The organism is Faecalibacterium sp. Marseille-P9590 (assembly GCF_017377665.1).
GTDB lineage: Bacteria > Bacillota > Clostridia > Oscillospirales > Ruminococcaceae > Faecalibacterium.
Map to the genome: position 1 here is coordinate 57,672 of NZ_JAFREF010000007.1, position 57,671 is coordinate 115,342.

Sequence of the window (57,671 nt, forward strand, 5' to 3'; positions counted from 1 at the left end):
CGTCTGGGGATGTACCTCACCTGCGAGCCCGCCTATGAGCAGGAAGACCGCAAGTATCACAAGAAATAAGCGCTCCGGCGCATAAGAAAAGCCGCACAGTACAGCGAAAAACTGTACCGTGCGGCTTCTTTGTTTCTTCTGTAGTTTCTCAGACGTGAGACAGGCTGGGCGCACCGCCCGCGATCTCCTCGGCGGTCAGCGGCTTCGCCTCGGCAGGGGCGTTCAGACGCTCCTTTGCTACGGCCAGCATCAGTTTGATGCGGTTCTCTTGATTGACCTTGGTGGCGCTGGGGTCATAGTCGATGGGGGTGATGTTGGCGCTGGGGTACATCGCGCGGATCTTGTTTACCATGCCCTTGCCCACGATGTGGTTCGGCAGGCAGCCAAAAGGCTGTGCGCAGACGATGTTGCCGTAACCGCCCTGCACCAGCTCGATCATCTCAGCCGTCAGCAGCCAGCCCTCGCCCATCTTGGCACCCAGCGAGATGATGCCCTCAGGCTTTTCCACCAGTTCCTTGAAGGGGCCGGGGGCGTAGAAACCGGCGTCGGCCTCGGCCTTGAGCATGGAGCGCTCCACGCTGTCCAGCCAGTTGAGCAGCTGGTCGGTGCCCATCTTCATGGCCAGCTTGCCGCCGTAGAGGACATGGTCCTCGCCCATGTTGAAGATGCAGTACTGCACGAAGCCCATCAGGCCCGGGAAGTTGACCTCGCAGTCCTGACTCTCGAGGAACTTCTGCAGGTCGTTGTTGCCCAGCGGGCTGTACTTGACGTAGATCTCGCCCACGACGCCGACTTTGACCTTCGGCACACGGGTGACGGGAATGGACTTAAAGTCCTTTGCGATGAGGGGGAAGGTGTGCTTCATCTCACGGGAGGTGAAACCCTTGCCCGCCAGCAGTACACGGCCCAGACGCTCGACCCAGAGGTCTACCATTTTATCGGCAGCGCCCTTCTCGTTCTCATACGGAGCGACCTGATTGCGCAGGGCGCAGAGCATATCGCCGTAGAACACGCTGGCGATGGCCCGGCGGGCCAGAGGCAGAGTCATCTGGAAACCGCTGTCCTTCTCGAGGCCCGAGAAGTTCAGGCTGGCCACCGGGATGTTCGGATAGCCTGCCTTGACCAGCGCCTTGCGGAGCAGATGGATGTAGTTGGAGGCACGGCAGCCGCCGCCCGTCTGGGTGATGAGCAGGGCCGTGTGCTCGAGGTCGTACTTGCCGCTGTTCAGCGCGTCGAGGAACTGGCCAATGACCAGCAGTGCCGGATAGCAGGTGTCGTTGTGGACATATTTCAGGCCCAGCTGCGCCACAGCGCTGCCGCAGTTGCCAAGGATCTCGCACTTGTAGCCGTCGTAGCGCAGGGCGTATTCCAGCAGGCGGAACTGGGTGATGGCCATGTTGGGGATGAGGATGGTGTGAGTTTTCTTCATCTCCGGGGTGAATTTGGGGTAATTGTATTCCATAGGTTCCTCCTATGTTACTTCTTATCTTCGTCTCGCTCATCCAGTGCGGCGAACAGGCTGCGCAGGCGGATATTGACAGCACCCAGGTTGGTAATTTCATCAATTTTCAGCTGGGTGTAGAGCTTGCCGCCCTCCTGCAGGATCTCGCGGGTCTCATCGGTGGTGATGGCATCCACGCCGCAGCCGAAGGACACCAGCTGCACCAGATCCATATCCTTCTGGGTGGTGCAGTACTTGGCGGCGGCATACAGGCGGCTGTGGTAAGTCCACTGGTTCAGCACGCTGGTGGGGAACTTTTCCACGCGGTTGGAGATGCTGTCCTCGGTGACCACCGCCGCGCCGTGGCGGGTGATGAGGTGGTCGATGCCGTGGTTGATCTCCGGGTCCACATGGTAGGGGCGTCCGGCCAGCACGATGATGCGCCTGCCCTGACGGCGGGCCTCATCAATGATCTCGCTGCCCTTGACCCGGATCTGTGCCATGTGGGCTTCATACTCGGCGTAGGCGGCGTTGGCAGCCTCCTGCACTTCCTTCTCGGAGATGCCGCCGAAATACTTGGGCAGCACGTCCTTCGCCATCTTGTGGACGAAATCCTTCGGACGGTGGATGCCGACGTAGTCGTAGATGAACTTCTGGCCTTCCAGCTCGGGGCAGTTGCCGGCGAGGACTTCGGGATAGTAGGCCACGACGGGGCAGTTGTAGTGGTTGTCGCCCAGACCCTCGTCGATGTTGTAGGTCAGGCAGGGGTAGAAGATGGCGTCCAGATGCATCTGGGTCAGGGCCTTGATGTGGCCATGGCTGAGCTTGGCCGGGAAGCAGGCGGTGTCGCTGGGGATGGTAGCCTGACCAGCCAGATAGAGGCCGCGGCTGGACACCGGGCTGGTGTGGACGGCAAAGCCGAGCTTTGTCCAGAATGCGTGCCAGAAGGGCAGCAGCTCGTACATATTCAGGCAGAGCGGGATGCCGATGGAGCCGCGCTTTCCGGCCACAGGCTTATAGCTGGCCAGAAGCTGCTGCTTGTAGGCGTAGAGGTTGAGGCTGTTGTCCTCGCTCTTGCCGGTGACAGGCTTGTCGCAGCGGTTGCCGGAGATGAACTTGCGGCCATCGGCAAAGGTGTTGACGGTGAGCTGGCAGTGGTTGCCGCAGCCGCCGCACTTGACGCTGACGACTTTCTGGTCGAAGCTCTCCAGTTCTTCCTCGCTCATCATGGCGGAGGTGGTCTGGCCGTTCTTGCGGCACTGGCGCAGACCGAAGAGGGCCGCACCGTAAGCGCCCATCAGACCGGCGATGTCGGGGCGGATGACCTCGACGCCCATCTCCTTCTCGAAGGCGCGGAGGACGGCCTCATTGTAGAACGTACCGCCCTGCACGACGATCTTCCGGCCCAGCTCTTCGGGGCTGGACGCACGGATGACCTTGTACAGCGCGTTCTTGACGACGCTGATGGACAGACCCGCCGAGATGTTCTCAATGGACGCGCCGTCCTTCTGGGCCTGCTTGACCGAGCTGTTCATAAAGACGGTGCAGCGGCTGCCCAGATCCACGGGGCGGTCGGCGAAGAGGCCGAGGGCCGCGAACTCCTTGATGTCGTAGCCCAGTGCCTGCGCGAAGGTCTGCAAAAAGCTGCCGCAGCCGGAAGAGCAGGCTTCGTTCAGGAAGATGTTGCTAATGGCACCATCTTCGATCTTGAAGCACTTCATATCCTGACCGCCGATGTCGATGATGAAGTCCACGTCCGGCATGAAGTATTTTGCTGCCGTGAAGTGGGCCACGGTCTCCACGAGCCCGAAGTCGCAGCGGAAGGCGTTCTTGACCAGTTCTTCGCCGTAGCCGGTGGTGGTCACGCTGGCCACCTTGAGGCCGGGGTGCTCTTTATAGATTTTCAGCAGCTGCTGCCGGATAAGGGGCAGCGGGTTGCCGAGGTTCGGCTGATAGTTGGTGTAGAGGATCTGGCTCTGCTCGTCCACGACCACCAGCTTGACGGTGGTGGAGCCGGAGTCGATGCCGATATGCACCGGGCCGCACTGGGCGCCGAACGCCACCCGCGGCACGCTGTGGGACATATGGCGGGCATGGAATACCTCGTACTCTTCCTTGTTGGCGAAGAGGGGCGGCTCGCTGGCGTAGGTCGCCGTGGCGGCGTACTCATCCAGCGCAGCGGCCACATCCGAGAGGACGAACTCCTTGTCGGCGTAGAGGGCAGCGCCCAGCGCGACGTAGAGCAGGCTGTTCTCGGGGCAGGTACCGGTGACGCCCAGTGCTTCGTCGAAGCTCTTGCGCAGCACGGTGCTGAAGGTCAGCGGACCGCCCAGATAGAGGATATTGCCCTGAATGGGGCGTCCCTGTGCCAGACCGGCGATGGTCTGGTTGACCACGGCCTTGTAGATGCTGGCCGCGATGTCCTCGGTCTTTGCGCCCTGATTGATGAGGGGCTGCACGTCGCTCTTGGCGAAAACGCCGCAGCGGGATGCAATGGTGTATGTACGGGTGGCCTGTTCGGCCGCCTTGTTCATCTCATCGGCACTCATCTTGAGCAGCGTCGCCATCTGGTCGATGAAAGCGCCCGTGCCGCCGGCGCAGCTGCCGTTCATGCGGACTTCGGTGCCGTTGGTCAGGAACAGGATCTTTGCATCCTCACCGCCCAGCTCGATGACGCAGTCCGTCGCAGGGACGAACTTTTTGACCGCCACGCGGGTGGAGAACACCTCCTGCACGAAAGGCACGCCGCAGCTGTCGGCCAGGCCCATGCCGGCGGAGCCGGAGATGCTGAGCAGCGCTTTCCGGCCATGCAGCTGCTCTGCGTCGATGCGGCGCAGCAGCTCCTGCGCCTTTTCCAGAATGTGGCTGTAGTGGCGCTCATACGTCGAATATAAAAGGGTATCGTTTTCATCCAGCACCACGCATTTGATGGTAGTGCTGCCGATGTCAAGACCTACTCTCACAGTTGTTTTTCCTCCTGAAGGACAATGCACTCTCCCTCTGCACACAGGGCTCTCCGGCCCGGGCAGAAGTTGTTTGCTAACGAATCAAATTTCAGACTCGCATACACGGGTATTATAAACCAAATCCGGCTGACAATCAATCATTCGGGATTATTTTACACCTTAAAAACAGTAAAATCATCTTGCAAAGTTAAACATTTTGTTAATTTCGCAAACTTTTCTGTGGATTTCGGGCTGTTTCTACTAAGATTCTTTACCGTCTGTCATTTTTCCTGCTCTCTTCCCTGTCCCGCACAAAAATCAAAGGCATCTGCACTGCGCCGTCCCGGGCAGCATTGCAGATGCCTTTTTGTCTCGTTCAATATCTCCTCAGCAGAAGGAGCTCCTGTGCCGCCCGGCTTGCGAACCGCGCTGCGCGGATGTCGTTCTCCTCGCTGGAGTGGAGTTCCATTTCCGGCGGGATGTCCTCGCAGGAGGCCAGCGGGAACACCACCTGCGCCCGGGTGCCGCCGCCCGGCCGGGCCGTCAGCGTCAGCTTCCAGCCTACACGGCGGCAGATGAGCTTACAGATGCGGAGACCCAGCTTTGCGCCGCTGAGGAAGCGGCGGTTGTTCTCGATGGGGTCTTCCTCCATCAGGCCGCAGCCGTTGTCTTCCACCCGGAGCACGACGCCGGTCTTTTTCTGTTTCAGGCTCACCCACACCCTGCCGCCTGCATCGCAGGCCCGCAGCGCGTTGGAGATGAGGTGGAGCATCAGCTGTTCGGCCTCATCGGGGACGCCCATGACGGTGCAGTGCTCGATGCCCCCGCTCTCCGTCGTGAGCGCTATTTCCAGTGACCGCTGGATGTCCGGGGCCAGACGGCCCGCTTTTTCCAGCAGACTGCACAGGTCCAGAGGCTGCAGCTCGCTCAGCTCTTCATTTTCCAGCTGATAAAGCGTTATGGCATTGCGTACCGTGCGGTCCAGCCGGGCAGACTCTATCTGGATGTCCGAAAGTGCCTGCCGGGTGGGCAGGTCGGCCGACGCCAGCAGATGCATCTGCAGATATTCCCGGTTCTGGTCGATGATGCCAAGGGCATGGAAGCACACATCCCCAAACTCCTCCCGAAGGAAGCCTCCTGCCCCATCGTTTCGCCTGTGCATTCTGCTCTACCTCCGCGTCGTGTGGTCAGCACCTCACTGCTGACTCAGTTTACTTTCCAGCGCATAAAGCAGGCGGCCGATGGTCACCTTCCTGCGCTCTAAGCCATACTCTTTTCGAAAATCCCGCCATGTCTGGGTACCGGTCTCGTCCAGCGTCTCCAGCAGCCGCCGGAGGGCGCTGTCCACAGCCGCCACGGTGAGATTGTATTCCTCCGCCACCGGCCCTAATATCTCCTTGCGGATGGCCAGACGGTGGTCAGAGCCCATCATCATCCGAAGCGCACCGGTCAGGTAGCGCTTGTTGGCATCGCAGGTGCTCAGACCCCAGCTGCGATAGATGCGCTCGCAGCGCTTTTCCAGACTCTCCGCCGGGCGATGGGCCGGAACGCGCAGCTCCTGCAGCATATCTTCCAGTGTGGCCTGACGGATGAGGTAGCATGCGTCCTCCTGACTCAGGCTCTCCACAGCCGATTTCTCATTGCGTCCGTCGTCCCGCAGAAGCACCAGAGGCTTGCGGGCAAGGCCGCGTATCTTGGGCAGGAACTGGATGCTGTCCATGTCCTCCAGTCTGCCGCCCAGCACCAGAACGTCCACATCGCCCTGCTCGAGCCGTTCCAGCAGCGTCCGGCTGTTGCGGTAGCCCGTACAGCGGATGGCCGGGTTGCGCTCCTCAAGATAGCGTGTCCATACCCGCATCTCTCTGGGGTCATAGCTGGCCAGAGCTACGCGCCATATGACGTCCTGTTCCTCATAACTCACACGACGCGCCCCCTTCCCGCAGGTTTTCTGCCTGCTCCGCCTGCGGATACCAGCAGGAAATAGCATCCTGCCACAGCTCCGGCTGGACCGAGTTCTCATACAAAAACTGCAGCAACCGTCCGCATTCCTCTTCCGGGGCCGGGACCCATGTACGGGCCGTGTCTGCCGGGTCGTCCGGAGCTTTTGTCCGGCTCACGGTCAGCCAGCAGCCCTGTCCCTCCGTCTCCAGAGAACAGGCAAGGGTATACGCCTCCTGATACGGTTCCAGCGCCGAAAAACTCCTCACCAATGGAACATTCTGTTTCATTCTGCATCCTCCTCACCCCATCTGCCCGGCCCTTCCACTTATGCCGGACAAACTACTTCATACTATACTGTATAAAATTGTATGGAGCGTCGAAAGGAGTTGCAACGACAAATTTGCGTCAGTTTTCGTCGAATTTTGGAACACTGAAAATATTAACATGGATATTGTCTCAAGAATACCATCAACCGCTCCAAAAATCAAGACACATCTGCCGCATCCTCCTGGTTTGGAACGCTTTTCCGCGCAGGATGCAACGCTTTTCCATCCTTCGGCAGAAAACACAGAACTTGGCACCCGTTACGACATAAATTGTTCATATTCTTCTGATAAAATCAAACAGATACTATGTTTCCCTCTCCGTCCACAAATGTCGGGCGGAACAGGTCAGCAGACACTCCCCCGTTCTGCTGCCGGAAAGGCAGGCCAATGCTTCAGCTTATCAATATCGAAAAGAAATACACCACCGGCGATCTGACACAGGCAGCGCTCAACGGGGTCAGCCTCAACCTGCGCGACAGCGAATTCGTCGCCGTCCTCGGCCCCAGCGGCTCGGGCAAGACCACGCTGCTCAACATCATCGGCGGCCTCGACCGCTACGACAACGGCGAGCTCATCATCAACGGCATCTCCACCCGCCGCTACACCGACCGGGACTGGGACTCCTACCGCAACCACACCGTCGGCTTTGTGTTCCAGAGCTATAACCTCATCCCCCACCAGACCGTCCTCGCCAACGTCGAACTGGCCCTGACCATCTCGGGCGTGTCGGGCGCTGAGCGCCGCCGCCGTGCCGCCGAGGCGCTGCGGCAGGTGGGCCTCGGGGACCAGCTCCACAAGCGCCCCACCGAGATGTCGGGCGGCCAGATGCAGCGCGTGGCCATCGCCCGCGCCCTCGTCAACAACCCCGACATCCTGCTGGCCGACGAGCCCACCGGCGCACTGGACAGCGAGACGAGCATCCAGGTCATGGAGCTGCTGAAGGATGTGGCAAAAGACCGCCTCGTAGTCATGGTCACGCACAACCCCGAACTGGCGGAGCAGTATGCAAACCGCATCGTCCGTCTGCGGGACGGCGCCATCACCGACGATACCCGCCCCTTCGAGCCGGACGACACAAAGCTTGCCCCTCCCATCCACAAGAACATGGGCCGTTCGTCCATGTCGTGGCTCACCTCGCTGGCCCTGAGCTTCAACAACCTGCGCACCAAAAAGGCCCGCACCCTGCTCACGGCCTTCGCGGGCAGTATCGGCATCATTGGCATCGCCCTCATCATCTCGCTGTCCACCGGCGTCAATGCCTACATTGCCGACATGGAGCGCTCCACCCTGAGCGAATACCCGCTGCAGATCCTGAGCAGCGGCGTGGACATCACGAGCTTTCTGTCCTCGGGCAGCAGCGGCGGCACCACAGCCACCGGCCTGCCCACCGACGAGGACGGCAAAAAGGACACCTCCGGCGGCGTGGAGGGAATGGTCTCGGTCCGCCAGCTCATCACCAAGATGGTGTCGGGCCTGACGTCCAACGACCTCACTTCCTTAAAGAAATATCTCGACAGCGACGAGTCCACCATTGCGGATGGCGCCACCTCCATCGAGTATTCCTACAGCGTCTCGCCCCAGATCTACCGGCAGAACGCCGACGGCAGTGTGCATCAGGTCAACCCGGACTCCACCCTCTCGATGCTGGGTCTGGGAAGCTCGGGTTCCGGCTCCACCTCCGTCACCAGCAGCCTGATGAACAGCATGGGCAGCAACACCAGCGTATTCTATCAGCTGCCCGCCAACAGTGACCTTTATAAGTCCCAGTACGAAGTCAAGGCTGGCCGCTGGCCCGAAAAGCCCACCGAATGTGTCGTCGTTCTGAGCAAATACGGCACCGTGACCGACTACGCCCTCTACTCCATGGGTCTGCGGGACTCCGCCGAGCTGGACAAGATGATACAGCAGTTCGCCCAGAACCAGAACGTCGATGTCCCCAGCGATTTCCGCACCTACAGCTACGACGAGCTGATGGGCCTGAAGTTCAAGCTGGTGAACAGCGCCGACACCTACGTCTACGACGACACCTACGGCATCTGGAAGAGCAAGGCCGACGACAAGGACTATATGCAGCAGCTGGTGGAGAACGGCGAGGACATCACCATCGTGGGCATCGTCCAGCCGGACTACACCGCCTCCGCTTCTATGCTCACCTCCGGCATCGCCTACCCCGCCTCCCTGACCGAGAAGGTCATGGATGACGCTGCCGACAGCGTCATCGTGAAGCAGCAGATGGCTGACCCCGCCACCAACGTCCTCACCGGCGAGAGCTTCGGCAAGGCTGAGAGCCTCCGCGACTTCGATTTGACCAGCCTCTTCTCCATCGACACCAACGCCCTCAAGAATGCCTTCTCTTTTGATGCCGATGCCCTCGACTTCGATTTGAACGGTGCCTTCGACCTCAGCAGCGGCAGTTTCGATTTGAGCAGCCTCATCGACTTCTCGGATTTTTCCCTCGACATTGACGAGCTTCCCGACATCGACCTCAGCGACGCCTTTGCAGAGCTGGACCTCTCCGTCTCGCCGGAGGCTCTGCAGGACCTCGTGCAGAAGGTGTTCAAGGACTATAAGAAATATATCATCGGCAACGGCATCCTCAACTTCAAGAAGTGGAGCTTTTCTGCCTACCTCAAGTCAGAGCAGTTCCAGAAGCTGATGGCCGAGTCCATGAAAGACCTCGTTGACCCGGACAAGCTGCAGGGGCAGCTCTCGAGCGCTCTGCAGACCACCATCCAGACCGTGATGGAGACCTACTCCGACCAGATCACAGAGGTGCTGAAAAGTCAGCTGGACGCTGCCATCCAGAAGGGCATCGTCACCTTCCAGGACCAGATACAGTCCCAGCTCAAGACGGCCATCCAGCAGAACATCGGCAAACTGAGCAGCCAGATGGAGAGCGCCATCAAGATCGACGCGTCGGCTTTCCAGAAGGCCATCCATCTCAACATGACCGCCTCCGAGCTGACCGAGCTGATGCGCTCCACCCTCCGCTCCTCTTCCGCCACCTATGAGGCCAACCTGACGGCCTTCGGCTACGCGGACGAGGCCGCCCCCAGCCAGATCAAGATCTATCCGAAGGACTTCGCCAGCAAGGCCACCATCCTGGAAAAGCTGGATGCCTACAACGCCGGGATGTCTGCAAAGGGTGAAGACGAAAAGATGGTGCAGTACACCGACCTCGTGGGTACCCTGATGACCAGCGTGACCGAGATCGTGAACATGATAAGCAGCATGATGGTGGCCTTCGTCTCCATCTCGCTGGCAGTCTCCTCCATCATGATCGGCGTCATCACCTATATCAGCGTCCTCGAGCGCCGGAAGGAGATCGGCATCCTGCGTGCCATCGGCGCTTCCAAACGGAACGTCTCCGAGGTGTTCAACGCAGAGACCTTCATCATCGGCCTCTGCTCGGGCGTCATGGGCATCGTCCTCAGCGAGATACTGCTCATCCCCGGAAACATCATCATCCAGAAAGTCTCCGGCACTTCGACTCTCGTTGCCTCCCTGCCCGTGGATGCAGCCCTCTTCCTCGTGGCACTGGCTACCCTGCTCACCATTCTGGCCGGCATCATCCCGGCCCGCGGCGCAGCCAAGTGCAACCCCGTCAAAGCCCTGCGCGCCGAGTAAACCCCAGAGATCTCATTCCCGGTATCCTTTCCGCTCCGGCGGCAGGGATACCGGGATTTTTTCGGCTTATTTTTGCTCCGGCCCGTCGGTTCAGCTTGTATCCATCCTGCATGAGAACGCGCTTTTTTGCTCTAAAAGTTACAAAAGAGTACGGTCGTCCCGGGAGATTTTGACGCGTACCGGGAATTACCGGAAATCAATTTGCTTTTCGCTCTGCGGGCAAATCAACCTGCACAAAGGAGGGTCGATTTGTTATGCAATTCTGCCAAAAGTGTTTCAGGGTTATTGATTTATTCCACAAATTATGCCATACTATAGTCACTGAAACCGTTCCCGACATCGTTCCCGCACGATTTCAGTAAAAACCAGAACTTCGACCGAAAGAGAGGTGCTTCCCGGAATGCCGAACATGACCATCAAAGACATTGCCCGTCTGAGCGGCTGTTCCGTCAGCACCATCTCCCGCGTCATCAATGACCGGCCGGATGTGCGTCCCGAAACGAAAGAAAAGGTGCTTCAGATGATGCGGGAGTCGGGCTTCGTGCCGAACACCAACGCCCGGCAGCTGAAGATCCAGCAGTCCCGCAGCCTCGTCTTTGTGGTCAAGGGTACCCGGAACCTCTTCTTCTCGGACTTCCTCGTTCAGCTGCAGCGGGCCGCGACCCTCTACGGGTACAGCGGCATCGTCTCCTACCTGGACGAGAATGCCAACGAGATAGACGCCGCCCAAAAGATCCTGCGGGAGATAAAGCCCAAAGGCATGATATTCCTCGGCGGCAGCGTGGCGAACTTCCAGCAGGGCTTTGCGAACATCACCGTCCCCTCGGTGCTGACGACGCTGGTCTCCGACGAGCTGGATTTCCCGAACCTCTCGATGGTGGGCGTAGATGACCGGGCTGCGGCCCGCACCGCCGTCTCCCACCTCATCGCGCAGGGCCACCGGAAGATAGCAGTTCTCGGCGGTCCGACCACCAGCTACCCCAGTCGGATGCGCCGCCTCGGCGCACAGGATGCCATGGAGGATGCCGGGCTCACCTTTGACGACCGGCTCTACGGCCTGTCTAACTACGATTTCGAGTCTGCCTACCACGCCATGAACAGCCTGCTGGCCCGCCGGGCCGAGTTCACCGCTCTGTTCGCCATGAGCGATGTCATCGCTTTCGGTGCCATCCGGGCGCTGGTGAGCGCCGGGTTCCGGGTGCCGGAAGATGTATCGGTCATCGGCTTCGACGGCATCTCGATGTCCCGCTACTGCGTGCCGGTGATGACCACCATCGTCCAGCCCGGCGAGCAGATCGCGCTCCAGAGCATCGAGCTGCTGGTGCGGCAGATCGAGCATGGCGCCCCGGCCCAGAAGATCACCCTCCAGCCTGAGCTGCAGGTCGGTGAGAGCGTAAGGGCTGTCTGATTTATTTCGTCTCATTTCCGCTGCCAGGCGGAATGTGTATATCACATGATGAAGAAGGAGAACAATTATGAAAAAAATGATCTCTCGTCGTAATTTCCTGAAAGTCGCTGGCGCTTCTGCTGCCGCCCTCGGTCTGGCTGCCTGCGGTGGTTCCTCCAGCAGCACCGCTGCTTCCACCGCCAGTTCTACCGCAGCTTCTGCCGCTCCCGCAGCTGCCGGCAAGGTCTACTACCTGAACTTCAAGCCCGAGCAGGATCAGGATTGGCAGGATCTGGCCGCTGAGTACACCAAGGAGACCGGCGTGCCTGTGACCGTTGTCACCGCTGCTTCCGGCCAGTACGAGACCACCCTGATGAGCGAGATGGAGAAGAGCGAAGCTCCTACCCTGTTCCAGGTCAACGGCCCTGTGGGTCTGGCAAACTGGAAGGACTACTGCCTGGACCTGTCCGACAGCAAGCTGTACGGTGAGCTGACCAGCGACTCCTTTGCACTGAAGGACGGCGATGCCGTTACCAGCATCGCTTACGTCATCGAGACCTACGGCATCATCTACAACAAGGAGCTGCTGACCGCCGCCGGCTACACCCAGGACGACATCAAGGGCTTCGATGACCTGAAGAAGGTCGCCGACGACATTCAGGCCCGCAAGGCTGAGCTGGGCGTTGATGGTGCTTTCACCTCCGCCGGCATGGACGGTTCTTCCGACTGGCGCTTCAAGACCCATCTGGCAAACCTGCCCATCTACTACGAGTACAAGGCTGACGGCATCGGCTCCACCGACGCCATCAAGGGCACCTACCTCGACAACTACAAGAAGATCTGGGACCTGTACATCACCGACTCTACCTGCGACCCCAAGCTGCTGGCTTCCAAGACCGGCAACGACGCCGTGGCTGAGTTCGTGGGCAAGAAGGCCGTCTTCTACCAGAACGGCACCTGGGCTTACAATGACGTGAAGGATCTGGGCGACGACAACCTGGGTATGCTGCCCATCTACATCGGCGCTGAGGGCGAGGAGAACCAGGGCCTGTGCACCGGCTCCGAGAACTTCTGGTGCGTCAACAACACCTCCTCCGATGAGGACATTCAGGCTACTCTGGACTTCCTGTACTGGTGTGTCACCTCTGAGGCCGGCACCAGCGCGATGGCTGACAAGATGGGCTTCGTCATCCCCTTCAAGAAGGCTAAGGACTCCACCAACCCCCTCATCGGCATCGCCAACGATTACGTTGCTGAGGGCAAGACCAGCGTTGACTGGTGCTTCTCCACCATGCCTTCCGAGGAGTGGAAGAACGGCGTCGGCTCTGCACTGACTGCTTATGCAGCAGGCACTGGCAGCTGGGACGATGTGGTCACCGCCTTTGTGGACGGCTGGGCCAAGGAGTACAAGCTGGCCAACGGCTAAACGTTCTCCTTCTTCCGCAGTAGCTGGATAACGGGGAGGCGGGCGATGTGTTCGCCCGCCTCCCCTTCTTTTTCAGGAGGTATATCATGCAAAAGGCCATCAGTAAATATTGGCCGGTGTTCGTACTGCCCACTCTGCTGGCGTTCATCATCGGCTTCATCTGGCCCTTCATCTGGGGCATCTATCTTTCCTTCCAGCGTTTCACCACCGTGAGCAAGACCACCTTCGTGGGCCTGCAGAACTACATCAACGTCTTTTCGGACGAGACCTTCCTCCACGCTTTCAGCTTTACGGCGGCGTTCACCGTGGTGTCCACCGTTCTCATCAATGTCTGCGCCTTCGCCATCGCGCTGGTGCTCACCCGCGGCATCCGCGGCACCAACATCTTCCGCACCGTCTACTTCATGCCGAACCTTATCGGCGGCATCCTGCTGGGCTACATCTGGCAGATCCTGCTCAACGGTGTGCTGGCCAACCTGCAGAGGCCTCTGCTGGCGCTGGACGCCAAGGCCGGTTTCGTCGGTCTGGTCATCCTGATGTGCTGGCAGCAGATCGGCTACATGATGATCATCTACGTCGCGGGTCTGCAGAGCGTCCCCGGCGACCTCATCGAGGCTGCGAAGATCGACGGCGCAAATGACCGTGAGATCCTGTTCAAGATCAAGATCCCGATGGTCATGCCCAGCGTCACCATCTGCACTTTCCTCACCCTGACCAACAGCTTCAAGCTGTTCGACCAGAACGTGGCCCTGACCGCCGGTGAGCCTGCCAACGCCAGTGAGATGCTGGCCCTGAACATCTACAACACCTTCTATGGCCGCTCTGGTGCTCAGTGGAAGGGCATCGGTCAGGCAAAGGCCGCGGTGTTCTTCCTTATCGTCGTGATCATCTCGCTCATCCAGCTCAAGTTTACCCGTTCCAAGGAGGTGCAGCAGTAATGCCGAAAGATAAAAAAATGTGGGACAACATCCTCACTGTCATCATGAGCCTGCTGTGCCTGCTCTGGATCTACCCCATCGTCCTGATCTTGCAGAACAGCCTGAAAATAGAAGGCACCTTCACCACTTCCACCGTCTTCAAGCTGCCTACGGCTGAGACCTTCGCGGGCCTTAGCAACTACATCTACGGCGTCACCAAGATGGGCTTTCTGTCCAGCCTTGGCTACAGCCTCGTCATCACCGTGTCCAGCGTGGCCCTCATCCTGCTGTGCTGCTCCATGACCGGCTGGTACCTTACCCGCGTGAACAACAAGCTGAGCAAGTTCATGAATCTGCTCATCGTCTTCTCCATGGTCGTCCCCTTCCAGATGGTCATGTTCACCCTGTCCAAGACCGCCGACACCCTCAATCTGAACACCCCCTGGAACATCTGCATCATCTATCTGGGCTTCGGTGCCGGTCTGGCCGTGTTCATGTTCACCGGCTTCATGAAGAGCGTCCCCATCGAGATCGAAGAGGCTGCCATGATCGACGGCTGCAGCCCCATCCAGATCTTCTTCAAGGTCGTCTTCCCCATCCTCAAGCCCACCATGATCTCCACCGCCATCCTTGAAACGATGTGGGTCTGGAACGACTACCTGCTGCCCACGCTGGTGCTGGACATCAAGAAGTACCGCACCATTCCCATGGCCATTCAGTATTTCCGCGGCGGCTATGGCCGCGTCGAGCTGGCCCCCATGATGGCCTGCATCATCATCGCCATCATCCCCATCATCATCCTTTACATGACCTGCCAGAAGTACATCATCGAGGGTGTCGTGGCAGGCGCTGTCAAGGGTTAAAACAAGGAGGTTCCAGCCATGCGTGCAAGCGGCATTCTGATGCCCGTCTTCAGCCTGCCGGGTCCTTACGGCATCGGCACGCTGGGAAATGAAGCCTTTGCCTTCGTCGATTTCCTTGCGGCTGCAAAGCAGACCTACTGGCAGATACTCCCCATCGGCCCTACGGGCTATGGGGACAGCCCCTACCAGAGCTTTTCTGCCTTTGCCGGCAACCCTTACTTTATCGATTTTCGTCTGTTGGCAGCGGACGGCCTCCTCACCGAGGCTGAGCTGCCCGCGCCCCAGCCGGTGGGTCCCGTCGATTACGGTGCGCTCTACCAGCAGCGGCCCGTGGTGCTCCATAAAGCGGCTGACCGTCTGCTGGCTTCCCCTACCCCGGCCTATGAGGCTTTCTGTGAAGCCCAGAGCGGCTGGCTCGAGGACTATGCCCTCTTCATGGCCGTTAAGGCCGAGCAGAAGCAGGCCGGTCTCTCCGACTGGCCCGACGACCTGCGCACCCGGGAGCCTGCGGCCCTCGCCGCTGCCAAGGAGCGGCTGGCCGATGAGGTGGACTACTACAAGGCCGTGCAGTTCTTCTTCTACACCCAGTGGAACGCCCTCAAGACCTACGCCAACAGCCACGGCATCCAGCTGGTGGGCGACATCCCCATCTACGTCAGCCCCGATTCCAGCGACCTCTGGACCCACCCGGAGCTGTTCCAGACCGACGGCGCCGTCCACCTGACCAGCGTTGCCGGATGTCCGCCCGACGCCTTTGCCGCCGACGGTCAGCTCTGGGGCAACCCGCTCTACGACTGGCCCCGCCACGAGGCCGAAGACTTCCGCTGGTGGAAGCAGCGCATCAAGCACGCCACTTCCATCTACGACGTCGTCCGCATCGACCATTTCCGGGGCTTCGAGAGCTACTACTCCATCCCCGCCGGGAACAAAACCGCTGCGGGCGGTCACTGGGAGAAAGGCCCTGACCGCGCCTTCATCGACGCCATGCACAAGGCTCTGGGCGAGGGCGGCATCATCGCCGAGGATCTGGGCTATCTGACCCCCGAGGTCAAGGCCATGCTGGCCGCAAGCGGCTACCCGGGCATGAAGATCATGCAGTTCGCCTTCGACAGCCGCGAGCCGGGCAACTACCTGCCCTACACCTACCCCCGCAACAGTGTGGTCTACACCGGCACTCACGACAACGTGACCGCCGAGGGCTGGCGTCAGAGCGCCAGCGCCGAGGATGTGGCCTATGCCTGCCGCTACCTGCGCTGCGCACCCGAAGACCTCACCGAGGCCATGATATGCGCCTGCCTTTCCTGCGTGTCGGACATGGCTGTCATCCCGCTGGCCGACTGGCTCCATCTGGACGCTGAGGCCCGCATCAACACCCCCAGCACCCAGGGTGCCAACTGGCAGTGGCGGCTCACCCAGCCGCTCACCCCGGCCCTCAGCGCTCACATCGCTGAGCTGACCGCGCTGTACCACCGTGTGCCGGGCGAAGAACTTTAAGCTTTCCCCATTTTTCTCCGATTCATCCTGATAGCAGCAGCGCCCTGCCTGCCGTCCCCTCACCGGACAGCAGCCGGGGCGCTGCTGTTTTTGCGTTTTTCTTCAAATTTCACACAACATTTTTTCGGAGTCTCCGGCCTGCTTTGCTCTTTATATTTTATCGTTTTTTCGTTCGTTTCTCCTGGATTTTCCGTTTTGGAGTCCCAAATCCCGTTCCGATTATGTTTTTTCGCTCTCTTGTTGTTTTTGGGCAATTATGCTATAATTCAGGTAACTTAGTCTCCGTCTGTGGACGGAGCGCATGTGCGAAAGGAGCATTCCCACTATGGAACTTACATATCAGAGCCCGCTGATGCCGGCTTCCTACACTGCCCTCTCTGCCGATGAAATGACCTATATTGATGGCGGTGCCATCCAGATAGGCTCTTATCTCATCGAATTCCATCCCGAGGCCCTGCTTCAGTCTGTGGTCAACTTCACGGTCAACTTTGGCCAGCTGATGGGCAAAGCCGCCCTCGGCACAGCCGTTGGCGGCCTCATCCTGATGCACAAGGATGGTCTGACTCTGTCCCAGTCGGTCTCCTATTACTGGGATGGCCAGAACAAGGCCGGCAAAGCTGCCACTGTGGCGGTCGGCGCTCTCGCTGGCTGGTACGGCGCAATGCAGGCTATCCAGATCTATAACACGGTCAAGTCCATCTTCATCGAGCTCAAGAATGCTTACGCGCAGACCAAGGCAAATATTGCCGCGTCCCAGCAGCAGGATGCCGGCATCACCGACCCCATCGTGGCTGCAGCTGCCTGAGTCTGTTTGATTTGACGGAGTGATAGAAAGGAGTCGTTTATGAAACGCATCCAGATGCCTTCTTCCTATGCTGTTGTACCGGACGGAGAAAAAGCCCTTCTTGGCGGCGGCGGCGCATTTCGTGACGCATGGACCTCATTTACGGACCATCTCCGTTTCACTGATTTCTTCTTTAGAGGTGGACTGCTCTCTCTCTCCATCTCGTTCATTCCGAAGCTGCTGTTCAATGTGGTCAAGGCCGGCTTCAATGCCGTGGAAGGCGTTCACACCTTCTTCTTCGGCGGACCGAGCAAGGCTGCAGAAGACCTTCAGACCTACAAGAACGATATGAGCGCTCTGCGTGCAGACGCAAAGTCTCAGCGCGGCTGATTTTTCCTGAAATCAAAAATGCCCTGCGGCGGTGGATCCTCACCATGCCGCAGGGCATTCTTTTTGTGTTTTACATGACCCGCACGGCTCCCTGTTCCCGCAGCGAGAGCAGATAGCAGCAGCCCGGGCCGAACAGCGCCTCCATCGCAGCGCAGTAGCGCTTTACCAGCGCATCCGGTACAAAAGCCTGGATCGTTCCTGCAAAGCCGCCGCCCTGCATCCGCCATGCACCGCCGGTGCCTGCAAGGATGCTCTGGCTGATAGCCAGCGCCGCCGACAGCCCCTGATGCTTCGGTGAAGAAGCACAGTAGACATTCTGGCAGCACTCAAAGGACGAGTGGCCGCTCTTCTCCACCAGCCGGGCAAAGGCGGCAAAGTCTCCTGCCACAAGAGCATCTCTCTGGGCAAGGGTACGGGCATTCTCCTCAAAATAGTGGATGGCACGCAGCACGGCGCGGTCGCCGCATTGTTCCCGCAGGCGGGGCAGCTCCTGCCAGAAGTGTTTCTCCTCCACCTCGCCCAGCACCCTGCCGCCCAGACAGGCCGCCACGGCTTCCATCTCGTTCCGGATGGCCGCGAACTCGCCGGTCAGCTCGCTGTGGCTGGCACGGGTATCGGTGACACAGAGGGTCATGCCCTCGGGCAGGACGCCGTCCGCATGTATCTTCTCGATCTTCGGTGCCGTCGGGTCGGCAAAATCCGCAAAGAGCACACCGCCCACGGCGCTGGTCAGCTGGTCCAGCAGGCCGCTGGGCTTGCCGAAGTAGGTATTCTCCGCAAACTGGCAGATGCGGGCCAGCGCAGGGGCGTCCATGCCGCAGCCGTATTCCGTGTTGAGGATAATGGCCACGCCCATCTCAAAGGCTGCTGAGCTGGACAGTCCCGAGCCCCGCAGCACATCGCTGGCCGTGTAGGCATCGAAGCCGCCCACATCGCAGCCCTTTCCCCGGAAGCCCTCCGCGATGCCCCGGATGAGGCTGGCCGAGTGGGTGCTCTCCCCCTGCTGCGGCTCCGCTTCGGTCAAATCAATGACGTCCAGCTTGTTGAAGCCACGAGACTTGACCCGGATGAAGCCATCCTCGTTCCGGGACGCCACCGCCACAAGGTCCAGCGTAACCGCACCCGCAAGGCCGTAACCGTGCTGGTGGTCGGTGTGGTTGCCGCCAAGCTCTGTGCGGCCCGGGGCCGAATAGACCTGCACCTGCCGCCCCGGCCCATAGTAAAGCTCAAACTGCTCAAGGGCCGCACCATAACGGCTGCGCTGGCGGACCAGGACCTCCTCGCTGCTGCCGTAGAGCGCGGCCAGCGTGGCGTCCCACCTCCCTGCTGCGATTTGTTCTCTGAGCTGCCTGCTGGTTGCCATCCAGAACCCCTCCCTGCACTCTCTGCAATGTTCGGTTTGTTACCGCTATTGTAATGCATCCACTGCCATTTTGCAATTTCAACCCGCAAAAAAAGTAATTTTCGGTGTCCAGCCCAAAGAATAAGATGTACTTTTGTTGAATTTGCGGGGGCAGATGTGGTATACTCAGGCTATAGAGCCAACAGGCAGGAGGGAACCGCAATGGCAGACGTCTACAAGCAGTCGTTCAAGCAGAACTACACCAACAACATCGAGCTGTCCATCTTCAACTGCGGTCTGGAGCGCTGTGCTCCGGGGCAGACCTGGGGTCCCGGCATCCGGGACCACTACCTTATCCATCTAGTCGTCTCGGGCAAGGGCGTGTTCGAGGTCGGCGGACGCACCTATGAAGTCGTGCCGGGCGATCTGTTCTTTGCCCGCCCCAGCCAGCTCATCCGCTATACTGCCGACGAGGCCCAGCCGTGGGAATACAGCTGGGTCGGCTTCAACGGTGCCTGCGCCCACAAGCTTGCGGCGCAGCTGCCTTTCACCGACGCTGCTCCCGTCCACCACACCCAGGACCTGGAGGGGATGCGGGCGGCCCTGAGCAGCATCTACTCTTCCCGCGGCCTGCAGCCCCAGGACGAGGCCGCGATGGTGGGCTATCTCTACCTGTTCATCGCCGCCCTGATGCGGGAGACCAGCGAGAGCCGCCCCCACAGCACCTCTTCTTCCAGCCAGTATGTCCTGAACGCCATCAAGTACATCCAGTTCAACTACTCCCACGACATCTCCATCGACGATGTCGCCAAGAGCGTCGGCGTCTCCCGGAGCCATCTGTACCGGGTGTTCATGCTCAATGTGGGCAAGAGCCCCATCGACTATCTGACCGAATACCGGGTCAACGAAGCCTGCAAGCTGCTGCGCAGCGGCACACTGTCCATCGCCGAGGTGGCGGCATCGGTGGGCTTCCTCGACCAGTTCTATTTTTCGCGGGTGTTCAAGCGCGCCAAAGGTGTGCCGCCTAGCAAGTATATGACTTCGCAGGCTGACGCAGACGTCCAGCCCGCCCCTGACGAGACATAAGGAGAGATCATTCCATGCCCTTACAGAAAAACCAGCTTCTCACCCTCCGCATCGAGCGTCTTTCCAGCGACGGCAGCGGCGTTGCCCACTCGCCGGAGGGCGAGGCCGTCTTCGTCCCGGGTACTGCCCCCGGCGATGAGGCTCAGGTGCGTATCGTCAAGGACTGTGGCCGGTATGCCTTCGGCATCCTGGACAAACTGCTCACTCCTTCGCCTGACCGCATCCCGGTGGACTGTGCTGTCGCAGGCCCCTGCGGCGGGTGCAGCCTGCGGCACATGGACTACGCCGCCGAGCTGCGGTCCAAGCAGGAGAGCGTCGCCGACGCCTTCCGCCGCATCGGCGGACTGGATGTGCCGGTGCTGGATGCCCTTCCCTCCCCTGAGGTGGACCGCTACCGCAACAAGGTACAGTTCCCGGTGGGCCGCGACAAAAACGGTGCGCCCTGCATCGGCTTTTACGCCGGCCGCACCCACCGCATCGTCCCCTGCCCCGATTGCAAATTACAGCCCGGCGTCCTGAACGACATCGGCAACGCGCTCTGCAGCTTCTTCGCCGCCCACGGCATCCAGCCCTACGACGAGGAGAGCGGCAAGGGCCTTGTTCGGCATATCTTCCTGCGCCGGGGTACACACAGCGGCCAGATCATGGTCTGCCTCGTCTGCACCCGCCCGAAGTTTCCCCACAGCGAGGAGCTCGTGGCCGCGCTGCGGGAGCAGTTCAGCGATATTGCGTCCGTCCTCATCAACGTCAACGCCAAGAAGACCAACGTCATCTTGGGTGAAGAGACCGTCTCGCTCTACGGCCCGGGCTACATCGAGGATACTCTTTGCTGTGTGCCGGTCCGACTCGGCCCCCTCTCCTTCTATCAGGTCAACACACTGGCCGCTGAGCGGCTCTACGGCATCGCTGCCGAGTACGCCCAGCTGGAACCCTCGGACGTTCTGCTCGACCTCTACTGCGGCATGGGTACCATCGGTCTCTCCATGGCCGACCGCTGCCGGGAGCTCATCGGCGTGGAGATCGTGCCTGAGGCTATTGACAGCGCCAAGGCCAACGCCGCCCGGATGGGCGACGCCGTCGCCGCCAAGAGCCGCTTCTTCTGCGCCGACGCCGGTCAGGCTGCGGCCCGCCTCGCCGCTGAGGGCCTGCGGCCTGATGTCATCATGCTCGACCCTCCCCGCAAGGGCTGCGACGAGACGACTCTTTCCGCCGTCGTCCAGATGTCCCCCCGCCGGGTGGTCTATGTCAGCTGCAACCCCTCCACCGCCGCAAGAGATGCCGCATGGCTCGAAGAGCATGGGTATCATGCGGAGAAGGTGCAGCCGGTGGACCTTTTTCCACGAACACGGCATTGCGAATGTGTCATTGCGCTTTCCAAGGGCGAGATCGACTCCTGAAAAGGGATACTTTAAGATGATATAAATTCAAACCACGGTTCGTCGGAGCGTTATGTTCTCTGCGAGCCGGTGGTTCTCCCTCGCTCAAGCTGCTCAATAACAAAAAACGGTCGGAGTTACTCGTCAGGCAACTCCGACCGTTTTTTCTCTTTTTATTCCTCTTCGTCCCTGGCCCAGTGATAGGCGCAGCGGACAGCCTTATTCCAGCCCTTGATGCGCTTGGTGCGTTCCTCTTCCGAGATGGCCGGGCGGAACACGCGGTCCACCGACCAGTTGCGGGTGATGTCCTCGGCGGACTGCCAGTAGCCTACGGCGAGGCCGGCCAGATAGGCCGCGCCCAGCGCCGTCGTTTCCACGCAGCGGGGGCGCTTGACTTCGAGGTCGCTGATGTCAGCCATGGTCTGCATGAGGTAGTTGTTGGCCGACGCACCGCCGTCCACCCGGAGAGACTTCATGACGATGCCGGAGTCCGCCGCCATGGCGCGGAGGACGTCGTTGACCTGATAGCAGATGCTGTCCAGCGTGGCGCGGATGATGTGGTACTTGTTGCAGCCCCGGGTGAGGCCCACAATGGTGCCGCGGGCGTACTGGTCCCAGTGGGGCGCGCCGAGGCCGGTGAAGGCCGGCACGACGTAACAGCCGTTGGTGTCCTTGACCTTCTGGGCCATATACTCGGAGTCGCGGGCCTCTTCCAGCAGGCGCAGCTCATCGCGGAGCCACTGGATGGCCGCACCGGCCACGAAAATAGAGCCTTCCAGCGCATAATTCACCTTGCCGTCGGGGCCGCAGGCGATGGTGGTGACAAGGCCGTTCCGGGATGTGACCGGCGTCTCACCGGTGTTCATGAGCAAAAAGCCGCCGGTGCCGAAGGTGTTTTTCGCCTCGCCGGAGGCAAAGCAGGTCTGGCCGAAGAGGGCCGCCTGCTGGTCGCCTGCCGCACCGGCAATTTTTATCTCGCCGCCGAAGTGCATCGGGTCAGCGTACTCATAAAAGCCGCTGGACGGCACCGGCTTCGGGAGCATACATTTCGGGATGTTCAGCTCCTGCAGGATCTCGTCGTCCCATTCCAGCGTGTGGATGTTGAACATCATGGTGCGGCTGGCGTTGGTATAGTCGGTGACGTGCAGTTTTCCGCAGGTCAGCTTCCAGATGAGCCAGGTCTCCACGGTGCCGAAGAGCAGTTCTCCCCGCTCGGCCCTTTCGCGGGCGCCGGGGATATGATCCAGTATCCACTTGAGCTTGGTGGCCGAGAAATAGGCGTCGATGATGAGGCCGGTCTTCTGCCGGAATTTCTCCGTCAGGCCCCGGGCCTTCAGCTCGTCGCAGTATTCGCTGGTGCGGCGGCACTGCCAGACGATGGCGTGGCAGATGGGCTCCCCGGTCTCCTTGTCCCAGACGATGGTGGTCTCCCGCTGGTTGGTGATGCCGATGGCGGCGATGTCCTCGGCTCGGGCGCCGACCTTGTTCATGGCCGAGAGGGCCACGCCCAGCTGGGTGGCCCAGATCTCATTGGCGTCGTGCTCCACCCAGCCGGGTCTCGGGTAATACTGGGCAAATTCCTTCTGCGCGACACTGCAGATCTCACCCGCTTTGTTGAACAGGATACAGCGGTTCGAGGTGGTTCCGGCGTCCAGCGCCATGATGTACGACATAGGCTCTTTTCTCCTTTTCCTGCTCTGGTTTTATAGTGTCAGAACGCCAGCGCGGGGCTCACTTCATTCCGTCGCTGGGTCTGGACGATACAATCCTTGTCCGGCACGACGCCCGCCGTACCGAGGGTGGAAAAGACGGTCTGCAGCGCCAGCATAGGGGTGTTGTTCTCCTGCGAGAGGTGACAGAGGGCAAACTTCTTGCAGCCCTCCTGGATGAGTTCCAGCAGCTTTGCCGCGCACTCGTCGTTGGAGAGGTGGCCCCGGACCGACTCGATGCGGGCGCGCAGATAGTAGGGGTACGGCCCGCTGCGGAGCATATGCAGGTCGTAGTTGCTCTCGAGGGCCACAAGGTCGCAGCCGGAGAGGGCTTCATGTACAGCAGGAGTCAGCACACCGAGGTCGGTGGCGATGGTCATGGTCTTCTTGTCGGGGGTATGGATGCGGTAGCCTACACAGGGGACGTCGTGGCTGGTGGGAAAAGCTTTGACCCCAAAGACACCGATGTCCTCTTCCCTGCCCGGCGTCAGGGCCGTCAGGTCGCAAGTGGCCGGGACAACGCCGTTTGCGTCCAGAAATTCCAGTGTTTCCTCTGCGCCGTACACTGGCAGCGGATATTTTTTCAGGAAGGTGGAAAGGCCCTTCACATGGTCGCTATGCTCATGGGTGACAAGAATGCCGTCGCAGTCGGAAATGTTCAGCTCCAGCTCCTTGAGGGCTGCGCCGGTGGTGCGGACGCCTTTGCCCATATCCACGATGAGATACCGCTCCCCACAGCGCACGACGCTGCTGTTACCGGAGGAACCGGAATAAAGAGAGATAAATTCAGACATGATAACCTCAACAAATAAAACCCCTCCGTCTGCTGCGCAGTCATAAAAACGCAGGGACCTGACGGACTGCCAATGCCTCCCCTCGACAGGGGAGGCGGCACGCCGCAGGCGTGACGGAGAGGTTTTTCTAATTACAGAGCCTGTTCCAGTGCAGCGGGCATCCGCTCCACCTTCTTGATGTCAGCACCGAGGCCGCGCAGCTTCTCCACGATGTTCTCGTAGCCGCGCTCGATATGGCCGATCTCCTCGATTTCGCTGGTGCCGTCGGCCATCAGGGCTGCAACGACCATCGCTGCACCGGCGCGCAGGTCGGAAGCGCGGAGCGGAGCGGGAGAAAGCTTCTCCACGCCCTCGAACACGGCCACCTGACCGTCCACCTGGACATTCGCGCCCATCTTGCGCAGCTCATCCACATAGCGGAAGCGGTTATCCCACACGCTCTCGGTGACGGTGGAAGTTCCCTTTGCCACGCTGAGCAGAACGCCCATCAGGGGCTGCATATCGGTGGGGAAGCCCGGGTGGGGCATGGTGTTGATCTTGAGGGGCAGGATGTCGCCGGTGCGGCGAACCCGCACAGCATCGTCAAACTCCTCCACCTCAATGCCCGCACGGCGGAGCTTTGCGGTGATAGGCTCGAGGTGCTTGGGGGTGACGTTCTTCACCAGCACATCGCCGCCGGTGGCCGCTGCAGCCACCATGTAGCTGCCGGCCTCGATCTGGTCGGGGATGATGCTGTAAGTGCAGCCGTGCATCTGCTCGACGCCGCGCACCTTGATGACATCGGTGCCTGCGCCGCGCACATCAGCGCCGCACATATTCAGGAAGTTGGCCAGATCGACCACATGGGGCTCCTTGGCACAGTTTTCCAGAATGGTCTGACCCTTGGCCATGACAGCGGAGAGCATACCGTTCATGGTAGCGCCCACGCTCACCTTATCAAAGAAGATATGAGCGCCGTTCAGCTCGTCGGCGTGGACGGTGATCATGCCGTAGTCCACACTGTCCTCTGCGCCCAGAGCGCTGAACACCTTCAGGTGCTGGTCGATGGGGCGGGGGCCGAGGTTGCAGCCGCCAGGCATGGCCACCTCGGCCTTGCCGAAGCGGGACAGCAGTGCGCCGAGGAAATAGTAGCTGGCGCGCATCTGGCGGGACAGGTCGTCGGGGACATTGGTGCCGGTCAGATGGGTGGTGTCGATCTCGTAGGTGTTCTTGTTCAGCATCCGGACCTTAGCGCCCAGCACGCTGAGGATCTTGAGGCTCACCGCCACATCGCTGATGTCCGGCAGGTTCTCGATGACGCAGACGTCCGCTGCCAGAATGGTAGCAGGCAGGATGCCCACAGCCGCATTCTTCGCGCCGGAGATGACGACTTCGCCGTGCAGGGGCTTACCGCCCGTAATAACAAACTTTTCCAATTTTATGATCTCCTTGTCACAGTCCCGCTCCCCGCAGGCCCAAAAGGTCAGTTCAAGGTACGTTATTCCTTCTCGCTGTACAAAGCTCACAACCAGTTGGCATAATTACAGCTACTTTATTATACACAACTTCCAGCAAAAAGCAAAGCCCCAATGCACGCTCGTCGATTATTTTCTGTTTTGCCCAGTTTCTTTTCTATTATTCTCGGATTTTGTCTCTTATTTTCAGGAAAATTTTACATTTGCCACTGCTTACCACACACTGTCGTCGCAGCGGGTCTCCTTGATCCAGCCCAGCTGATAGGCGCGGACCAGCTGTTTGAGGTCGTGGACCTTCTCCCGCAGGATCTCGCCCTCGTCGGTCTCCTCCACGAGGATGCGGTGGTTCTCCGTCTCGAGGATGTTCTTCTGGGAGAGGATGTCCAGATTCTCGTTCACAGCCTTTTCGGCGCTCTCGAAGGGCTGGTGGGTGCGCAGGGACATGGTGCGGCTGGAATAGACCAGCGTGTAGCCCGCGATGCCGGTCTTTTCGTGGTAGGCGCGGCAGAAACCGCCGTCGATGACCACGAGGCGTCCACCGCCCTTGATGGGGCTCTCGCCCTTCTTCTCCTGCACGGGGACATGGCCGTTGACGATGTGGCTGGTGCCGGGCAGGCCGAACTCGGCGAGGATGCGGCGGCAGACGGCTTCCTCATTATACCATGTATAATAGGGGTCCTTTACCTCGGTGTGAGTGGAAGCGTCTTCGACATACAGCCGCTCGAAGGTGGTCATAGCGCTGCGGCCATACAGGGGCGACAGCTTGCCGCACCACAGATACCACAGGAAATCCTGTCCGCTCTGGCGGGCGGCGCTGCCCTCGGGGGCGAAGTAGCCCCGGCGGGCGCGCTCGTCGCAATAGTCCATGAGGGCGCGGCCCGAATAGGCGTGGCCCTCGAACCGCTCCACAGCGAAGGTGCCTTTCTTAGTCATCGGCACCGCGCCGTGGTAGAGCAGGTTGCCGTTCTCGATGTGGTAGACACTGCCCTTGGCGTACAGGAACTCGACGTGCTGCTGTAATTTCTCACTCTGGCGGAAGGACTGCACCAGCTTTTGCAGCACCACCTTCTCATCGCTGTTCAGCGCGGTGGGGTCGGCAGGGTCTACCGTCGGGAAAGACGTATCCCGCATGGGGTACTCCCTGCCGCCCACCATGACGGTCCCCTTCTCCCAGTTGATGCGGCGCAGGAAGTCGCGGTCCTGCATCTTGAAATCCGGGTTGCGGTCGATGACCTGACACTCGAGCTTGAGCATCAGGATGGTGATGGCCTTATGCATGACGGCGCAGCGATGGAGCATACCGGGGGTGTAGGGGCCGCGGGCAGTGTCGGTGTGAGGCATCCAGATGGTCAAGTCGTCGTCGCCGTAGAACTGCTCGGCCATCCGCTGCAGGTGGCGGAGGTTGATGCCGTAGCAGTCCTCCACCATGCCGTGGTTGTGGTAAGAGAGGGTGGTCTTCAGCACCGTGCAGATGCAGATGGGACTGCCGGCCGCCGCGCCCATCCAGACCACGTCGTGGTTACCCCACTGGATGTCCACATCGTGGTGGTGCATCAGCAGGTCAAGGATGACGTCGGGGCGGGGACCGCGGTCGAACAGGTCGCCCACGATGTGGAGCTTGTCCACAGCCAGCCGCTTGATGAGCTCACAGAGACGGACGATGAACTTATCGGCGCGGCCATTCTCGATGATGCTGCCGACGATCTGGCCGTAGTAGAGGTCTTTGTCGTGGTCCTCGAAGTGGGCGTGGAGCAGCTCATCCAGAATGTAACCGCAGCTGGACGGCAGGCAGGCCCGGACATGCTCCCGGGTGTGCTTGGAAGAGACGAGGCGGCAGATGTCGATGAGCCGCAGCAGCGTCTCACTGTACCACTGTTCCAATGCTTCCTCGTCGGCGCAGCGCTCCTTGAGCTGGGGCAGCTTCTCGCTCGGATAATAGATCAGAGTCGCCAGCTCGGCCCGCGTCCCCTCCGGCACGGTATCCCCCAGCACAATGTCTACCTTTTCGCGGATGACGCCGGAAGCGGAGTTCAGGATATGTACGAACGCCTCGTTCTCACCGTGCAGGTCGCTCATGAAGTGCTCGGTGCCTTTGGGCAGCTTGAGCAGTGCCTGTGTGCTGATGATCTCGCTGGCGGCCGCTGCCTGCGAGGGGTAGTCCCGGGCCAGAAGGCTCAGATATTTCAGGTTGTCCCGGATCTCTTCGGTCTCTGTACGCATGGTATCCTCCAAATCATGTAGTATTCTTGCATGACATGCAATATTCAATCTTAGTATACCACTTCCAGGGGCAAAAATGATATAATAGCCTCGGATAATTTAATATGATTCTTTCTCATAGGAGTTGGACAATATGTCTCAAAACATTTCCACAACGCCGCCTGTCTCCTGTACCCTCTGCCCCCGCCGCTGCGGCGCAGACCGCGCCGCCGGGCAGACAGGCTTCTGCGGGGCGGGCGGCACCCTGAAAGCCGCCCGCGCGGCCCTGCACTTCTGGGAAGAGCCCTGCATCAGCGGCACCCGGGGCAGCGGCACCGTGTTTTTCTCGGGCTGCACTCTCAAGTGTTGTTTCTGCCAGAATTACCCCATCAGCGCCGAGGGACTGGGCAAAGAGATCACGATAGAGCATCTGGCCGAAATTTTCCTCGATCTGCAGAAGCAGGGCGCCCACAACATCAACCTCGTCACCCCCGGCCAGTGGCGGCCCTGGATCATCGCGGCGCTGGACATTGCCCGGGCCGAGGGGCTGCGTCTGCCCATCGTCTGCAACACCGGCGGCTACGAGACGGTGGAGAGCGTGGAGGCGTGGCGCGGCTATATCGACATCTGGCTGGCCGATTTGAAGTACGTCTCCTCTTCCCTCTCCGCCGAGCTTTCCTCTGCGCCGGACTACTTCGCCCAGGCCAGGCCTGCCATCGAGGCCATGATGGCGCAGGCGGGCCATCCGGTGTTCGACAGCGAGGGCATCTTACAGAAAGGCGTCATCCTGCGGCATCTGGCCCTGCCCGGCCACATCGACGACAGTTTTGCCGTCCTCGACCGGATGGCCGCATGGAACGAGGCCGACCCCGGCTGCTTCATCCCCAGTGTCATGAGCCAGTACACCCCCTTTTACAAGGCCGCAGAGCACGGCATCGGGCGGCGCATCACCACCTATGAGTACCGCCGGGTGGTCAATTATGCCATGGATCTGGGGCTGACCGCCGGCTATATGCAGCAGAAGAGCAGCGCCCGGGAGGAGTATACACCCAGCTTTGATTTGACGGGCATTTAACCAGCCGGTAAACCTATCAGAGGCAGGTGGAGGGGAGTTTCCCAAGCAAATGTCCAGAGAAGTGGGGCCCCGGCGCGAAGCGTTGGGGCGAAACCGTGGGTTTCGGGTCCCATTTGCGGGGAAACTACCGGATGTCCTGCTGATACGCTTTCCGTCACAATCCACAAAAATCCCACCAAATTTTCTCTCGCAGTGTTTTTCTTTTCCTTGCAAATCCTCTCCGAAAGCACTATAATGGATACAACGATGTGCGTCATGTGGGGTCTGGCTGCCCTGCTGAGCACCAAACGCCCCGTCTCAAGAATGGTATATGAGAGGCGGCGGCTCAAATGCCCGAGAAGAGCAACAGGAGGACCGTTATGGAACATTTCAACCCCATTCTGGGCCACGAGACGACCGGACCGAAATTCATCACCTGCGGCGAGATCATGCTGCGCCTGACCCCGCCGAACTACGAAAAACTCCGCATGGCCACCAACTTTGAGGCCAGCTACGGCGGCAGCGAGGCCAACATCGCCCTCGCGCTGGCAAACCTCGGCGTGGACAGCACCTTCTTCAGCGTCGTGCCGAACAACAGCCTCGGCAAAAGCGCCGTGCGCTGGCTGCGCTCCAACGACGTCCACTGCACCCCCATGATCCTCACCGAGCCGGATGAGACGCCCTCCAACCGTCTGGGTACATACTACCTCGAGACCGGCTACGGCATCCGCCCCTCCAAAGTCATCTATGACCGCAAGCACAGCGCCATCACCGAGTACGATTTCTCTCAGGTCGATCTGGACGAGTTGCTGGAGGGCTTCGACTGGCTGCACCTGAGCGGCATTACCCCGGCTCTGGCCCCCAACTGCCGCGGCCTCATCATCGATATGCTCAAGGAGGCCAAGAAGAAGGGCCTGACCGTCAGCTTCGACGGCAACTTCCGCTCCACCCTCTGGACCTGGGACGAGGCCCGCGACTTCTGCACCGAGTGCCTGCCCTATGTGGACGTGCTGCTGGGCATCGAGCCCTACCACCTGTGGAAGGACGAGAACGACCACTCCAAGGGCGACTGGAAGGACGGCGTGCCTCTGCAGCCCAGCTATGAGCAGCAGGACGAAATTTTCCAGCACTTCATCGAGCGCTACCCCAGCCTGAAGTGCATCGCCCGCCACGTCCGCTATGCCCACAGCGGCAGCGAGAACAGCCTGAAAGCCTTTATGTGGTATGACGGCCACACCTTCGAGAGCAAGCTGTTCACCTTCAACATCCTCGACCGCGTGGGCGGCGGCGACGCCTTCGCCAGCGGCCTCATCTACGCCATGCTCCACAACTACAAGGCCATGGACATGATAAACTTTGCGGTGGCAAGCAGCGCCATCAAGCACACCATCCACGGCGATGCCAACATCACCGACGATGTCAGCTCCATCCGCAACCTGATGAACATGAACTACGACATCAAGCGCTAAAGCAAACCAAAACGGCTCCGGTACGTCTAAACTGCGTACCGGGGCCGTTCTTTTTATGTTATGCCGCGCCGGCACTTCCTGCCGGATGACGATAAGTATGACTCTTGAAAGATTTTTTGAGCTTTTTCCTGTCAGATCATTGACAAACCGCTTTTTGCATGATAAAATCACACACGATTTTGAGAGACGAAGCGTGTCGAAGTCTTTTCAAAGCAATTTACCTTGGACCGCCCATCGGGGCTAAGGCCATACGGACAGCCGGGTCCACTGCCGACCGGCGGCGCAAGCTGCCATTATTGATTGAACGTCATAGTTCAAATTTTATAAGTTGGTTCCTTTACAACCATGAAATTGCGCGGAGCGTGCGCAGACTTGTGAAACGGTCAATAAGAGTAGTAAAAGTGTAGTTGCTATATAGACTCTCGTCATCCCGTCCTTTTGAATCCTGATGAATCATGCTGCGATACGGCTCTGGCGTCTTTGCCCCGGAGGCTTTGTCCGCGCATTCAAACGGTTTTTTCAAAGCGCAAGCCTGCATTTCTGTGCAGGGCTTGTGCTTTTTTGTTTGCCCGCATGGTTTGCAGCAGGAGTCAGGGACGGAGGAAAAAACATGAGTGAGAACCGTACACGGTTCCGGCTGGACCAGCGCCGCGCACCGATCTACGAGGCTCTGGAGCAGTTCCGACAGATGCGGGTGGTCCCCTTCGATGTGCCGGGCCACAAGCGCGGCCGGGGCAACCCGGAGTTGACGGCCTTTCTGGGCCAGCAGTGCGTGGGCGTGGACGTCAACAGCATGAAACCGCTGGACAATCTCTGCCACCCGGTATCGGTCATCCGGGAGGCAGAGGAGCTGGCCGCCGACGCCTTCGGCGCAGCACACGCTTTTCTGATGGTGGGCGGCACCACCAGCTCGGTGCAGAGCATGGTGCTGACGGTCTGCAAGCGGGGCGACGAGATCATTCTCCCCCGCAATGTCCACCGCAGTGTGCTGAACGCACTGGTGCTCTGCGGCGCAGTGCCGGTCTATGTCAATCCCGAAGTGGACAAGCGCCTCGGCATCTCGCTGGGCATGAAGCGGGAGCAGGTGGCAAAAGCCATCAAGGAACACCCCAACGCCGTGGCCGTGTTGGTGAACAACCCCACCTATTACGGCATCTGCTCTGATTTGCGTGCCATCGTCAAGATGGCCCACGACGCCGGGATGCTCTGCCTCGCCGACGAGGCCCACGGCACCCACTTCTACTTCGGCGGCGGCAGTCTGCCCGTCTCCGCCATGGCGGCAGGCGCAGACATGGCGTCCGTCTCCATGCATAAGAGCGGCGGCAGCTTAACGCAGTCGAGCCTGCTGCTCATCGGCCCCAACGTCCACCCCGGCTATGTGCGCCAGATCATCAACCTGACCCAGACGACCTCCGGCAGCTACCTGCTCATGTCCAGCCTCGACATCTCCCGGCGGAACCTCGCGCTGCGGGGCCGGCAGGTGTTCCATCAGGTGGCTGACATGGCCGAGTATGCCCGCGAAGAGATCAACGCCGTGGGCGGCTACTACGCCTTCGGCAAGGAGCTGTGCAACGGCAACTCGGTCTTCGACTTCGACACCACAAAGCTCAGCGTCCACACGCTGGACATCGGCCTCGCCGGCATCGAGGTCTACGACATCCTGCGGGATGAGTATGACATCCAGATCGAGTTCGGCGACATCGGCAACATCCTCGCCTACCTCTCCATCGGCGACCGCCCGCAGGAGATTGAGCGTCTGGTGAGCGCACTGGCCGAGATAAAGCGCCGCTACCACACCGACGGCACCGGCCTGCTGAGCCAGGAATACATCGACCCCGTCGTTGCCGCCAGCCCGCAGGAGGCGTTCTACGCCCCCAAAAAGAGCCTGCCCCTCCGGGAGACCGAGGGCATGGTGTGCAGCGAGTTCGTCATGTGCTACCCGCCGGGCATCCCCATCCTCGCCCCCGGCGAGCGCATCACTAAAGAGATACTGAACTATATCGAGTACGCCAAGGCCAAAGGCTGTAGCATGACCGGCCCGGAAGACCCGGACATCCTGCACCTGAATGTTCTGGCATAAGGAGAAGCAGATGGAGTTTTGGTTTTCGGAATTTCACACCCCGGACGTCAAGCACAGCATCCGGGTGAACAAGCAGCTCTACTCCAAGCAGAGCGACTATCAGCGCATCGACATTTTTGAGACGCCTGAGTTTGGCCGGGTGCTGACGCTGGACGGCAACGTGATGCTCACCGAGCGGGACGAGTTCATCTACGACGAGATGATCGTCCACGTTCCCATGGCCGTCCACAAGGAGGCAAAAGACATCCTCGTCATCGGTGCAGGCGACGGCGGTGTGGTGCGGGAGCTGACCCGCTACGACCGGGTCGAGCGCATCGACCTTGTGGAGATGGACCCCCAGGTCGTGGAGGCCTGCCGCGCCTATCTGCCCGGCAACGCCTGCCGGATGGACGACCGCCGGGTCCACATCTACTTCGAGAACGCTCTGAAATACATCCGCCGCTGCGAGGAGGAATATGACCTCATCATCGTGGACTCCTCCGACCCCTTCGGCCCCTCCGAGGGCCTGTTCACCCGGGAGTTCTACGGCAGCTGCTTCAACGCCCTGAAAGAGGACGGCATCATGGTCAACCAGCAGGGCAGTCCCTTCTACACCGAGGACGCCAGCGCCATGCAGCGCAGCCACAAGCGCATCGCGTCCACCTTCCCCGTCAGCCGGGTGTATCAGGCACACATCCCGACCTTCGCCGCCGGCTACTGGCTCTTCGGCTTTGCCAGCAAGAAGTACCACCCCATCGACGACCTGGACGCCGACGCATGGAAGGCGCTCAATCTGCGCACCCGCTACTATACCACCCGGCTCCACGTCGGAGCTTTCTATCTGCCGGCATTCCTCGAGGAGATGCTGCGCGAAGTGGAGGAACCCAAATGATCTCACCCAATGTTGAAACCTTTATCGGCTGCGACAGCAGCTACCGCGCCGCCGACATCGTGCTTTACGGCGCACCTTTCGACTCCACCACCAGCTACCGCCCCGGCGCACGGTTCGGCCCGTCGGCCATCCGGCACGAGAGCTTTGGCCTCGAGACTTACAGCCCCTACCAGAACGCCGATTTGACCGACTTCGACATCTTCGACAGCGGCGACCTCGAGCTCTGCTTCGGCTCCAGCGAAGCCGCCCTTGCCGACATCGAGGCCCGGGCGGCAGAGATCCTGCACGACGGCAAGCTTCCGCTCCTGCTGGGCGGTGAGCATCTGGTGACGCTGGGTGCGGTGCGGGCCGTGGCGGAGAAATACCCCGGCCTCCACATCATCCACTTCGACGCCCACGCCGACCTGCGGAACGACTACCTCGGTGCAAAGCTGAGCCACGCCTGTGTGCTGCGCCGCTGCCACGAGATCGTGGGCGACGGCCGCATCCACCAGTTCTGCATCCGCAGCGGCGAGCGGGCCGAGTTCGAGTTTGCGGCCCAGCATACCGAGATGCACAAGTTCGACTTCACCGGCCTTGCCGAGCTCACCGAACAGCTCTGCGCCACCAAAGAGCCGGTCTACCTCACCATCGACCTCGACTGCCTCGACCCCTCCTGCTTCCCCGGCACCGGCACTCCCGAGGCCGGCGGCGTGAGCTTTTTGCAGCTGCTGGACGCCATCCGCACCGTGTCCAAAGCCAACATCGTGGGCGCTGACCTCAATGAGCTGGCCCCCATGCTGGACATCTCCGGCGTCTCTACGGCCACGGCCTGCAAGGTGCTGCGGGAGCTGCTGATCGCCCTCGACAAGGGCTGGCCCGGGTTTCAGGTCTAACAAAAAATAATTTGATATAAAGGAGAAACCATCATGAGCAAAGTTCTGATCATCGGCTGCGGCGGCGTGGCCTCCGTCGCCATCCACAAGTGCTGCCAGGTCCCCGAAGTGTTCACCGACATCTGCATCGCCAGCCGCACCAAGTCCAAGTGCGACAAGCTGGCCGCAGAGCTTGCCCCCAAGACCACCACCAACATCACTACTGCACAGGTGGATGCCGACCATGTGGACGAGGTCATCGCCCTCATCAAGAGCTATCAGCCCGACCTCGTGATGAACATCGCCCTGCCCTATCAGGATCTGACCATCATGGACGCCTGCCTCGCCTGCGGGGTCAACTACATGGACACCGCCAACTACGAGCCGGAGAACACCGACGACCCCGCGTGGCGTGCCATCTATGAGAAGCGCTGCAAGGAGGCAGGCTTCTCCGCCTACTTCGACTACAGCTGGCAGTGGGCCTACGCCAAAAAGTTTGAGGAAGCCGGCCTCACCGCCCTGCTGGGCAGCGGCTTCGACCCGGGCGTGACTCAGGCTTACTGCGCCTACGCCAAGAAGCACGAGTTCGACACCATCGACACCATCGACATCCTCGACTGCAACGGCGGCGACCACGGCTATGCTTTCGCCACCAACTTCAACCCCGAGATCAACCTCCGCGAAGTCTCCGCCCCCGGCAGCTACTGGGAGAACGGCCATTGGGTCGAGATCCCGGCCATGAGCATCAAGCGGGAGTACGATTTCGACAAGGTGGGCCAGAAGGATATGTACCTGCTCCACCACGAGGAGATCGAGTCTCTGGCAAAGAACATCCCGGAGGCAAAGCGCATCCGCTTCTTCATGACCTTCGGCCAGAGCTATCTCGACCATATGCGCTGCCTCGAGGACGTGGGGATGCTCTCCACCACCCCCATCAACTTCAACGGGCAGGAGATCGTCCCCATCCAGTTCCTGAAAGCCCTCCTGCCTGATCCCGCCAGCCTCGGCCCCCGCACCAAGGGCAAGACCAACATCGGCTGCATCTTCACGGGCAAAAAGGACGGCAAGGAAAAGACCTACTACATTTACAATGTCTGTGACCACCAGGAGTGCTACAAGGAAGTCGGCTCTCAGGCCATCAGCTATACCACCGGCGTTCCGGCCATGTGCGGCGCACTGATGCTGCTGACCGGCAAGTGGACCACCAAGGGCGTCCACACCGTGGAAGAGTTCGACCCGGACCCGTATCTGGACGCACTGGACAAGTACGGTCTGCCCCGCTCTGAGAGCCACAGCCCGGCTCTGGTGGACTGATGCGGCTGGTCGATACGCGCCCGCCCTTCGCGGGGCTGGCAAACCTCTCGGAGGGCGCACTCGCTTCCCTGCCCACCCCCTGCTATCTGCTGGACGAAGCCCAGCTGCGCCGCAACGGCGAAATTCTGCTGGGGGTCCAGCAGCGGACAGGCTGCAAGATCCTGCTGGCGCAGAAAGCTTTCTCCAACTTTGACCTCTACCCGCTTCTCGCACCCTGCCTCGCAGGCACTGAGGCCAGCGGCCTCTACGAGAGCCGTCTGGGCAAGGAAGAGCTGCCCGAGAAGGAGAACCACGTCTTCTGCGCCGCCTACCGGGTGGACGAGTTCAACGAGCTTCTGGATTACGCCGACCACATCGTGTTCAACTCCCCGGCCCAGCTGGCAAAGTTCGGCCCTGCGGCCAAGGCGGCGGGCAAGAGCGTCGGTCTGCGCATCAACCCGGAGCGCTCCACGCAGGAAGGCCATGCCATCTATGACCCCTGCGCCCCGGGCAGCCGTCTCGGCACCACCCGCGCCCAGTGGGACGCGGCTCTGGCAAAACAGCCGGGCCTCGCCGCCCTGCTGGACGGCCTGCACTTCCACACCCTCTGTGAGCAGGACGCCGACGCTCTGGCCGTGACGCTGGACGCTGTGGAAGAGAAATTCGGCGACCTGCTGCCGGGGCTGAAATGGCTCAATTTTGGCGGCGGACACCACATCACCCGCCCGGGCTATGACCTTGCCACGCTGGAAGCCTGCATCGCCCGGATGCAGGAGAAGTACGGCGTACAGGTCTACCTGGAGCCGGGCGAGGCGTGGGCGCTGAACGCGGGCTATCTCGTCACCACAGTGCTGGACACTCTGCAGAACGGTGACACCAGCCTCGCCATCCTCGATATGTCTGCGGCCTGCCACACCCCGGACGTCATCGAGATGCCCTACCGCCCTCCCCTGCTGGATGCGGGCGAGCCGGGCGAAAAGCCCTGCACCATCCGCCTCGGCGGGCCGACCTGCCTCGCGGGCGATGTCGTGGGAGACTACAGCTTCGACGCCCCGCCTGCCGAGGGAGACCGGCTCATCTTCGGTGATATGGCCATCTACACCACCTGCAAGAACAACACCTTCAACGGAATGCCCCTGCCGCCCATCTGGGCGCTGGCTGAGGACGGCACCTGCCGGGAGCTGGTACGCTTCGGCTACAACGACTTCAAAATGCGGCTGGGTCACCGCGCATAAAACGAAAGCCATCGGCTGTCTGGGCCGATGGCTTTTTGTTTACTTGAGTTTCTTTTTGGCTTCGTACTCCCGCAGGGCGGTCAGCGCCTCGCCCGCCAGCGGGTAGAGGGCCAGCATATTGAATATGGTCATCAGGCCGATGCCCACATCGCCGAGGTCCCACACCACGGTGTAGGCCTGCATACCGCCGACGACCAGCATCACCAGCGCCAGCACCTTGTAGGCCGTCTGCCAGAACCAGCTGTCGCCGAAGAGATAGGCCACGTTGCAGCGGGCGTAGTAGAGGATGCCGATAAAAGTAGAGAAGCTGAACAGTGCCAGCGTCACTGCGATAAAGACGACGCCGAAACTGCCCAGATGGTACTGCATCGCCGCCTGCAAAAGGTTCATACCCTGCAGGCCGCTCGTCACGCTCTCGGGAGCCAGCAGCATCACGAAGGCCGTGCAGCTGCAGATGACGATGGTGTCGATGAGGACGCCCAGCGCCTGCACGAGGCCCATCTTCACGGGGTCATCGCACTCAGCAGCAGCAGCGGCGCAGGGGGCCGAACCGGAACCGGCCTCGTTGGAGAAAAGGCCCCGCTTGATGCCGTTCATCACCACAGCGCCAAAGCCGCCGCCCACGGCCTGACGCAGGCCCAGCGCCTCCGAGAAAATGCGGACGAAGACACCGGGCAGCTGGGGCAGATGGGTGAGGATGATCCAGAGGGTCATGACGAAGTAGCAGCCCGCCATGATGGGGACCATGACGTCGAGGCTCTTGACGGTGGCCTCCTTCCGCAGGACGATGACCGCCGCAAGCGCCGTCAGCACCAGCGTCGTGACCAGCGGCGGGATGGAGAACGCATTCTGGAACGCCTCGCTCACCGAGTTGCTGACCACCTGACTGATGCCGCACCAGCAGATGAGGCCCGACACGGCGAACAGGCAGGCCGCCACCGAGCAGCGGAGCTTCCTGCCCCGTTTGCGCTCCGCGAGGGTGTGGAGATAGTAGGCCGGGCCGCCCCGCCAGCCGCCGTAAAGGTGGTCGGGCTGCTTGTATTTCTGGGCCAGCGTGGACTCCACAAAGGAGGTAGATGCGCCCAGCAGAGCCGTCACCCACATCCAGAACACCGCGCCTGCACCGCCCACAGACACCGCCGCCACGACGCCTACCAGATTGCCCATGCCCACCCGGGTGGCCGTGGACACCACCAGCGTCTGGAAGGACGAGAGGCCGCTGCCCTTGTCGTTCTTCTCGCAGACCGCCGCCAGCATATCCCGGAACAGCCGCACCGGCAGAAGCCTCGTGCGCAGGGTGAAGAACACCCCCGCCGTCAGCAGCAGGATGACCATAAACGAAAGACTGAGGGTCACGTTTCCCAGATGCAGGGTGAGCAGGTCGCCCCACAACAGGCGGTAGACGCCCTCGATGAGTTGAATGAGCACAGCATTTCCTCCCAGTGCTTAGATTTGGCCGTTTTTGCACAAAAACAGGCCGCCGTCCTTTATTATAGACGATTCGGCCTGTTTTGTAAATCAGGAAAGTGAAGTTCAGGAGAAAAAAGCAACAGCGACGACCGCCGCCAGTGGCGGAAACAGGGAGGAGCTATTGGGGCCGCGGCCAGCAGGATGCGAGCGGCAGCGAAGCAGACGCTGGGAGCCGCAACCCGGGCTCCTTATCAGGACAAGATCATTCTGTCATTTGCAAACTCACCGCCGCTGGCGATCTGGAACTTTGCCAGCAGGTCGGAGACCTGCAGGTTCTTCTTCTCATCGCCGGAGACGTCGTAGATGATGTGACCCTCGTGCATCATGATAAGGCGGTTGCCGTACTTGATGGCGTCCTTCATGTTGTGAGTGATCATCATGGTGGTCAGGTGGTTCTCCTCAACGATCTTCGCCGAGAGGGTCAGCACCTTGAGGGCGGTCTTGGGGTCGAGGGCGGCGGTGTGCTCGTCCAGCAGCAGGAGCTTGGGCTTGTTCATGGTGGCCATCAGGAGGGTCAGCGCCTGACGCTGGCCGCCGGACAGCAGGCCCACACGGGCGGTCAGACGGTTCTCGAGGCCCAGATCAAGGCTCTTGAGCAGTTCACGGTACTGCTCCCGCTCCGCCCTGGTGATGCCGATGCGGAGCGTACGGGGCTTGCCGCGGCGGGCGGCAAGGGCGAGGTTCTCTTCGATCTGCATGGTGGCGGCAGTGCCGGTCATGGGGTCCTGAAAGACGCGGCCAATGTAGGCGGCGCGCTGATGCTCGCTCAGACGGGTGACGTCCACGCCGTCGATGATGATCTTGCCGCAGTCCACGGGCCAGACGCCGGCGACGGCGTTCAGCATGGTAGATTTGCCTGCGCCGTTGCCGCCGATGACGGTGACGAAGTCGCCCTCATTCAGCTTCAGGTTCAGGCCGTTCAGGGCCGTCTTCTCGTTGACGGTGCCTGCGTTGAAGGTCTTGGAAACATTTTGTATCTCAAGCATTGTTTGCGCCCTCCTTGTTTGCCTTTTTGGCCGCAGGCTTTGCGAAATATTTGCCCTTCCAGTACGGCACGGCGAGGAAGACAGCCACGACAGATGCGCTCAGCAGCTTTAACAGGTTTGCGTCAAAGCCGAGGGTCAGCACCAGCTGGATGACGATGTAGTAGATGATGGCACCCAGAGAGACAGACACCATCTTGAGGGCGAAGTTGTGGAAGATGCGGCCAAACACAGCCTCGCCGATGATGACAGCTGCCAGACCGATAACGATCGCGCCGCGGCCCATGCCGACATCCGCAAAGCCCTGATACTGGCTCAGCAGAGCGCCGGACAGCGCCACCAGAGCGTTGGAGACGGCCAGACCCAGCACGATGTTGAAGTTGGTGTTGATGCCCTGTGCGCGGGACATGGCGGGGTTGGAGCCGGTGGCGCGGATGGCGCAGCCCAGCTCGGTGCCGAAGAACCAGTACAGCACGGCGATGACCACAGCCGACACCAGAATGACCATGATGATGGGGTTGTGGAGCGCGAACTCCTTGACCCAGCGCAGGGAGATGAGCAGGTCATACTTGTCCACGTTGATGGACTGGTTGGCCTTGCCCATGATCTTCAGGTTGATGGAATAGAGGGCCAGCTGAGTCAGGATGCCGGACAGGATGGCCGGGATGCCCATAAAGGTGTGGAGCAGGCCGGTGACAAGGCCGGTGGCGAGGCCCGCCAGCACGGCAGCCAGCAGGGACACCCAGATGTTCTGGCCCGAAAGCAGGCACATGACGCAGACTGCGCCGCCGGTGCCGAAGGAGCCGTCCACGGTCAGGTCCGCCACATCAAGGATGCGGTAGGTGAGATAAACGCCGATGGCCATAATGCCCCAGATGAGGCCCTGTGCGCACGCACCCGGCAGAGCACCGGGCAGGTTCGCCAGTCTTGCAAGCATTTCCAAAATGATTCCTCCTAAATTACACTTTTTTATAGACCCGTTTGATACGGGAAAGCGGAGAAGAGCGAGAAAACCGCTCTTCTCCGCTGTTTTTTTAGTGGTTAAACCTCTCAGTCTCGCTGCCGCTCGACAGCTCCCCTAGTAGGGGAGCCTCTGGCGAAGAGATGAGGCTTTCCGCTATGCCAAGGCCTCCCCTCGATAGGGGAGGTGGCACACCGTCAGGTGTGACGGAGAGGTTATCCCTTATCAGCCCTCGATGGCCTCATAGCCTTCGGGAACGGTCAGGCCCAGGTCGTCACAGATGGTCTTGTTGTACTTCTTGGTCACATCGGTGTACTCAATGGGCATATCAGAGACATTGGACTCGCCCTTCAGGATCTTGACAGCCATCTCGCCGGTGGTGTAGCCCAGGTCGTAGTAGCTGATAGACAGGGTGGCCACGCCGCAGCCGGCGCAGATGCCCTCCTCACCGGCGAAGACGGGCTTCTTGGCCGGGCGGCAGATGCCGTCCACGATGCCGGTGTTGGCAGCGACGGTGTTGTCGGTGGGGACATACAGAGCGTCGTTCTCGTCAGCGGCCTTCTGGCAGACGGAAGACAGGTCGTTGGAGTCGGAGAAAGCGTACTGGGTCGCGGTGACGCCCTTGGCCTCCAGATACTTCTGGACCTCGTCCACCTGATATTGGCTGTTGGCCTCAGCGGAGCAGTACAGCAGGCCGACCTTCTTGGCGTCGGGCATCCACTCCACGATCATATCGGCCTGCTGGTCCAGCGGAGCCAAATCAGAGGTGCCGGAGATGTTGCCGCCGACGGTGCCGGAGAAGTCGGTCAGGCCCAGAGCCACGCCGTACTCGGTGACGGAAGTACCCAGAACGGGGATCTCGTTGGTGGCAGACTGTGCAGCCTGCAGAGCGGGGGTAGCGTTTGCCATGATGAGGTCAACGCCGGAGGAAACGAAGCCGTTGGCGATGGTGGCGCAGGTAGCGGAGTCACCCTGTGCGTTCTGGAAGTCGAACTTCACGTTGTCGCCGAACTCTGCGGTCAGAGCGTCCTCAAAGCCCTGTGTTGCAGCGTCCAGAGCGGCGTGCTGCACCAGCTGGCAGATGCCGATGGTGTAGGTGTCGCCGGAAGCGGCAGCGGAGCCGGCTGCGGCAGAAGATGCCACAGAAGAAGCAGCCGTGGAGGATGCAGAAGAGCCGCCGCAGGCGGTCAGGGCAGCAGCAGCGCCGCAGACAGCGGCAGCAGCCAGAAACGAACGACGAGTGATTTTACGCATAATGATTACTCCCTCATTTTTCCATATACGCGGCAACAGGACGCCGCGCCGAAAAGCATTTGAATGTCCAGCAGAGAGCCTCTGCTTTACACTCGTGAAGTATATCACGATTTCCGTCCGATGGCAACGCCGTTTCGGTTCTAATTATCTATTAAAATGAATATATCTATCACTTTTTTCGATAGGTGTTTCTTCTCTGCTGATAGTCCGTCAGTTTTTGCAGCTCTGCGCCCAGCCAGACGAGGTTTTCTTCCAGCTGAGGGAGGTACTCTTTCTCATAGTCAAACTTAAAATAGAGTGCCTGCCAGAGCTTCGCCTGCATTCGGCGGCGCAGGGGCGGCTCGAGGGCGGCATCCAGCGGCTCCACCACGTCTTCCAGGTCCATGCAGGTCTGCGCCCAGCGGACGTCGGTCTTTTCCCGGGCAGGGACGTCGTAGCGGGCCAGATAGTCCTCCACTTTGGCTTCGATGACACGCCCTCCGCAGCCGGTGGGCTGCAAAAAATAGCTCACCTCCCCTTCCCTGCTGATCTCCTGCGCCAGCGGGTAGAGGGCGCAGACCAGCGGTTCGGCGTCGTGGATGGCGCAGTGGTTCTCGGTGAGGAAAGGGCAGTTGTTCCGCTCCTCCTTCACGGGGGCCAGCCGCAGCACCGGCAGATGGCTCACCTGCCCGATAGACGCGCGGCAGAAGGCCCGGGCCACGGTCTGGGGCGGCAGGCGCAGCCGACCCGCGATTCGCCAGAGGTCGAAGCCCGACAGCACGATGTCCTCCCGCCCCCGGCAGCAGCCGCCGCAGCCTGCGCAGGCAAACGAGAACGCCTCGTCCCGCGTCAGCAGCGGTGTCGTGCGGGCAAAATCCACCCGTCCGCAGAGGTCGAGCTGTGAATCCTTGAGCATATAAGTTTCTCCTGTATACTGTAGTAGATCATGTGGCCAAGTGACCATTTAATAATATAGTTACGTTATATTTTGCCAGTTGGCCAGTTTGGCCAAGTGACTCCCATTGGCCAAGTGAGTCACTTGGTCAGCATCGCCCATTTGGCCACCTTGGCCAAGCGACTTTTTTGCCGATGCATCGTCGATAATTTGTCACTTGGCCAGATAATATGCGGGTCTCAGAGAGGGAGGAAAACCTCTCCGTCAGCGCTGAAGCGCTGACACCTCCCCTATCGAGGGGAGGCCTTGGCATTCCGCAAAGCTTTTCCTCTTCGCCAGAGGCTCCCCTACCAGGGGAGCTGTCTGCGAAGCAGACTGAGAGGTTGTACGAAGGACAGCCTTCCCGAAAGCCTCTCCCTCACTCAAACCTCTTCGCCGGTATCACGATAGCCCCGAACAGCGAGGCGATATACACCACCAGCACCGCGACCCACACCTGCCAGCCGGTGGTACGCTCAACGAAAACTGCCCCCGCCGTGCAGGGTGGCACCAGCACCAGCGACGCCATCGACCAGACCCGGAACGCCCGCAGGACGTGCTTCCAGTTTCGGTTGTTGTAATAGATGCCCGGGATGTGGATGTGGAACGCACCCTGTGCAAAGTTGCAGATGCGGTTCTCGTCGTAGTAGCGGGGCAGGGTCTCGGTCATCCAGAACATGGCATATGCCCCGTAGACGACGCCGAAAACCACACCGATGATGAGCAGAGCCAGCGCTCCCTCGATGTCGGCCAATCCCGCCGCCCAGACGGCCAGCGCTTCTGCGACGCCCAGCACGCAGCAGATGACATACACCGGCAGATACTTCTTCGTCCGCGCCTGACGGCGCTCCGGCGGCTCTGCCGAAAAGGTCAGCGCCTTGCGGATGAGGTCTTCGGTCTCCTCGCGGGTGAAGCGCTGTTCCTCCTCTACCCGGCGTCCCTGCAGAAGCTCGGCCACCGTCACGTTCAGCTGCTCGGCCAGCGGCACCAACAGCGAGATGTCCGGCACACTCAGTCCCCGTTCCCACTTGCTGACGGCCTTGTCGGACACGTACAGCGTCGCGGCAAGCTCCTTCTGGGTCATCCCCTTTTCTCTGCGCAGCTGTGCCAGAAAATGGCCGAATGCGGCCTTGTCCAGTTCGTACATACGTTTTGCCTCCTGTCAGACGTTCTTCGTCCGTTTCTGGCTTTATTGTACCGGTCCGCACCCTCCCGCGCAACCGACGCGCAGTAGAATCAGCGCTCTTTCGTTTCTTTGTGTGAAATCCCTAGTATTTCACTGGTAATATTATTGTACCACGTTTCGGCGTGGACTCAATCCTTGTCCCCTGTAGGTTTATTCTGCCTCTTCATCCAGCGGTAGAGCAGGACGCAGACGATGCTGGAGAACAGCGAGCCGCAGGCCGGGGCAAGACCCATCGGCACGAGGGTCTGGGGGAAGAACCGGCAGGCCAGCCATGCGCCCGGCACACGCACCAGCAGGATGGAGAGGGTGTTGTGCAGAAACGACAGCCCCGACCTGCCCCAGGCGCAGAAATAGCCGCTGAAGCTGAACTGGATGCCCGCGAACAGGCAGTCGAAGATGTAGCTGCGGATGTAGGCCGCACCGGCCCTTCACCACCGCCTCGTCGGAGGTGAAGGGCCGCACCATACTGGGGGCGATGAACTGCATCAGAAGGGCCATCACCGCACCGAAGCCCACGCCGATGGCGATGGCGTACCGGAGGATGTCGTCCGTCCGGTCGTACTTGCCCGCGCCGATGTTCTGGGCGCCCAACGCCGACACGGTGGAGAGCATGGAGCTGGGGACGAGGAAGAGGAAGCTGATAATCTTTTCCACGATGCCCACCGCCGCCGCGTCGGTAAGGCCGCGCTGATTCGCCATGATGGTGATGAGCATGAAGGACACCTGAATAAAGCCGTCCTGCGCCGCCACCGGCAGGCCGATGGAAAGGATGTCTTTCATCGTGGCCTTCCGGGGGCAAAAGTCGCTTTTTGACAGTCTGATGCTCTTGCGCTTCAAAATGACGCAGAGGGCCAGCAAAACGCTCACGGCCTGCGAGAGCGTCGTGCCAAGTGCTGCGCCTGCCGGGCCGAGGCGGAGCGCCCCCATGAAGAAGAAGTCCAGCCCGATGTTCACCACGCAGGCCGCGGCGATGAAGTACATGGGGCTTTGGGAGTCGCCCATCCCCCGGAAAATCGACGCCAGTACGTTATAGGCTGTGATGCAGGGGATGCCGATGAAGCAGATGGTGAGGTAGGCCGTCGTACCGGTCACGGCCTCCTCCGGGGTGGAGATGAGCCGGACGATGGGGTCCACGAGGCCCACCAGCGCCGCCGCCAGCACTACAGAGCCCACCATAAAGAGGGTGACGGTGTTGCCGATGACCTTCGCGGCCTGCTGTTTGTCGCCTGCACCCACGGACCGGCCGATGCAGACGGTGGTACCCATCGCCACGCCCACCAATATCACAGTGATCATATGCATCACCTGACTGCCGATGGAGACAGCGGTGGTGCTTGCCACCCCCTCGAACCGGCCGATGATGAAGAGGTCTGCCATGCCGTAGAGGGTCTGCAAAAAGTACGAGAGCAGATAGGGCAGCGAGAAGGTGAAGATGTTTTTCAGCACGCTGCCGCTGGTGAGGTCTTTTTCCATGTATTCCGTTCTGCCTGCCCTCTCCCCTCCCCGCGCATCAGAATTTGCGCCGGAACTGCAGGCAGGCTTCCTTTCCATGCTTTATAATAAAGCACTTCATTGTTGTAAAGTCAAGGGGCAGAAAAAGCGCCGCACAGTTTCCCGTGCGGCGCTTCGCCGTTCTATATCGATCATCCGAAAGGCCGAGCAACCCGATAAAATAGCCTTTCATGCCCCGGCAGAGGGCCTGCTCGATCAGGCCCGCCCGCCGGAAGGGATCAAGTTCAGGACTCGAAGACCTTCCTGACCGCCGGGCTTGCCTCGATGATGCGGACCAGCAGAACGCCCAGCACGGTGCAGCTGATGAGCTCACCGATGCCCACGGAGATACCGTTGGTGACGCAGGCCAGCCAGAGGGGTGCGCTGGAAGAGGGGTCCGGGAACATCACCGCGATCTCGATACCGATGATGACGGCATTGAAGACCACCGGGGGCAGCGAGGCCGCAAGGGCCAGACCCTTGAAGCGGATGTTCCGCAGCTTGTAGGTCACGAGGCAGGCCAGCAGGGTGGCCAGAGTGCCGAAGATGACGTCCACGATGGTGGAGCCCAGCAGGTTTGCCAGGAAGCAGCCCAGCACCACGCCGAAAATGTACTCGGCACCAAACACGGGCAGCAGGCAGAGCGCCTCGGCCACACGCACCTGCACCGCGCCGTAAGAGAACGGCTGCAGTGCCATGCAGAGCACGACGTAAAGGGCTGCGACCATGCCGCAGCGGGCCAGTTTACGGACGGAAAGGTTCTGATTTTTCATAGTATAACTCCAGCGGTTTGATTTTGACCGCGCGGGGACCGCCAGCCCCCGTGGGTTTGGCCCGGCATGGTTCGAGACACGCCGGGGAGCCTAAAATCCTAAGTTGCTCTTTAAGGAGCCGTACCCGCAGGCACAGCGTGAAGAATTATACCATAGTTTGGGCCGGAATGCAACGGCGATACGAAAAAAGACTGCCGCACAGCAGCAGTCTTTCCGTGATATGCTCAGTCCCGGGGCTTGCCCACATAGACCAGCGCAAGGGTGTCGGGGCCGGTGTTGGCCGAGACGACGCCGCCCAGATTGAAGGTAGCGAGCGGAGCCTTGCCGAAGGCTTTGCGGCAGGCTTTTTCCAGCTCAGCGGCCTGGGGGATGGAGGTGTGGCCGATCATATAATCGAAGTCCTCCACGCCCTCGGTGCGCTTTTTGCACAGGTCGATCATGGCGGGGATGACCTTGTCATCGCCGCGCACCTTGCTCTCCACCCTGGTCTTGCCGTCGATGAGGGTGATGATGGGACGAATGCCCATCAGCTCGCCCATGACCGCGGCGGCGGCAGAGATGCGGCCGCTCTTCTTCATCTGCTTGAGGCTGTAGGGTCCGAGGATGACCTCCATCTTGTTCATCTGGGTCTCAAACTCGCTGATGACGTGGCGGAGCTCCGCGCCGTTCTGCAGTTTGCGGGCCATCTCGCACAGATACCAGCCGAACACCATCGAGTAGGTGTGGGGGTCGAGCAGATGGATGTTCAGGTGATGTTCCGGGCGCTCCTCCCGCAGCATCCCCTGCGCCATGACGGCGTTGTTGTAGGTGGAAGAGCCGGAGCGGTTGATGGGGACATGGATGACATCGGTGTAGCCCTCATCCACATACTGGCAGTATTTCTCACAGAACTGGATGGGGGTGATGGCAGCCGTGGAGGGGATGCCTTTGGCTGCGCGCATCTTGTCGTAGAACTCCTCGGGGGTGTACTTTTCACGCTCCACGATGTCTTCGTCGTCCAGCAGGATGTGGAAGCCCATAATGTCGATGCCGTATTTCTCGGCCAGCTCCTGCGGGATGTCGCAGGAGGAGTCGGTCAAAATCGCGATTTTGCTCATAGTGTTCCTCATTTCCATTCGTAGTCTCGCAGGTGGCCGTGGTCCAGCAGCTCCGGGAAGTCCCACTGGCGCAGTACCTCGTATACGCCCACGGCGACGCTGTTGGACAGGTTCAGGCTGCGGCAGGTGTCCCGCATGGGCATCCGGATGCAGTGCTCCTGATTGGCTGCCAGCAGCGCTTCCGGCAGACCGGCATCTTCCCGCCCGAACACAAGGTAAGCCCCGTCCGGGTAGGCGATGTCGGTGTAGCGCTGGGGCGCTTTGGTCGTAAAGTAGTAGAAAGGCCCATCGTTCTTCGAGAAGAAGTCATCCAGACTGTCGTAGTAGCTGATGTCCAGATAGTGCCAGTAATCCAGCCCGGCGTGCTTGAGCTTCTTATCGTCGATGGCAAAGCCCATCGGCCCCACCAGATGGAGGCGGCAGGCCGTGCAGGCACAGGTGCGGGCCACGTTGCCGGTGTTCTGAGGGATGCGCGGCTCCACCAGAACGATATTCAGGGTCGGTTTTTCACTCATCGCTGTTTACTCCTCCCGCATCGGACACAGGCGGGGCAGCAGCGGCTCGAACCAGACGCCGAAGCGGGTGTCCTGGTCGCAGGGCGTTTTCTGGATGGCCAGCGCCACGAACTCTGCCGCGTTGTCTGCCGCCGCGCTCAGGGCGTTGCCCTGGATGAGCGAGCCGATGAGCACCGCACCGTAGAGGTCGCCCGTGCCGGGGAAGCTGCGGGCAATATGCAGCTTCTTGACCACGAAGCGGTCGCGGCCTGCACCGGCGCAGGCGATGTACTTATCCAGCTGCAGGCCGGTGACCACCACGTTGGGGGTCACCGACGCCGCCAACTCATCGGCCAGCGCCCGGGCGCTTTCCTCGTCCAGCTGGGCAGGCAGCTCTTTTTCCAGCAGCAGACCGGCCTCGGTGGCGTTGGGCAGGATGAGGTCGGCCCGGCGGCAGAGCTGCCGCATCCGGTCGATGAAGGCCGGGGTCACGGTAGAGTAAGCCTTGCCGTTGTCGCCCATCACGGGGTCTACCACCTTATAGGCCGAGGGCCAGAGGTCAAAGGCCTTTTCGGCCAGCGCGGCCTGCTCCTCGCCTCCGAGGTAGCCGGTGTAAATGCAGTCAAAGCTCAGCCCCAGCTCCCGGTAATGTTCCAGTGCGGCCTCGCCGTAGGCGCAGCCGTCCAGACGGGCCGGTGTCCCGAAGCCGCCGGTGTGGGTGGAGAGCACCACCGTGGGCAGCGCCACCGGCTGGATGCCCATGACGCTGAGCACCGGCAGGATGACCGCCAGACTGCAGCGTCCCACACCGGAAAGGTCATGGATGCAGAGAACTTTTTTCGGTTCCGTTATCTTCAGCAAAAAAGAAACCTCCTTCGCAGAATATGCCTTTTCCCATAAACCAAGCCAGCCCATAACCGGCCCAGTTTATCAGCATATCATACAGTATACCACATTTTCCTGCACAAAAAAAGCGTATAGTGAATCCTTTGGCGGAAATACTATCCTCGCAGCCCAAAAATTTTGATTCGAAGGGAGTGCCTCCTATGAAAAATGAACGCACAAGCTCCACCGCCCCGCTCCTGATCGGCATGGCCGCCGGTGCCGCACTGGGTGCCGCCGGCGTCATGGCCACCAACACGAGCCAGCGCCAGATGCGCCGCACCGCCCGCAAGATCGCCAAGGGTGCCGAGCACGCCGTGAGCCAGCTGGACAAGATGGTGGGCGACTTCGTGGAGCACAAGATGGAGGGCTGACGGCCCCCGCATCGCGCAGAAAGGCCGGGACAGAGGGTTCTCCCCTGCCCCGGCCTTTTGTTGCAGCAAAAAAGCCAGCAGAACTGGACAAATCCGAACTTGTCGGGGCACGGCCCCTCCATCTTGCTTGCTGGCACTGCGTACCATAAAACTCCCGTTTCAATCTTCACGAGTGATTTTTCTTGGAAGAAGCCCCGCCGAAGAACATCTGCCCGGCATGATACAAGCGAAAGAATGTATGAAAAAGAAGAAGCACATCTCAGAAGAGCAGCATTATCTCTGTGAAATCGGTCTGGAAAAGATGCCATATGGATCTTCCTGACTCTTCAAATCCTATACGGAGGAAAGCCACACACACATCGCAATTACGACCTATTGACTTTTCTCATGAATAAAATCGTTCAGAAAACTGCCGCATTATCTTTCCCCCACATGGACGTTAGCCGTATGGGATATGGATACTGCAACATTATATATGGTCAAATACGACAGAAGTCATTGATTTTCTTTGTTTATCTGTGATACCATTCGTTACGAGACCAACGGCGTTGCTCTCTTCGCTTATGGTTGAGACTCCGGCACTCAAAGAAACTTTCCGAAAAACACAACGAGGTGACCATTTTTGAAACGTCGAACTTTTCTTGTCTGCTCCGCTGCACTTTTTTGCGGTGCGTTTCTGGCAGGGGGCTGCACTCCAAAAACTTCTCTGCCTGTCCTTCAGCAAATCGAATACTCCAATTTGGCAGATTCGGATACACAGGATCTTCTTTCCAAACTTTTGCAGGATGCCGGCGTATCCGATCTGCGGATACAGACCTTCTTTGATCATGTGCAAAAGTTCAACAATGCTGTGGACCCGGCATGGCTCACCACAGGGTTTGAAAACGCCAAGCCTTTGGATCTGAAATACGATCCTTACTCCATGCAGGACGCATGGACGGAAAAATATAATACCTTCCCCGGCTGGAACTGTCGGATCACTGCTTGTGGGCTGTTCGGTGATTTCATCACTGTCACGGGCACGGCAGACCTTGACTCAGCCGAGGACACCCTGTTTATGGACTATGAAACACTGGATTCTGACCCGGAATCCCTTTGCGGCGACGAACGGCAAAAGTTTGATGCGCTGTTCGCCCCGGTTAAAACCACTAATACGACCGATGTTCCTACCCATTTGAAAACGATTCAGCAGGAATGGAAGAAACGCGGTCTCTCCTTCGTAGAAGATGATAAGATCCGTCTCGTCTCCGTGGTCCTGCACGATCAGTTCTCTGAAACGGACAATTCTCTTATGATCGGTCATGTCGGCGTTATGCTTCCCACATCGGATGCGGTATATTTCGTCGAAAAGGTCGCTTTTCAGGAGCCGTATCGCTTGTTGAAGTTCAAAAATCGAACCGAGTTGAGCGATTATCTGATGCTGAAATACGACAACTCGTGGGGACAGGACACCGCCCACACCTTTATTATGGAAAATTCAGACCTGATGGACGGCTGGCGCATTCTTGACGAACAGGAAAACGCAAGCTGAAAATATCCATGCAAAGTTCCTGCTCTGCCATGATGGATTCATCCGTTGGGTCGTAGACTTGTTGGCTGTGAATCGCATTTTTTATCGGCATGGTTCTACTCTCCTTATTTATAAGGAATCTTTCTCATTTTTCAGTAGATTCTTCCAGATTCTTTCGGTACTGTGCCGGACTGACACCATACTCTTTCTTGAATACCCGGCTAAAATAGAGTGGGTTATCATACCCTACGATCTCTGCAATTTCTCCAATATTGTATTCGGTGTTCTCCAATAAGCTTTGTGCATTTACCATCCGAAGGGACAGGATGTATTGTGCAGGGCTTATTTTCATGTACTGCTTAAAATTACGGATAAACCAGTTCGTACTGATATGCAGCGATTCTGCGTAATCGTCCACACTGACCTTTGTATTATAATTCTCGTTAAAGTAGGCAACGGCGGCTTCGATTTCTTCGGGGATGCTTGTAGTTGTTTTCTCGCTTTCCTGCTGTTGCCTGCTTACTAAAAGCAGAATGATGTTGAAGAGAGAAGCAATATAGTCTTCATAGCCATATTCACATTGTTGCAGTTCCCGGATGATCTTTCGGAACAGCATTTTGTAATCCGGCAGTGTGCCGCTGTAAAAAACGTGCTTGTCCAATGGTATTCCGTGATAGTTCAGGATGTTTTTGACATCATATCCTGTAAAGTGAATCCAGAACACCTCTGGATGATCTTCTACATAGTAGACATACTTCTGGATTTCTTTCGGCTGATAAAGCACCATGTGTCCAGAAGTCACCACTTCCTCAACACCATCGAACCAGAAGTGTGCTTTACCAGATGCCACATAGAGGATTTGATAGTCTCTGCGACCCTTTGCCCAAAAAGTAGGTAGCTTAGGGCGTTTTTTCAAGCGATAAGTGCCGCAACTGCCTACGACCAGCGGCTTTGAGTTGTCTTTGAAATCCAAACGGGAGTTGTTCAAATATCCTGAGTTGAAATACATCCCTGCGTCCTCCTCATCTTCAGAGATTTTACAGTGATTTGGAAAATGTTCTATCAAAAAATTACAAACTCTTTGATTTTGTGCATATTTTGTTCCATCTTGTCTATATCTTTTCGTTCCATTAGATTCTATAATATTTTCAGACGAAACGCAAGAGATTTGGGCAACTTGCGTAATGAGGATTCCAGTCTGAAGTGCGCAGCAGATTGGTCGCGCCCACACAAAACAAGCAAGATGGGAGAAAGCACAATGACTGAGAAACGTTATCTAAAGTGGTATAATAAAGTCGGCTATGGTTCAGGCGATATTGCAGGCAACGTGGTGTATGCATTCCTGTCCTCCTTCGTCATGATCTATCTGACCAACACCGTTGGCCTGAACCCCGGTATTGTCGGCACTCTGATTGCAGTTTCCAAACTGCTGGACGGTGTGACGGACATTTTCTTTGGTTCTTTGATTGACAAAACGCATTCTAAGATGGGCAAAGCCCGTCCTTGGATGCTGTACGGCTACATTGGCTGTGCCATTACGCTGGTGGCAATTTTCGCCATCCCGACCAATCTGGGACAGTTTGCACAGTACGCATGGTTCCTGATCGCATATACTCTGCTGAACGCTGTATTCTACACTGCCAACAACATTGCTTACTCTGCACTGACTGCTCTCGTCACGAAGAACAGTGCCGAACAGGTCGAGATGGGTTCTTGGCGTTTCATGTTCGCCTTTGCCACCAGCCTGCTCATCCAGTCCATCACGCTGGGTGCTGTTACGGCATTGGGCGGTGGTGCTGCCGGTTGGCGCACTGTTGCAATCATCTACGCCATCATCGGTCTGCTTGTCAACACCCTCTCCGTTTTCTCCGTGAAGGAACTGCCGGAAGGCGAATTGGTGGATACCACCGACAAAAAGGAAATCGAGCAGGACGAAAAGTACAATCTGGTTCAGGCTGCAAAGCTGCTTGCTGGTAACAAATATTATATGATGATTTGCGTCACCTACATTTTGCAGCAGATCTACGGTGCCATGATCAGCATGGGTACCTACTATGCAACCTACATCCTTGGCAACCAGAATCTGTTCGGTGTATTCTCTTGGGCAATCAACATTCCTCTGATCATCGCACTGGTGTTCACCCCGACCTTGGTTGCAAAGTGGAATGGAATGTATAAGCTGAATGTAATGAGCTATACTCTGGCAACGATTTCTCGTGCACTGGTTGCTGTAGCTGGTTACATGGGCAGCGGCAATGTGACCTTGATGCTGCTCTTTACTGCAATCGCAGCTCTTGGTCAGGGTCCTTGGCAGGGCGATATGAACGCTGTGATTGCTGCTTGCTCTGAATATACTTGGCTGACGAAGCATAAGCGCGTGGATGGCACGATGTACTCCTGCACTTCTCTCGGTGTGAAGCTGGGCGGCGGTCTGGGTACTGCCATCACCGGCTGGCTGCTGGCTGCAAGCCATTTTGACAGCGCTCTGACCGTTCAGCCGGATTCCTGCATCAATATGCTGAAGATCATGTATCTGGTGATTCCGTTTGCTCTGGATGCCATCATCACCTTCATTCTCTCTCGTATGAAGGTCGAAGAAGCAAATGAAAAACTGCGTGCAGCAGTCTGATAACAAGCCATTATCATTTCTCCTTCATCTGCTGTTCCCCGGAGGAATCCAGCGATTCCTCCGGGGAGGCTGGAGAAATATTATAAAATTATAAAAGGTAAATGAGGAAATACTATGGCTGCATTTGATTTTGCAAAAGTAAAAGACCCCACCTTTTTCAAGGAAAACGTGCTGAATGCTCATGCAAGTTTCCGTACTTACGCTTCCCGCGAAGAATATCGGACAGGCTCCTCTTCTTTGGCGCTGAAGCTGGACGGTATCTGGAAATTCGCCTACGCAAAGAACTACACCAGTGCCATCCCCGGCTTTGAAAAGACGGATTACGATTGCAGCGGCTGGGATGACATTCATGTTCCGGCACACATCCAGATGGAGGGCTACGACATTCCCCAGTACGCGAATATTCAGTATCCGTGGGATGGCCGTGAAGAAGTACAGCCGGGTGAGATCCCGCAGCGGTTCAATCCGGTGGCAAGCTATGTAAAATACTTCGAGCTGCCGGAATCCATGCAGGGCAAGCCCGTCCACATCGAGTTCGAGGGTGTGGAAAGCGGCATGGCTCTTTGGCTGAACGGGTCTTATGTGGGTTACACCGAGGACAGCTTCTCCGCACACGCATTCGATCTGACTCCCTATCTCCAGCCGGGCGTAAACAAACTTGCTGTGCAGGTGTTCAAGTGGACTTCCTCCAGCTGGTGCGAAGATCAGGACTTCTTCCGCTTCTCCGGCATCTTCCGCAGCGTGTGGCTGTACGCCATCCCCACCGTGCATCTGGAAGATGTATCCGTCAAAACGCTGTTTGCAGGGGATGATTTTACTCATTCCACGCTGGAAGTTGCATTGCAGGTGGAGGGTAAGGGCGCAGCTCGTCTGACCCTGCGCCGCAGTGAGCTGGAAGTGTTCTCCGAAAAAATCGCACTGAACGGCGGCTCTGCTCTGTTCAGCCATGCGGTGGAGAGTCCCTACCTGTGGAGTGCAGAGGACCCGGCTCTGTATGAACTGGAAATTGAGCTGCTGGACGATGCAGGCCATCTGGTAGAGGTGACTGGGCAGAAAGTCGGTTTCCGCAAGTTCGAGTTGAAGAACAATCGGATGCTGCTCAACGGCAAGCGCATCGTGTTCAAGGGTGCCAACCGTCATGAGTTCAGCTCCATTACGGGTCGTGCTGTGGGCGTACACACCCATGAGGAACTGCTTCGGGATATCATCACCATGAAGCAGAACAACATCAATGCCATCCGCACCAGCCATTACCAGAATCAGGATGCACTGTACGACCTGTGCGACGAGTATGGTCTGTATCTGATCGCAGAGAACAATCTGGAATCCCATGGCACATGGGACATTCATCAGGCGGGCATTCGCGGCATCGAGGGCGTTTTGCCCAATGATAAGCCGGAGTGGAAAGCTGTCTTGTTTGACCGCATGAATTCCACTTACCAGCGTGACAAAAATCATCCTGCTGTTCTGATCTGGTCTCTGGGCAACGAATCGTTTGGTGGTGAGACCCTGCTCCAGATGGCAGAGATGGTCCGCCGCTTTGATGACACCCGTCTGGTGCATTACGAAGGTGTGGTCAATGATCCCCGCTTCCTCGAAACCACCGATATCGAGAGCCATATGTACAGCACTGTGAAGGACATTAAAGAGTATCTGGCACAGGGCGATAAGCGGCCTTATATCGAGTGCGAATATTCTCATGCTATGGGCAACTCCAACGGTGCTTTGCACAAGTACACGGAACTTGCCGACCAGAAGGACTGCGGCTATCAGGGCGGCTTTATCTGGGATTACATCGACCAGTCCATCTGGAAAAAAGACCGCTACGGCAAGTGGTTCCAAGCCTACGGCGGCGACTTCGGCGAGCGTCCTACCGACTATAATTTCAGCGGAAACGGCATTGCCTACGGTGGTGACCGCGCTCCTTCTCCCAAGATGCAGGAGGTCAAGTTCTGCTATCAGAACATCGCCGTTTCCATCGACAACTCTGGCTTCGAAGTCTGGAACAAGAACCTGTTCACCTCTACGGATGCTTTCGACTGCGTTGCTCTGCTGCATCGCGATGGAAAGCTGTATCAGCAGCAGGAACTGACCCATATTGATGTTGCTCCCGAAGAGCGTTCCAGCTTCCCGCTGCCGTTTATGGTTCCTGCGCTCCCCGGTGAATATGCAGTGACCATCAGCTTCCGTTTGAAGGAGGACACCAGCTGGGCAAAGAAGGGCCATGAAGTCGCCTTTGGACAGGGTGTGATCGCTGTGGTCCGTTCCATTCCCAGCAAGAAGGTCACGCCGTTTACCGTTACGCACGGTACACACAACATCGGTGTCCGGGGTGAGAATTTCGATGTTTTGTTCTCCGATCTGAATGGCGGTCTGACTTCCTACCGCTATGCCGGCAAAGAGATGATTCAGGAGATTCCCCGTCCCAACTTCTGGCGCGCTCCCACCGACAACGACTGCGGCAACAACATGGGCGGCGTTCGCGGTCAGTGGAAGCTGGCAAGCCTGTACGCTACCGCCAAGGGCATCGGCAAGGAGATTCCGTCTGTTCATGGCGGCACCATCCTCCAGAACCCCACCTGCGAGGTGGAAGCCGACAGCGTGGTCGTGACCTATCTCTATAACCTCCAGACCAGCCCCGCAGCAGAGTGCAGCCTGCAGTACCGTGTGTTCGGTGATGGCCGCATCCAGACCACCCTGCACTATGACCCGGTGGAAGGACTTGCAGCAATGCCGGAGTTCGGCGTACTGTTCAAGATTGACGCTGACTACGACACGGTGGAGTGGTACGGAAACGGCCCTGCGGAGACCTACTGGGATCGTCAGTATGGTGCAAAGCTGGGCATTTACCAGAACAAGGTCGCAGACAACATGGCACAGTACCTTGTGCCGCAGGAGTGCGGTGCAAAGACCGCTGTGCGCTGGGCAAAGGTAGTGGACCGCAAGGGTCGCGGGCTGCTGTTTACCGCAGATGCCGCAAAGCCCATGTTTTTCTCTGCGCTGCCCTACACTCCCCATGAAATGGAGAGTGCCAAGCATCCCTACGAGCTGCCCCCGGTCCATTACACGGTGATTCGTGCCATCGGCGAGCAGATGGGCGTCGGCGGTGATGACAGCTGGGGTGCCAATGTCCACCCGGAGTATATTCCCGATGTAACCAAGCCTGTGGAGTTCACCTTTACGTTCCGTGGCATCTGATGATTGCCCGCAAATGAGGTGTTCTCTGTGAAAAAAGCGAAAGATCAGCCTGAATCTGAACCAGCCGAACTAGCATCCCTTGTTGGAGAGCGGATCAGAAAGATCCGCAAAGAAGAGGGGTTAAGCCTAGAGCTTTTTGCTTTACGTTGTGACATGAATGCCGCATACGTTGGGCATATGGTATGCTGTTTACCGATGTCCAAAGGAGCGTGCATTTGAACAAAAAGAAAAAGTCCACAAATACTTCCCCTTATCCCGATGAAGTCATCGACCGTCTGGCACGGGCATTCTACCCGGCCATCCTTGCCTGCTGGAACAGCGAGGAAGGGCAGCGGTCACTTGTCGGGGCGAAGGCTCCTCCATCTTGCTAACGCAAGACCGTTCGGTCGCTTAAAAGCCCCACTGGGGCTTTCATTGCTCCGCTGCGCTGCGCAAACGCGAGCTTGCCTATGGCAGGCGGAGCAGGCTCATCACACCCCCAGCAAAGAGAAACAGAGCGTTCCCGCCGGGGAACTCCCTGTTGTACATATCGCTGTTGTCTGTGGCTTTAATCGCAAGTTTTACAAGCAGTGCAATTCTCAACAACTTGTTTGCGATATGCAATTCATGGTTGTTGCCAACGAATCAAATCGTGAATTGCGATGGCAGGGTGCGTCCTATTCAGGGGCGCACCCTGTTTTTTTTACTATGCTTCATCATTTTCTGCACGCAGCATCCGGTATCCGACACCAACATGGGTCTGAATCAGATGCGGCGCATCCGGGTATCGTTCCAATTTTTTGCGCAGGGATGCCATGTAAACTCGCAAGGAAGCAATGTCATTTTCCTGCGTACTGCCCCATACTTTCTGCGTGAGGGAGGTATGCGTCAGCACTTTGCCCACATTATGCGCCAGCACACACAGCAGTTTGTACTCGATGGGGGTCAAATGCAATTCATTCTCGCTCAGCCAGACGCAGCCTGCCGAGAAGTCGATCTTCAAAGGACCATTGACAAAAACCGGGCTGTTTATACCGTCAGAAGCCAGCAGATTCAATCGGCGCTGCGTTACACGCAGTCTTGCCAGCAGCTCATCCACGGAAAACGGCTTTGTCAGATAATCGTCTGCGCCGTTGTCCAGTGCCTCGATCTTATCAGAATCCTCGCTCCGGGCACTCAGGACGATGATGGGCAGGTTCGACCATGTGCGGACGCTGCGGATGACCTCGATGCCGTCTATATCGGGCAACCCAAGATCCAGCAGCATGATGTCCGGATTGTGGCTGGTAGTCATCATGATCGCCGTTTCCCCGTTGGAAGCAGTCAGATATTTATAGCCGTGGGTTTTCAGGGTCGTTGTGATCAGACACCGTACAGGAACATCATCCTCTACGACCAGAATGGACGGCTTATTCATGAATATTCACCTCACTTTGCGGCAATGCAAAGGAAAAGACACTGCCATTGGGAATGTTGTCACGCAGGGTCAATGTTCCGCCGTGAGCCGTCAAGATTGCACGGCAGAGGGGCAAGCCCAGTCCAAGGCTGCGGTGGCTGTCTGCGATGCGGCTCTGCCCGGTATAAAACATCTCGAACACCTGTGCTTTTGCGCGATCCGGAATGCCGGGACCGTTATCTGCAACTTCCACTACGACCTGATGGTCTTTCCGGTAAGCCGAAATCTGAATGACCGAACCCACGGGGGTGTATTTGATGGCGTTATCCACCAGATTGACAACGACCTGCATGATCAGCCGTGCATCCACATTGACCAGGAGGATCTCGTCCCCATACTGTGTTGTGATGGTGTGTTCGCAGCTTTTCCGGTTGACATGATGCAATGCTTCTTCGATCATTTCGTCCATCAGCTGCGGCGAGATCTGCAGATTCATCCGCCCATCTTCAATGCGGGTGATGGAAAGCAGATTTTCCACCAGACCGATCAGCCATTGCGCATCGTCAAAAATATCGGTGCAGATCTTGTTCCGGGTCTCTGTATCCAGCGTTTCTCCGTTGGAAAGCAGATTGCTGGCATTGCCGGAAATGGAGGTCAGCGGGGTGCGCAGGTCATGGGAGATCGTGCGCAGCAGATTTGCCCGCAGCTCTTCATTTTTTGCCTG

Annotated in this window: 48 protein-coding genes and 1 riboswitch (2 of these 49 cut by a window edge); of the genes, 24 read left to right on the top strand and 24 right to left on the bottom strand. The window is 58.9% G+C overall.

The features are described 5' to 3' along the window. Positions 1-69 carry the 3' end of a DUF1846 domain-containing protein gene (locus tag J3349_RS09205; RefSeq protein WP_207677205.1) on the top strand. 1,422 nt of this gene lie to the left of the window's left edge, so only the last 69 of its 1,491 coding nucleotides appear in the window; the start codon falls outside the window, past its left edge; the stop codon is at positions 67-69. A gap of 79 nt (positions 70-148) precedes the next feature. Here J3349_RS09205 and J3349_RS09210 read toward each other — a convergent pair whose 3' ends face one another. From J3349_RS09210 to J3349_RS09230, 5 genes are all read right to left on the bottom strand, one after another. Next, positions 149-1,462 (bottom strand): 2-hydroxyacyl-CoA dehydratase, encoded by a 1,314-nt coding sequence (locus J3349_RS09210; RefSeq protein ID WP_158403502.1) that lies wholly within the window; start codon positions 1,460-1,462, stop codon positions 149-151. A gap of 14 nt (positions 1,463-1,476) precedes the next feature. Continuing rightward, complete coding sequence (locus J3349_RS09215; RefSeq protein ID WP_207677206.1) at positions 1,477-4,404, bottom strand: acyl-CoA dehydratase activase; 2,928 nt, start codon at positions 4,402-4,404, stop codon at positions 1,477-1,479. 358 nt (positions 4,405-4,762) lie between these two features. Then, entirely contained in the window at positions 4,763-5,548 is a 786-nt protein-coding gene (locus J3349_RS09220) for a HAMP domain-containing sensor histidine kinase (protein ID WP_207677207.1), read from the bottom strand. Positions 5,549-5,581: 33 nt separating this feature from the next. After that, the gene (locus tag J3349_RS09225) at positions 5,582-6,307 is read right to left on the bottom strand and encodes a hypothetical protein (RefSeq protein ID WP_207677208.1); all 726 of its coding nucleotides are present in this window, start codon (positions 6,305-6,307) and stop codon (positions 5,582-5,584) included. Beyond that, a complete protein-coding gene (locus J3349_RS09230) occupies positions 6,297-6,614 on the bottom strand; it encodes a hypothetical protein (RefSeq protein ID WP_158396985.1) in 318 nt (105 codons plus the stop codon). Before J3349_RS09230 ends, J3349_RS09225 begins: the two co-directional genes overlap by 11 nt. 426 nt (positions 6,615-7,040) lie before the next feature. Between J3349_RS09230 and J3349_RS09235 the strand changes: the two genes are divergently transcribed. The 8 genes from J3349_RS09235 (at position 7,041) to J3349_RS09270 (ending at position 17,541) form a co-directional block, all read left to right on the top strand. Beyond that, on the top strand, positions 7,041-10,280 hold the full coding sequence (locus J3349_RS09235) for an ATP-binding cassette domain-containing protein (RefSeq protein WP_207677209.1): 3,240 nt from the start codon (positions 7,041-7,043) through the stop codon (positions 10,278-10,280). Positions 10,281-10,689: 409 nt separating this feature from the next. Continuing rightward, entirely contained in the window at positions 10,690-11,688 is a 999-nt protein-coding gene (locus tag J3349_RS09240) for a LacI family DNA-binding transcriptional regulator (protein ID WP_242699594.1), read from the top strand. A 67-nt stretch (positions 11,689-11,755) separates the two neighbouring features. Continuing rightward, positions 11,756-13,093 carry an ABC transporter substrate-binding protein gene (locus J3349_RS09245; protein ID WP_207677210.1) on the top strand — a complete coding sequence of 446 codons (1,338 nt, stop codon included), beginning with the start codon at positions 11,756-11,758 and terminating at the stop codon, positions 13,091-13,093. Positions 13,094-13,179: 86 nt separating this feature from the next. Continuing rightward, complete coding sequence (locus J3349_RS09250; protein WP_158396980.1) at positions 13,180-14,031, top strand: sugar ABC transporter permease; 852 nt, start codon at positions 13,180-13,182, stop codon at positions 14,029-14,031. Further along, a complete protein-coding gene (locus J3349_RS09255) occupies positions 14,031-14,873 on the top strand; it encodes a carbohydrate ABC transporter permease (RefSeq protein WP_158396978.1) in 843 nt (280 codons plus the stop codon). Before J3349_RS09250 ends, J3349_RS09255 begins: the two co-directional genes overlap by 1 nt. 18 nt (positions 14,874-14,891) lie before the next feature. Next, positions 14,892-16,367, top strand: coding sequence for a 4-alpha-glucanotransferase (malQ, locus tag J3349_RS09260; RefSeq protein WP_207677211.1), 1,476 nt, complete (start codon positions 14,892-14,894; stop codon positions 16,365-16,367). Positions 16,368-16,692: 325 nt separating this feature from the next. Continuing rightward, positions 16,693-17,172 (top strand): hypothetical protein, encoded by a 480-nt coding sequence (locus tag J3349_RS09265; RefSeq protein ID WP_158396974.1) that lies wholly within the window; start codon positions 16,693-16,695, stop codon positions 17,170-17,172. 39 nt (positions 17,173-17,211) lie between these two features. Further along, complete coding sequence (locus J3349_RS09270) at positions 17,212-17,541, top strand: hypothetical protein (protein WP_158396972.1); 330 nt, start codon at positions 17,212-17,214, stop codon at positions 17,539-17,541. Positions 17,542-17,611: 70 nt separating this feature from the next. On the opposite strand, the gene J3349_RS09275 is transcribed toward J3349_RS09270, so the two are convergent. Further along, positions 17,612-18,904, bottom strand: coding sequence for a galactokinase family protein (locus J3349_RS09275; RefSeq protein ID WP_207677212.1), 1,293 nt, complete (start codon positions 18,902-18,904; stop codon positions 17,612-17,614). 201 nt (positions 18,905-19,105) lie between these two features. Here J3349_RS09275 and J3349_RS09280 point away from each other — a divergent pair, with 201 nt between their 5' ends. After that, positions 19,106-19,969, top strand: a complete 864-nt coding sequence (locus J3349_RS09280; protein WP_158396968.1) for an AraC family transcriptional regulator — start codon at positions 19,106-19,108, stop codon at positions 19,967-19,969. Between the two features lie 14 nt (positions 19,970-19,983). Further along, positions 19,984-21,366, top strand: a complete 1,383-nt coding sequence (rlmD, locus tag J3349_RS09285; RefSeq protein ID WP_207677213.1) for a 23S rRNA (uracil(1939)-C(5))-methyltransferase RlmD — start codon at positions 19,984-19,986, stop codon at positions 21,364-21,366. Between the two features lie 152 nt (positions 21,367-21,518). Here rlmD and glpK read toward each other — a convergent pair whose 3' ends face one another. The 4 genes from glpK to J3349_RS09305 all read right to left on the bottom strand — a co-directional run bounded on the left by glpK (position 21,519) and on the right by J3349_RS09305 (position 27,522). Then, entirely contained in the window at positions 21,519-23,018 is a 1,500-nt protein-coding gene (gene glpK / locus J3349_RS09290; RefSeq protein WP_207677214.1) for a glycerol kinase GlpK, read from the bottom strand. A 38-nt stretch (positions 23,019-23,056) separates the two neighbouring features. Continuing rightward, the gene (locus J3349_RS09295; protein ID WP_207677215.1) at positions 23,057-23,848 is read right to left on the bottom strand and encodes an MBL fold metallo-hydrolase; all 792 of its coding nucleotides are present in this window, start codon (positions 23,846-23,848) and stop codon (positions 23,057-23,059) included. 131 nt (positions 23,849-23,979) lie between these two features. Next, positions 23,980-25,263 (bottom strand): UDP-N-acetylglucosamine 1-carboxyvinyltransferase, encoded by a 1,284-nt coding sequence (locus J3349_RS09300; RefSeq protein WP_207677216.1) that lies wholly within the window; start codon positions 25,261-25,263, stop codon positions 23,980-23,982. Positions 25,264-25,515: 252 nt separating this feature from the next. Next, positions 25,516-27,522, bottom strand: coding sequence for a fructose-1,6-bisphosphatase (locus tag J3349_RS09305; protein ID WP_207677217.1), 2,007 nt, complete (start codon positions 27,520-27,522; stop codon positions 25,516-25,518). Positions 27,523-27,655: 133 nt separating this feature from the next. Here J3349_RS09305 and J3349_RS09310 point away from each other — a divergent pair, with 133 nt between their 5' ends. From J3349_RS09310 to J3349_RS09340, 7 genes are all read left to right on the top strand, one after another. Beyond that, entirely contained in the window at positions 27,656-28,576 is a 921-nt protein-coding gene (locus tag J3349_RS09310) for a 4Fe-4S cluster-binding domain-containing protein (RefSeq protein WP_207677218.1), read from the top strand. Positions 28,577-28,935: 359 nt separating this feature from the next. Continuing rightward, positions 28,936-30,024, top strand: coding sequence for a sugar kinase (locus tag J3349_RS09315; RefSeq protein WP_158396921.1), 1,089 nt, complete (start codon positions 28,936-28,938; stop codon positions 30,022-30,024). A gap of 610 nt (positions 30,025-30,634) precedes the next feature. Next, positions 30,635-32,104, top strand: coding sequence for an aminotransferase class V-fold PLP-dependent enzyme (locus tag J3349_RS09320; protein WP_158396919.1), 1,470 nt, complete (start codon positions 30,635-30,637; stop codon positions 32,102-32,104). Between the two features lie 10 nt (positions 32,105-32,114). Further along, positions 32,115-32,975, top strand: coding sequence for a polyamine aminopropyltransferase (gene speE, locus J3349_RS09325; protein WP_149794273.1), 861 nt, complete (start codon positions 32,115-32,117; stop codon positions 32,973-32,975). Next, on the top strand, positions 32,972-33,850 hold the full coding sequence (speB, locus tag J3349_RS09330; RefSeq protein WP_207677219.1) for an agmatinase: 879 nt from the start codon (positions 32,972-32,974) through the stop codon (positions 33,848-33,850). The genes speE and speB overlap by 4 nt, the downstream gene beginning before the upstream one ends. A 33-nt stretch (positions 33,851-33,883) precedes the next feature. Further along, the gene (locus tag J3349_RS09335; protein WP_158387517.1) at positions 33,884-35,143 is read left to right on the top strand and encodes a saccharopine dehydrogenase family protein; all 1,260 of its coding nucleotides are present in this window, start codon (positions 33,884-33,886) and stop codon (positions 35,141-35,143) included. Then, the gene (locus J3349_RS09340; RefSeq protein WP_207677220.1) at positions 35,143-36,357 is read left to right on the top strand and encodes a carboxynorspermidine decarboxylase; all 1,215 of its coding nucleotides are present in this window, start codon (positions 35,143-35,145) and stop codon (positions 36,355-36,357) included. Before J3349_RS09335 ends, J3349_RS09340 begins: the two co-directional genes overlap by 1 nt. Before the next feature lie 39 nt (positions 36,358-36,396). Here J3349_RS09340 and J3349_RS09345 read toward each other — a convergent pair whose 3' ends face one another. From J3349_RS09345 to J3349_RS09375, 7 genes are all read right to left on the bottom strand, one after another. Next, positions 36,397-37,785 (bottom strand): alanine/glycine:cation symporter family protein, encoded by a 1,389-nt coding sequence (locus J3349_RS09345; protein WP_207677221.1) that lies wholly within the window; start codon positions 37,783-37,785, stop codon positions 36,397-36,399. A 233-nt stretch (positions 37,786-38,018) separates the two neighbouring features. Further along, positions 38,019-38,813, bottom strand: a complete 795-nt coding sequence (locus tag J3349_RS09350; RefSeq protein WP_207677222.1) for an ABC transporter ATP-binding protein — start codon at positions 38,811-38,813, stop codon at positions 38,019-38,021. After that, on the bottom strand, positions 38,806-39,747 hold the full coding sequence (locus J3349_RS09355) for an ABC transporter permease (protein WP_174235911.1): 942 nt from the start codon (positions 39,745-39,747) through the stop codon (positions 38,806-38,808). Before J3349_RS09355 ends, J3349_RS09350 begins: the two co-directional genes overlap by 8 nt. 249 nt (positions 39,748-39,996) lie before the next feature. Next, on the bottom strand, positions 39,997-41,025 hold the full coding sequence (locus J3349_RS09360) for an ABC transporter substrate-binding protein (RefSeq protein WP_158403599.1): 1,029 nt from the start codon (positions 41,023-41,025) through the stop codon (positions 39,997-39,999). Between the two features lie 169 nt (positions 41,026-41,194). Further along, entirely contained in the window at positions 41,195-41,920 is a 726-nt protein-coding gene (locus J3349_RS09365; protein WP_207677223.1) for a YkgJ family cysteine cluster protein, read from the bottom strand. 397 nt (positions 41,921-42,317) lie between these two features. After that, positions 42,318-43,085, bottom strand: a complete 768-nt coding sequence (locus J3349_RS09370) for a helix-turn-helix transcriptional regulator (RefSeq protein WP_207677224.1) — start codon at positions 43,083-43,085, stop codon at positions 42,318-42,320. Between the two features lie 189 nt (positions 43,086-43,274). Then, positions 43,275-44,597 (bottom strand): MATE family efflux transporter, encoded by a 1,323-nt coding sequence (locus J3349_RS09375; protein ID WP_347564997.1) that lies wholly within the window; start codon positions 44,595-44,597, stop codon positions 43,275-43,277. On the opposite strand from J3349_RS09375, the gene J3349_RS09380 reads away from it, so the two are divergent. After that, a complete protein-coding gene (locus J3349_RS09380) occupies positions 44,596-44,883 on the top strand; it encodes a hypothetical protein (RefSeq protein WP_207677225.1) in 288 nt (95 codons plus the stop codon). The two genes, J3349_RS09375 and J3349_RS09380, sit on opposite strands and share 2 nt — an antisense overlap. Here the strand turns inward: J3349_RS09380 and J3349_RS09385 are convergent. The 4 genes from J3349_RS09385 to J3349_RS09400 form a co-directional block, all read right to left on the bottom strand. After that, the gene (locus J3349_RS09385; protein ID WP_015564872.1) at positions 44,861-45,388 is read right to left on the bottom strand and encodes a QueT transporter family protein; all 528 of its coding nucleotides are present in this window, start codon (positions 45,386-45,388) and stop codon (positions 44,861-44,863) included. The two genes, J3349_RS09380 and J3349_RS09385, sit on opposite strands and share 23 nt — an antisense overlap. A gap of 7 nt (positions 45,389-45,395) precedes the next feature. Next, a riboswitch (PreQ1-III riboswitch) is annotated at positions 45,396-45,497 on the bottom strand. Positions 45,498-45,612: 115 nt separating this feature from the next. Then, entirely contained in the window at positions 45,613-46,503 is an 891-nt protein-coding gene (locus tag J3349_RS09390) for a DegV family protein (protein ID WP_207677226.1), read from the bottom strand. After that, entirely contained in the window at positions 46,494-47,000 is a 507-nt protein-coding gene (locus tag J3349_RS09395; RefSeq protein WP_207677227.1) for a tRNA (cytidine(34)-2'-O)-methyltransferase, read from the bottom strand. The genes J3349_RS09390 and J3349_RS09395 overlap by 10 nt, the downstream gene beginning before the upstream one ends. A gap of 6 nt (positions 47,001-47,006) precedes the next feature. Then, positions 47,007-47,840 (bottom strand): pyridoxamine kinase, encoded by an 834-nt coding sequence (locus J3349_RS09400; protein WP_242699596.1) that lies wholly within the window; start codon positions 47,838-47,840, stop codon positions 47,007-47,009. Positions 47,841-48,025: 185 nt separating this feature from the next. Between J3349_RS09400 and J3349_RS09405 the strand changes: the two genes are divergently transcribed. Both J3349_RS09405 and J3349_RS09410 read left to right on the top strand, forming a co-directional pair. Beyond that, the gene (locus J3349_RS09405; protein ID WP_158401247.1) at positions 48,026-48,235 is read left to right on the top strand and encodes a hypothetical protein; all 210 of its coding nucleotides are present in this window, start codon (positions 48,026-48,028) and stop codon (positions 48,233-48,235) included. A gap of 622 nt (positions 48,236-48,857) precedes the next feature. Continuing rightward, on the top strand, positions 48,858-49,766 hold the full coding sequence (locus tag J3349_RS09410; protein ID WP_242699597.1) for a DUF4300 family protein: 909 nt from the start codon (positions 48,858-48,860) through the stop codon (positions 49,764-49,766). Positions 49,767-49,890: 124 nt separating this feature from the next. Here J3349_RS09410 and J3349_RS09415 read toward each other — a convergent pair whose 3' ends face one another. Further along, positions 49,891-50,754 (bottom strand): AraC family transcriptional regulator, encoded by an 864-nt coding sequence (locus tag J3349_RS09415; protein ID WP_207677229.1) that lies wholly within the window; start codon positions 50,752-50,754, stop codon positions 49,891-49,893. A 249-nt stretch (positions 50,755-51,003) separates the two neighbouring features. Here J3349_RS09415 and J3349_RS09420 point away from each other — a divergent pair, with 249 nt between their 5' ends. The 3 genes from J3349_RS09420 to J3349_RS09430 all read left to right on the top strand — a co-directional run bounded on the left by J3349_RS09420 (position 51,004) and on the right by J3349_RS09430 (position 55,943). Beyond that, positions 51,004-52,374: a glycoside-pentoside-hexuronide (GPH):cation symporter gene (locus J3349_RS09420; RefSeq protein WP_207677230.1), complete on the top strand. Its 1,371-nt coding sequence runs from the start codon at positions 51,004-51,006 to the stop codon at positions 52,372-52,374. Positions 52,375-52,488: 114 nt separating this feature from the next. Further along, positions 52,489-55,572: a glycoside hydrolase family 2 TIM barrel-domain containing protein gene (locus J3349_RS09425; protein ID WP_207677231.1), complete on the top strand. Its 3,084-nt coding sequence runs from the start codon at positions 52,489-52,491 to the stop codon at positions 55,570-55,572. Positions 55,573-55,787: 215 nt separating this feature from the next. Then, positions 55,788-55,943: a hypothetical protein gene (locus J3349_RS09430; protein ID WP_242699598.1), complete on the top strand. Its 156-nt coding sequence runs from the start codon at positions 55,788-55,790 to the stop codon at positions 55,941-55,943. Between the two features lie 314 nt (positions 55,944-56,257). Here J3349_RS09430 and J3349_RS09440 read toward each other — a convergent pair whose 3' ends face one another. Then, complete coding sequence (locus J3349_RS09440) at positions 56,258-56,968, bottom strand: response regulator transcription factor (RefSeq protein ID WP_005926942.1); 711 nt, start codon at positions 56,966-56,968, stop codon at positions 56,258-56,260. After that, positions 56,961-57,671, bottom strand: the end of a protein-coding gene (locus J3349_RS09445) for a DUF4118 domain-containing protein (protein WP_207677248.1). Its footprint extends 1,173 nt past the window's final position; 711 of the gene's 1,884 nt are visible here — the last part of the coding sequence; its start codon lies beyond the right edge, outside the window; it ends in the stop codon at positions 56,961-56,963. Before J3349_RS09445 ends, J3349_RS09440 begins: the two co-directional genes overlap by 8 nt.

What these genes read in the sequence shown, in the direction of transcription:
- J3349_RS09315 (WP_158396921.1), top strand. Translation starts at nt 28,936, where the DNA reads ATGGAACATTTCAACCCCATTCTGGGCCACGAGACGACCGGACCGAAA.
- J3349_RS09265 (WP_158396974.1), top strand. Translation starts at nt 16,693, where the DNA reads ATGGAACTTACATATCAGAGCCCGCTGATGCCGGCTTCCTACACTGCC.
- J3349_RS09440 (WP_005926942.1), bottom strand. Translation starts at nt 56,968, where the DNA reads ATGAATAAGCCGTCCATTCTGGTCGTAGAGGATGATGTTCCTGTACGG.
- J3349_RS09415 (WP_207677229.1), bottom strand. Translation starts at nt 50,754, where the DNA reads ATGTATTTCAACTCAGGATATTTGAACAACTCCCGTTTGGATTTCAAA.
- J3349_RS09320 (WP_158396919.1), top strand. Translation starts at nt 30,635, where the DNA reads ATGAGTGAGAACCGTACACGGTTCCGGCTGGACCAGCGCCGCGCACCG.
- malQ (WP_207677211.1), top strand. Translation starts at nt 14,892, where the DNA reads ATGCGTGCAAGCGGCATTCTGATGCCCGTCTTCAGCCTGCCGGGTCCT.
- J3349_RS09365 (WP_207677223.1), bottom strand. Translation starts at nt 41,920, where the DNA reads ATGCTCAAGGATTCACAGCTCGACCTCTGCGGACGGGTGGATTTTGCC.
- J3349_RS09340 (WP_207677220.1), top strand. Translation starts at nt 35,143, where the DNA reads ATGCGGCTGGTCGATACGCGCCCGCCCTTCGCGGGGCTGGCAAACCTC.
- J3349_RS09240 (WP_242699594.1), top strand. Translation starts at nt 10,690, where the DNA reads ATGACCATCAAAGACATTGCCCGTCTGAGCGGCTGTTCCGTCAGCACC.
- J3349_RS09270 (WP_158396972.1), top strand. Translation starts at nt 17,212, where the DNA reads ATGAAACGCATCCAGATGCCTTCTTCCTATGCTGTTGTACCGGACGGA.
- J3349_RS09335 (WP_158387517.1), top strand. Translation starts at nt 33,884, where the DNA reads ATGAGCAAAGTTCTGATCATCGGCTGCGGCGGCGTGGCCTCCGTCGCC.
- J3349_RS09245 (WP_207677210.1), top strand. Translation starts at nt 11,756, where the DNA reads ATGAAAAAAATGATCTCTCGTCGTAATTTCCTGAAAGTCGCTGGCGCT.
- J3349_RS09420 (WP_207677230.1), top strand. Translation starts at nt 51,004, where the DNA reads ATGACTGAGAAACGTTATCTAAAGTGGTATAATAAAGTCGGCTATGGT.
- rlmD (WP_207677213.1), top strand. Translation starts at nt 19,984, where the DNA reads ATGCCCTTACAGAAAAACCAGCTTCTCACCCTCCGCATCGAGCGTCTT.
- J3349_RS09280 (WP_158396968.1), top strand. Translation starts at nt 19,106, where the DNA reads ATGGCAGACGTCTACAAGCAGTCGTTCAAGCAGAACTACACCAACAAC.
- J3349_RS09235 (WP_207677209.1), top strand. Translation starts at nt 7,041, where the DNA reads ATGCTTCAGCTTATCAATATCGAAAAGAAATACACCACCGGCGATCTG.
- J3349_RS09405 (WP_158401247.1), top strand. Translation starts at nt 48,026, where the DNA reads ATGAAAAATGAACGCACAAGCTCCACCGCCCCGCTCCTGATCGGCATG.
- J3349_RS09355 (WP_174235911.1), bottom strand. Translation starts at nt 39,747, where the DNA reads ATGCTTGCAAGACTGGCGAACCTGCCCGGTGCTCTGCCGGGTGCGTGC.
- J3349_RS09275 (WP_207677212.1), bottom strand. Translation starts at nt 18,904, where the DNA reads ATGGCAACCAGCAGGCAGCTCAGAGAACAAATCGCAGCAGGGAGGTGG.
- J3349_RS09370 (WP_207677224.1), bottom strand. Translation starts at nt 43,085, where the DNA reads ATGTACGAACTGGACAAGGCCGCATTCGGCCATTTTCTGGCACAGCTG.
- J3349_RS09255 (WP_158396978.1), top strand. Translation starts at nt 14,031, where the DNA reads ATGCCGAAAGATAAAAAAATGTGGGACAACATCCTCACTGTCATCATG.
- J3349_RS09210 (WP_158403502.1), bottom strand. Translation starts at nt 1,462, where the DNA reads ATGGAATACAATTACCCCAAATTCACCCCGGAGATGAAGAAAACTCAC.
- speE (WP_149794273.1), top strand. Translation starts at nt 32,115, where the DNA reads ATGGAGTTTTGGTTTTCGGAATTTCACACCCCGGACGTCAAGCACAGC.
- speB (WP_207677219.1), top strand. Translation starts at nt 32,972, where the DNA reads ATGATCTCACCCAATGTTGAAACCTTTATCGGCTGCGACAGCAGCTAC.
- J3349_RS09220 (WP_207677207.1), bottom strand. Translation starts at nt 5,548, where the DNA reads ATGCACAGGCGAAACGATGGGGCAGGAGGCTTCCTTCGGGAGGAGTTT.
- J3349_RS09250 (WP_158396980.1), top strand. Translation starts at nt 13,180, where the DNA reads ATGCAAAAGGCCATCAGTAAATATTGGCCGGTGTTCGTACTGCCCACT.
- J3349_RS09295 (WP_207677215.1), bottom strand. Translation starts at nt 23,848, where the DNA reads ATGTCTGAATTTATCTCTCTTTATTCCGGTTCCTCCGGTAACAGCAGC.
- J3349_RS09230 (WP_158396985.1), bottom strand. Translation starts at nt 6,614, where the DNA reads ATGAAACAGAATGTTCCATTGGTGAGGAGTTTTTCGGCGCTGGAACCG.
- J3349_RS09360 (WP_158403599.1), bottom strand. Translation starts at nt 41,025, where the DNA reads ATGCGTAAAATCACTCGTCGTTCGTTTCTGGCTGCTGCCGCTGTCTGC.
- J3349_RS09385 (WP_015564872.1), bottom strand. Translation starts at nt 45,388, where the DNA reads ATGAAAAATCAGAACCTTTCCGTCCGTAAACTGGCCCGCTGCGGCATG.
- J3349_RS09425 (WP_207677231.1), top strand. Translation starts at nt 52,489, where the DNA reads ATGGCTGCATTTGATTTTGCAAAAGTAAAAGACCCCACCTTTTTCAAG.
- J3349_RS09310 (WP_207677218.1), top strand. Translation starts at nt 27,656, where the DNA reads ATGTCTCAAAACATTTCCACAACGCCGCCTGTCTCCTGTACCCTCTGC.
- J3349_RS09375 (WP_347564997.1), bottom strand. Translation starts at nt 44,597, where the DNA reads ATGGAAAAAGACCTCACCAGCGGCAGCGTGCTGAAAAACATCTTCACC.
- J3349_RS09305 (WP_207677217.1), bottom strand. Translation starts at nt 27,522, where the DNA reads ATGCGTACAGAGACCGAAGAGATCCGGGACAACCTGAAATATCTGAGC.
- J3349_RS09395 (WP_207677227.1), bottom strand. Translation starts at nt 47,000, where the DNA reads ATGAGTGAAAAACCGACCCTGAATATCGTTCTGGTGGAGCCGCGCATC.
- J3349_RS09390 (WP_207677226.1), bottom strand. Translation starts at nt 46,503, where the DNA reads ATGGAAATGAGGAACACTATGAGCAAAATCGCGATTTTGACCGACTCC.
- J3349_RS09350 (WP_207677222.1), bottom strand. Translation starts at nt 38,813, where the DNA reads ATGCTTGAGATACAAAATGTTTCCAAGACCTTCAACGCAGGCACCGTC.
- glpK (WP_207677214.1), bottom strand. Translation starts at nt 23,018, where the DNA reads ATGTCGTACATCATGGCGCTGGACGCCGGAACCACCTCGAACCGCTGT.
- J3349_RS09380 (WP_207677225.1), top strand. Translation starts at nt 44,596, where the DNA reads ATGTATTCCGTTCTGCCTGCCCTCTCCCCTCCCCGCGCATCAGAATTT.